The following is a 57,671-nucleotide window of genomic DNA, read 5'->3' as shown; positions in this document are numbered from 1 at the left end:
GCCAGGCCTCGCGCTTCAAGAACCTGTCGGCCGACATCCGCAAGGCCGAGGCGACGCTTCTGCATCTGCGCTGGACGCTGGCCAAAACCCAGGAAGGCGAAGCGCGTTCGGCGCTTGCCGTTGCCACCACGCTGGTCGGTGACCGCGCCGCAGCCCAGATGGCCGCTGCGAGGGAGCAGGGCATCGCTGCCCACCGCCTGCCCGACCTGCGCGACGCGGAAGCGGCCGCGGCGGCGGCCTTTCAGCGCCTGTCGATCGCCAAGACGCAGATCGAAGAAGAGGCCGGTCGCATCCGCTCGCGCCAGGCGGAGCTGGAGCGGCGCCTGCAACAGCTCGATGCAGACATCGCCCGCGAGGAGCGGATGGTGCGCGACAATGCGGACATTCTGGAGCGTCTCCGCGCCGAGGAAGCCGAGCTCAATTCGGACAATGCAGGTGCTGCCGAGCGCGAAGCCACCACCCGCGCCGCCTTCGAGCAGGCCGGCGCGACCCTCTCGCAGAGCGAAGCCAGGCTGGCCGCGCTGACTGCCGAACGCGCCGAGGCGGCCGCCTCGCGCCACCAGATCGAGCGCACTTTGCGTGAAACCGCCGAGCGCCGCGACCGCTTCGCACGCCAGCTTGCCGAGGTCGATCGCGAGCTGTCCGACATCGTCTCGCGCATTGCCGGCTTGCCGGATCCCGCCGAGAAGCGGCTGCTGGTCGAGGATGCGCTCGCCCGCCTGGAAGAGAGCGAGCTAGGCGCCATCGCCGCCGAGCAGGCGGTCGCCGAGGCGCGCGCCGCCGAAAGTGCTGCCCGTCCGCCTCTGCAGGATGCCAAGGCCGAATTGCAGCGCATCGAGACGGAAGCGCGCACGCTGGCCAAGATACTCAACGCCGCGAGCGGCGATCTCTTCCCCTCGGTGCTGGAGCAGATCAGCGTCGAGCGCGGCTACGAGACGGCACTTGGCGCCGCGCTCGGCGAGGACCTCGACGTGCCGCTCGACCGCACCGCCCCGGTGCATTGGGGCGAGAGCGCGGTTCAACCGGGTGACGCGGCGCTGCCCGAAGGCGTGAGGAGCCTGGCGAGTGTGGTCCGCGCGCCGGCACAGCTTGCCCGCCGCCTGGCGCAGATCGGCATCGTCGACGCCGCCGATGGCCGTCGCCTTCAAGCGCAGCTCGCGCCCGGCCAGCGGCTGGTCAGCCGCGACGGCGCGCTCTGGCGCTGGGACGGCTTGACGGCCAGCGCCGATGCGCCGACCGCTGCCGCGCAGCGGCTGGCGCAGAAGAACCGCCTGGCGGAGCTCGATGCCGAGGCCGTGCAGGCGACCCGCGTCGTGCGCGAGGCCGAGGAGGCGCTGACGCGCGCCGAGCAGGCCATGCGCCAGGCGAGCGAGGCCGAGCGCCACGCGCGTCAGGCCGGCCGCGATGCCCAGCACGCACTGGACGCCGCCCGTAACGCGCTGGCCGAGGCCGAGAAGGCCGGCGGCGAGCTGGCCAGCCGCCGTGCTGCCTTGGATGACGCCCGCGCGCGCATCGTCGACAGCCATGAAGAGACGCAAGCCGCTTTCCTCGAAGCCGAGGAGATGCTCAGGGACGCGCCCGATCTCGGCGACCTGCAGCTCCAGCTCGAGCAGGCCTCCGCCAGTGTAGCTCGCGACCGCGCCACGCTTGCCGATACGCGCGCCGTGCATGACGGCCTACGGCGCGAGGCCGAAGCGCGCATGCGCCGGCTCGACGCGATCGGCACCGAGCGCAAGAACTGGCTGGAGCGGGCCGAAAACGCCTCGACGCAGATCGCCGCGCTTGGCGAGCGCAAGGCTGAGGCCGAAGCTGAGCGCGAGCGGCTGGCCGACGCGCCCGACGAGATCGACGCCAAGCGCCGTGCGCTGTTGAGTCAGCTTTCCGAGGCCGAGGCGCTGCGCCAGGCCGCCGGCGATCGCCTGCAGGAAGCGGAGACCAAGCAAGCCGAGCTCGACAAGGCGGCGACCGCGGCGATCCAGTCGCTTGCCGAAGCGCGCGAGACCCGCGTCCGCGCCGAGGAGCGGCTGACCGCGGCCGACGAACGCCGCGCCGAGGTCGAGGCTCGCATCCAGGAAGCGTTGAACACGCCGCCGCATCTCGTCATCAAGCATACCGGGCTAGAGACCGACGACCCGATGCCGGACATGGCCGAGGTCGAGCGCCAGCTCGACCGGCTGAAGATCGAGCGCGAGCGGCTAGGGGCCGTCAATCTGCGCGCCGAGGAAGAACAGAGGGAGCTGTCGGACCGCCTGGAAATCATCGTGTCCGAGCGCGAGGACATCATAGAGGCGATCAGAAAACTGCGCCAAGCGATCCAGAGCCTCAACCGCGAGGGCCGTGAACGCCTGCTGTCGGCCTTTGAGGTGGTCAACGGCCATTTCCAGCGGCTGTTTGCACATCTCTTCGGTGGCGGCACGGCCGAATTGCAGCTGATCGAGTCCGAAGATCCGCTGGAAGCCGGCCTCGAAATCCTCGCCCGGCCGCCCGGCAAGAAGCCGCAGACCATGACGCTGCTCTCCGGCGGCGAGCAGGCGCTCACCGCCATGTCGCTGATCTTCGCCGTCTTCCTTACCAACCCGGCGCCGATCTGCGTCCTCGACGAGGTCGACGCCCCGCTCGACGACCACAATGTCGAGCGCTTCTGCAACCTGATGGACGAGATGTCGAAAACGACGGAAACCCGCTTCGTCATCATCACCCACAACCCGATCACCATGGCGCGCATGGACCGCCTGTTCGGCGTCACCATGGCCGAGCAGGGCGTCAGCCAGCTGGTCTCGGTCGACCTGCAGGCCGCTGAGGCGCTGCGCGAGGCGAGTTGAGGGCGGGCTTGGCGCCCGGAACCGACTGAGTTACGTCTCCGGTGCCGTGGCTGGCGCCGTGTAACGCCGGCGCACGGCCTCCAGCACGCGCTTGCGGCTCTCCTCGGGCGATAGGCTCTTGTCCTTCTCGGCCTCTGACGTCTCGCGGGCGAGTTCCTTGTCCCTGATCTGTTGGCGGAACCATTTGGAATAGTCGCCGGCGCGCAGGTGGTATTCCCAGGTCTTGTCGTCGATGCCTTCCGCCATTTGGGCGAAAATGATCAGATTGTGGGCTCTGAGGTTCATCGCCTTTTCCGGCCCCGTGAAATAGAAACTGCCGGCCTCGTCGAGCTCGCCTTCGGCATATTTGCGGCTGTGCCGCTTCAGCGATTGGTCGGGTTCGATCGCCTTGACCGTGAACGGCTTCTTGCCGTCTTGCGGCCGCCATAGCAGGACCCGGTCACCCTTCGGCGAAGGAATGCTCTTGGGCGCCTCCAGCCCGGCCTCCTTGCAGAAGGTCTTGATCACGCTCTTCGCCTTCGGACCGAGCGCGATGACCGCCGTCACCAGGCGCAGGACCCCGGTCGAAATCGCTTCCGGATGCACGGTGATCAGCACCGTGCCCGGCAGCTCGAGCGACAGCACCGCGCGCGTGTCCTCGCGGCGCCTGGGCAGAAGGTGATGCGCCTCGTCGATGATCAGCCAATGCGGCCTTGCCGTGCGGTAGCGGACGCTGCCGAGGCCTGGCAGCAATTCGGCAAAGAAGTCGGGCCGCTCGTCGACCTTCAGCGCCAGCCCGTTGACCACGATATTGGTGCCAGGCTTTTCGATCAGCTCCAGCAATTGCTCCTTGCTGGGTGTAGTCGAGCCATCACCTAGCGGAACGGCGCCCTCCAGTCCGTCATAGTCGCCCTCGGGATCGAAAATGCAGAACTGCAATCCCTGTTCGGCAAGCCGCTCGGTGAGCGCTGTGGCCAATGTCGACTTGCCGATACCGGAGCTTCCGGCGATCAGAACGGTCTCGACGGGCGACAGATAAACCTTCTTGCCGTTGGCAGTTCCCAGCAGGACGCCGCGCAAGCGCTTGCGAGCTATCAGATGATCCTGCTTTATCAGCTTGCCGATCAGTTCTTCGACACCCTTGCCGCGCGCCTCCCTGGTGACGAGGTCGGCGGTTTCCTTCACGGCGGGCAGTGCGTTGGCGACGGCGACGCTGCAACCCGAAGCCCTGAGGAAGGCGTGGTCGTTCTCGGCGTCGCCGATACCCACCACATTATGCGGCGACAATCTGAGGTCCTTGAGCGCAGCCGCCAGTCCGGTGGCCTTGTTGATGCCTGAGGGCAGGATCATCACCGCGCCCTTGTTGAAGATGATCTCCAGCTCAAGGCCGAGCTCCTTGATGACGTCGAGCACGGTGGCCTGGTGCGGCTCCCAGGTAGCAACGATCGAGCGGCCGACCGAGAGCGGCTTGACGTCGCGCTTCTTCAGTCTGTCGACGAAATCGGCGGAAGGCGAGGGCGAGATCGTTTGCTCTTCCTCGCTCGCCGGCGTGTAGATCAGCGCGCCGTTTTCGGCCACCACCTTGTCGAACAGCCCGACCTCCGGAAACACCTCCTTGAGATCGGGCAGTTCGCGGCCGGTGACCAGGATGAGCTTGCGGCCGGACTTCTTCAGCTTCTTCAGCGCCGACAGCGTGCTGGCGGTGACCAGTCCGTCATGCGCCAGCGTGCCGTCGTAGTCGGTGGCCAGTGCCATGAAATACATCGGGTGATCCTCTCCGCTGCCGGTCGCTCGGTCCGTCTGGAACAAACAACGTCTGTCGGCGGAAAAGGTTTAGGCCGGCGCTTTCGCCTCCCTGGCGCGAACCAGGCTTGGAGAAATGCAATTCATCGGAGAGAGAAGGTTGGCTGGGTTCTGGAAAGGCGGGGCGCTTCTGGTCTTTAGGTCCGTTTGGGGTCGGCGCGTTGCTCCTGTGCCCTCTTGCAGATCTCATCCAATTTTTTTCGGACCCGGTCGTTATCGAACAGCAGCTTGGCGCGTGAGAATCCTCTGCTACGAAGCTCCCATTCGATGGCAAGCCATCCTTCATAATCGCCAGATAACGCAAGTTTCCCGGCTTCGCGCCACATAAGCACGTCACGCTCTCGGGACACACCCTTTCTCCGTGCTTTTGCGCGAAGCATATAGGAGGTCGGGCCGATATTGTCGAGGGACCTGCCCCACCGCTCGCCGCGACCAGAGCACGGACTTCCACTTCATATTGAGACAGCGTGATGTCGAGCTGACGCAAATATCGGTCAGTTCATTGCCGGGCGCTCGACATCCCGGCGTGCGTTCTTGCCCCATAACTCACGGACGAATTTGATCGTCTCGCCAATCGTCCGGATTTCGATGATTTGCAACGATGGAACTCGTGCGCACAGTCTCCGCTCATGGACTGCTCCTGCGAGGCCGGTGGGTTTCGGAGGTGGCAAGGGGGCGAAAGCCGCGTTGAGACCACTGAAGAGAATCCGCGCTGAAATCGCCGCGCCACCCAATTCCCGCGAGAGATATATTGTTACATTTTGAGACACTTTTTTTAAATTTTGTGATTTGCTCCATACCGCTAACCTGGGCTCTTTTGGCCGCGAGCCATTCGGGCTTCAGGCATGTTGGGCAGAAAGGGTGGGGGTGTGAAAGGTCGCCAAGAATGGCCGATACGAATACCATTGTCTTGAGCGGTGACTACGGCTACCGCCAATATAAAGCATCCGGTCTCCCCGCCGACACCACTATCGATGCCAGCAAAGCCTCGTGGATTGTCGCCAATCAGGGAAGCTCCACCAACCTCTATCCCTTCGCGGTCGTCAACCCCGGCGACAACCTCGTGGCGTCGGGCGGCACGATCAACGGCACGGTCTCCCAAACCGGCGCCTGGGAGGACGTTTACGTCAACTCCGCCGCAGTCCGCGTGAATTCAGCCCACAGCTTTGTCATCGACGACTGGACGATCACCAAGCCCTGGGATGGCATCCGTGTCGGCGGCACTGGCACCTTCCTTATCGAGGATACCTATGTCGGCAACTCACGAGACGACGCGGTCGAGGACGACGACGTCATCGGCGGCACCATCCGGGATTCGCTGTTCGACCACGTGTTTTCCGGAGTGAGCCTTGGCGATGGTGACGTGGATGGGTCTGACAACTCGGTCACCATGGATGGCATGCTTCTAGGCATGGGAGAGTACCTTCGCAAAGGCGAGATGACCCACGGTTCGCCATTCAAACTCGACAAGGGCACAGGCGCTGCCGATATCGTGCCCAGCCTGCACTTTATCGACTGCGTGGTGGCGATCACCGACGTTAACCACAACGGCTTGGAACGGGTGCAGCGGGCTTGGGACAAGACGGTCGAGTCGCACGGCAATTACTATCTCAACCTCTCCGACACGCCGCTGCCGGCGGATTATCCAATGCCGCCCGCCGGCTGGACGGTCCTTCAGGGCCAGGCGGCCCGCGACTATTGGGCCCACGCCAAGGCAGCCTGGCACGCAGCCCATGACGGGACGGACCCGCTACCGTCATCTCCGACCGTGCCGACCGACCCGCTACCGTCATCTCCGACCCTGCCGACGGACCCGACCCACGGAACGACCGGGAACGATACATTTGTCGGCACTGCCGCGGCCGATACCTTTGATGGCCTGGCTGGCAACGACACATTGCGGGGCAAGGGTGGCAACGACGTGCTGACCGGTGGCGCGGGCCACGACACCTTTGTGTTTGACACCGCCTATGGCGCGGGCAATGTCGACACACTGACCGACTTCGACGCGGTAAACGACGCGCTCTATCTCGACAACGCCGTCTTCACCCAACTCGGCGCCGGTTCCTCGTCCAGCCCGACGCAGGTGAACTCGTCGTATTTCGAGTTGCGAGAACACGCCACCCATAGCAACGATCACCTGCTCTACAACCGGGCCACGGGCGTCTTGTCCTATGATCCCGACGGCTCGAAATCGGCCCCGCAGGTGGAAATCGCCCACCTGGAGCCCGGAGCGGCACTGACCTATCACGACGTATTCGTCGTTTGATCGTTCATGCGATCGGACCATGGCATGGCGAGGGGCGGGCGCGCCCCCCGCCGTGCCTGGTTCCGACGGTCACCGATCAGAAAGGCGGCGGACGCCGATCAAGTTGCCATAAACGTCGGCCGCATTGATCGCCGCGGATGCGCATGCGCCGGCCTTTGCAGTCGGCGCTGCCATCACCATCCAAACCGATCGGGCCGATGGCGGCGACACCATTATCGGCGGCCAGCTTACTGCGGCGGCGACGCTATTATTGGAAACATTTAGCAACTTGAGTTTCACGCCGCCTCGTTCGCAGACGTCATTTTCACTGCCAGCAAGCGATTAGCTGACTAAGGCAGTTTTGAGGTTTGGACGCTTCAATTCTCTGAGTGAGAATCAGACGCTTAGCGCCATCCTGGATTGGTGGTTCCTGGCGTCCCAGCCGAACTGGATGACCGGTGGATAACTTCCGATGAACGTAAGGCTAGGCTGTCAAAAGGTCGCAACCGATAGCGCGGCTGCTTGGCATGATATATAAACATTGTCTAAAATGATCCCTTAACCAAAAGAGACGATTTCGGGGATGCCCAGTTACACGAATAGAAGGGTGCTGTCGAAGAGCGTGGTCGAAATGGGCCTGTTCTCCGCGGTGATGAACACCCTGGTGCTAGTTCTGCCTCTCTACATGCTGCAGGTCTATGATCGGGTTTTGCCCGCCGCCAATTTGGACACGCTCACCTACCTAACATTGCTTGCGCTTTCGACGCTCTTGCTCTTCGGCGTGCTCGAAGTCGTGCGGGGTGTATACGCAAGCCGGCTCGCGGCGCGACTGGATGTCTCTTTGGGCACATCGTCTTTTCTCGCTGCAATGAGTGGCCCCCGCGCTGGCCTCGGCGATGTTCAAGCCTTGCGCGACTTGGCCACCCTGCGAGGCTTCATCGCTTCGAGGACCATTTTCTTTCTCTTCGACCTTCCTTTCGGGCCGATCTTCGTGGGCCTGCTCTATTTCATCCATCCGCTGCTCTTCCTTGTGACGATCGTCGGAGCGGTTCTCATGGTCGCCATCGCCATTCTGAACCAGGTCGCGAGCTCGCGACCTGGCAAGGAGGCGGCGGAGAGTCTCAACGCCTCGATGAATTCGGCGCAGGCTTTCGCCCGAAACTTCGAAACCGTTCGCGCACTTGGCATGGTGTCCAACGCGATAGAATTCTGGGGCACCCGTTTTTCCGGCTCTCTACACGCCTCGGATGGGCTCGCTCGCATCAATTCGTTTTATGGCGGTGTATCGCGCACCACTCGTTCGACACTGCAGATCGCGATATTGGGGGCCGGCGCTTATCTGGTTCTCCACAACGAGATGACCGCCGGTATGATATTTGCGTCCTCGATGATTTCGGCGCGCGCTCTGCAACCTCTTGATCAGATCATTGGGAGTTGGCGGCAGATCATCGACGCCAATCTTGCCTGGAAGAGGCTTTCAGCTCTCCGGTCCGGGCTCGACAACCAGGAAAACGTAGCATTGCCGGCTCCTGAAGGAGCGCTAAGCGTGGAGCAAATAGTCTATCATCTTCCGGGCGCGGCCGACGGCTCGCTGCCGCTGATCAAGCGCTTGACCTTTGAGGTCGCCGCCGGCGAGACAGTCGCGATTGTAGGGCCGAGCCAGGCTGGAAAATCGACTCTGGCGCGCCTCATCGTCGGTGCGATCGCGCCCCGCTCGGGGGCGATCCGGATCGACGGCGGCGATATTCGGAACTGGGACCCGGAACAACTCGGCCGCCATATTGGTTACCTGCCGCAAGATGTGGAACTCTTCCCGGGAACCATCGCGCAAAATATCGCGCGGTTCGAACCGAATGCGCCCAGCGAGAAGTTGGTTCAAGCAGCCCAGCGGGCCCAAGTGCATGAGCTCATCCTGGGTCAGAGGGATGGCTACTCGACGCTGATCGGCCCGACCGGCGTTCGCCTTTCGGGTGGCGAGCGTCAACGCATCGGGCTTGCTCGGGCCTTCTACGGCGATCCCAAGGTGCTGGTTCTCGACGAGCCCAATGCAAATCTCGATTCCAACGGCGAAGCCGCGCTCGAGCGCGCGATCAGCGGGGCGCGTTCACGAAAAACGACCGTGCTTGTCATAACCCATCGGCCCTCTCTCGCTTCCAAATGCGATCGCGTATTGATGCTACGCAATGGCCAGGTCGAGATCTACGGTTTGACCAAGGGCGTGCTCGATAGACTTGTCGAGCGACGGGCCCAGGCGGGGTGGCCTGCAGCCTCTCAGTCGCGCGAAGGAGTGGTGCCTTTCCCCTCATCTGCTCGAGGCGAGATAAAGGTCGCTAATGACTAGCCAAGCCATCGGCGCCAGGACGTATAGCTGGCAGCGCAACGTCGATACGCGCACAGATCGCATCACGCTGGCGGGGTATGCAAGCGTGTCCGTTTTCTTGCTTGGCTTCGTATTCTGGGGCGCAATGGCGCCGATTGCCGGAGCAACGATCGCGCCAGGAGTGATTGCAGCAGCTGGACAGAATGTCATGATCCAGCATCTCGAAGGTGGCGTGGTCAGCAGCGTCAAAGCTCGAGAGGGTGACAGAGTCTTACGAGGGCAGGCGCTGATCGTGCTCGATCCAACGGTGGCGCAGTCGCAGCTCAACCGAGTCCTCAAACAGTGGGTCGCACAAAAGGCCGAGATCGCGCGGCTCGAGGCAGAACGGGACGGCTTGGAGAAAATCGTCCTGCCCCGCGATTTAGGCGCCTACTCAGACGCGTCCGAATTCAGTGACGTCTTTGCAGAGCAAACCAAGGAGTTCCGGGCTCGGCTAGCGCGCTATGGCGCAGATCAGGAGATCCTTAGGGAACGGGTGGCAGCCCTTCGGGAAGCTGTTGCCGGCTTGAAGGCGCAAAAGGATGCTGCGGCAAACCAGCTCGCGATCGTCAATGCCGAGACGGAACGCAAAAAGCACTTGCTCGACAAGGGACTGACAAATCGTTCTGAATACACCGATCTTCTGCGTAGCACCGCCGAGTTGGTAGGTCAGGAGGGATCGCTGGAGGCGCAAATCGCCAGCGCGGCCACCCAGATCGTGGAAGCGCGCCAGCAGATTGAAAGACTAACAACCACCCGGGTCGAGGATGCCGTCACGGAATTGAACAAGGCCCGGGTAGAGGTGGCCGACCTTGAGGAACAAATCAACGCCGCTCGATCGGTCCTGGTGCGAACGACCATTCGTGCCCCGGCGGACGGCATCATCGTCCGCTCTCTCTACAATTCCGAAGGCAGCGTCATTCGTGCTGGCGAGCCTGCGATGGAGCTCCTGCCGACGAAGGAACTTATCGTCGAGGCAAAGATCAAGCCTGAAGACATCGATTCTATCCGAGTCGGCCAACGCGCGAACATGATGTTCACAGCCCTGAACGCGCGGACCACACCAAAAGTGCCGGGAAAGGTGTTCTACATTTCGGCGGACCGGCTGACCACTCCCAGCACTGGACAGCCCTATTACACCGTGCGGCTTAAGATGGCCGACAAGCTGCCACCGCAGGTCAAGCCCGAGCAGATCTACCCAGGCATGCCGGTCGAAACCTTCATTTCAACCGGCGAGCGAACCTTTCTGAGCTATCTGACCAAGCCACTAGTGGACTCGTTCCAGCGCGCGTTTCGGGAAAGATAGGCCCGATCCTGCCTCCTGCGGCCTTCAACATTACCCGAAGTGGAACTCTTCCGCCGGATTATGCGCAACCGTGGTTCGGCCAGTCACGGTCCTCGGTTTTCACGGCCAAAACGTCGCACGCTCGTAGCGCTCGAGGCGACGGGCTTTGTAGTGGCTGTCTCGCCACGTGATCGAAGGCAAGGACCATCACCTATTGGGCTGCGGTCGCCTTCCTCCTTCCTTGCCATGGTGAGCTGGTCTCGAAAGGATAAGCGGGATGATCCCGTCCATCGCCAGAGTCTCGATCTCGAAGTCAGTTTCAACAGCCGCGGTCCCTTGCACCCGGACGGCATCGAGATGCATCTCGATGACAGCATCTATCCCGGCGACAAGTGGGAGTACCGTCTGCGCCGTGGCGACTTCGTCGCCAAAGCGCACGGCGCGCGGCAACTTGCCTCGCGCAATGTATGGGCGCGGATCCCTGCCGAGAGCGTATGGGTCTTCGCGGCGGCAGCCGCGAAATATTCATTGGTACCAACGCCGCTTGCTCTCGGGGCGGCCTCGTTTAACATTCGGTCTCGCACAATGACGTCACAGCCTCGCATTGCCCTGATCCATGCCACGCCCATCTCGATGGAGTCGATCAGATCGGCGTTCGAAACGCGATGGCCTGGCGTCGAAACCGTCAATATCCTCGAGGACAGCCTGGCAGTGGACCGCGCCAAAACCGCTGACCTGACGAGCGACATGATCCGGCGCATCGAGGCCTTGGCCAGCTATGCCCGTTCGATTGGAACCGATGCCGTGCTGTTCACCTGCTCGGCGTTCGGGCAAGCGATCGAACAGGCCGCGGCGAAGCTGGACGTTCCGGTCCTGAAACCGAACGAGGCCATGTTTGAGATGGCGATCCGCCGTGGCGGCCGCACCGCAATGCTCTACACTTTCCCGCCGTCGAGGGAAGGAATGGAGCAGGAGTTCCGGGACGAAGCCGCCCGTATGGGCCAAGCTGCCACCATCACGAGCTATTTCGTGCCGGGCGCGATCGAGGCGGTGCGTGCAGGAGACGTGGAAACCCACAACCGGCTGATCGCGGCTGAAGCCGCCAAGCTGAAGGATTTCGATGCGATCGTCTTGGCACAGTTCTCCATGGCGCGCGCGCGGGATGCGGTCAAAGCGGCGACGAACATCCCCGTATCGACCAGTCCGGATGCGGCCGTCGCGAAGCTGCGCGTCCTTCTTGGCGCGGACCAACCCGCCTGACCAAAAGAAGGTCCCACGGAGCGCTCAACAGCTGCTCCGGTGGCTATTTCCAGATTTCCCGGGCAAGGCGCATGAAGTTGCCGCCTATGACGTCGCGGACCGCTCCTTCCGGCTGACCGCGACGAAGCAGAACCTCGGTCAGCTCTTTCATTTGGGCTGGTGCCGAATAGGTCGTTTCTCCCGCATATTCGCTCTTCGGCCAGAAATGCGGATTGCTGGCGATGATGTCGTCGATGCCTTCGATCTCGACCGGGAAAGCATGGTCGAGGCCGATGCCAACATGGCGTGGGCCAGCGAGATCGATCAGATATTCGACATGGTCGGCCAGCCGTTCGGAATCGGTGCGCGCCTCGCCAAGGAAACGGCTGAGCCCGACGACGCCGACGATGCCGCCGGTGCGGGCGCAGGCCTTGATCTGCTCGTCCGTGATGTTGCGACCGTGGGCGCAGAGCGCTTTCGGATTGGAGTGCGAGAAGATGACTGGCCGGTCCGTGTACTCCATCACGTCCATGGTGGTGCGGTAGCCGGTGTGGCTCACATCCACGAACATGCCGAGGCGGTTCATCTCGTCGATCACCTGCCGACCGAACGCGGTCAGACCCGGGTCTTCGTCATGGCATCCGCCGCCGGCAAGGTTGTTGCGGTTATAGGCGAAAAGCATCTGGCGCACGCCAAGGCCTTGATAGAACTCGACCATCTCAATCCGGCCGTCCAGGGCATTCATGCCTTCGATGTCAAAGGTGACCGCCAGCTTGCCTTGCGCCTTAGCAGCGAGGATTTCGTCGGCCGACGAGACGAGCACGTAGTCGGCGGGACGCGCCAGGATCCAGTGGCGGAAGCAGCTGAGATTGGTTACCGTCATTTCCCAGGACAGCAGATCGAACCCGACATCGATGGACAGATAGTCGACACCGGCGTCTCGCCAGATCCGCAGGTTGTTCAAGTCCGCGGCAGGATCCGGCATGAAGCCGGAATGGGCGTCCCAGACGACTTCGCTATCGAGAATGGACCGGGCTCTGGTTTGAAGGTTCATTGCCGTTCGTACCGGAATTTGCACCAGCCCCAATCTCTACCATACTGGCTAGAATGGGGAAGTTGCGTCCGGTACGCAGAGCATTTGCAAACTGCCCGAAGCTGGATCTGCCGTCACGCGCAACGGAATCCGGATTCGCCTTCGCCAGCATCTTCTGCCGAATGACTTCCGGCAAAAACGGATCGCAGATAGGACTGCCGACGATATTGTCGGCTCACGAATCGCTCAAACAAATCGAACTTCGCTCTGGCGAGAAAGGCGCCCGCAAAACGCGGACGCTCGCAGCCGGCAGCAACCTGTGTCGATCGTCCGTTACTCTTCCGTCTTGCCCTCGAAATCCAGAAGCTTGCCAACAGGCACGTACTTCTGCCCGTCGAACTGATAGAGCTGCAGTGCCTCAATCGGGAAAATATCGGAGCCGGCTTTGGTGTTCAGCTTAATCCCGTCCAGCAATAGTGGATCGTCCCACTTCTGCATGTTGAAGACGGTGTCGAGGAGCTCAGCCCGGGTCGGCTTCTTCATGTGCTCGAGCGCCTTCACAAGAGTATCGCCGGTCGCGTAGCCGACCTGTCCGATCGTGTTGGCGAAGACGAAGTTGACCTTGGCCGCGGCGATATCGTCCAGATACTGGTCGATGCCCGCATCACCGGTTTTTTCCGGGCTAACGATCGGTTTCAGGAAATTCGAGGTGATGATGCCCTTGGCGTTCTCTAGCCCCACCGCCTGCAGGATCGGGTAGGCCGAGGAAAGGTTAGTGACGAGCGTCAGCGGCTTCCAGCCGCTCTCGGCCTGGAAACGGATTGCTTCGCCGCCTTGTTGCGGCGCGGCGATGATCACCAGCGTATCGGCGCCGGAAGCCTTGAGCGCTGTCAGTTGCGTTTCGACGGTCGGATCCTGCGAAGTCACCGGTTGCCGATCGACGACCTTGACGCCTGAGCCGTCGATGGCCTTGTCGAAGGCCTTCATGAAGGTTTCGCCGGTCTCGGTGTTGAGATAGAGGAGCGCTACCTTTGCCTCGGGCTTGTTGTCCTTCAGATAAGTGGCGAACGACGCCGCCTCGGTCGAGAAGGCCGGGACGAACCCTATTTCCTCGTGCGGCGCGTTCAGCTTGTGGACGCCTGAATACATGAAGACATTGGGGACTTTGCGTTGCTCGATATAGCGTCCGATGGCCACATTGTTCGGCGTGGCAGCCGTGCCGACGAGAGCGAAAACTTTGTCCTGCTCCACCATCTCGCGCACATTCGCAAGCGTTCGCTGCGGATCGAGCATGTCGTCCTTGATCACGAGCTCGATCTTGCGGGTCTTGCCGTCGGACATCTTGACGCCGCCGTGGGAATTGGCGGCCTCGACCCGGGCGCGGATGCCTTCTGCGACCGCGCCGACGACGGCGACGGGACCGGTGAGCGGACCGGTGATGCCGATCTTCACGGTGCTGTCGGTGATGCCCGGTGTCTCGTCAGCTTTCGCCGGAGCGACACCGACGGCCAGCGCAAGTATTGCTGCCGTCGCAAGCATTCTTGGCATACATGGTCTCATAACTTCCTCCCTGATTGGCTCATTGATCCGGCTTTGCCGTTGGCGTTCGACCGCGCCTTCAAGGCAGCGGCGAGTCTCTCCAGCAGACCGGCAACCCCTCCGCGCGCCAGAAGCATGATGCCGATCAGTGCCAGCGCGTAGATGACGTTGCCGAGTGCGAGATTGATGTTGGACGTCCATGTCGGGACGAAGGTGATGAACAGCCCGCCGATGAAGGCGCCGACAATGCTTGTCGAGCCGCCGACGATGCTCCCGATCACGATGGTGATGGAAAGTGGGGCGAGAAAGGACTGCGGGCTGATGAAGCCGTTGAGGATCGCGAAGACGCCGCCGCCAAGGCCAGCGAGCGCAGAGCTGATGGCGAACGCCCACAGCTTGGTCTTGGTCAGGTTGACGCCGAGAGCCTCCGCGATCTGCGGACTGTCCCGTTGCGCCTGGAGCGCGCGGCCGACGTCGCCGAGGAGAACGAGATAGACGATGAATGCCGCGACGCAGGCGCACCCCAGCGACACCAGATAGAGCCAGAGCTCCGGGTAATCGGCCAGGAACGCAGGCGGCTCCAGGGAATCGATCGGCAAGCCGGAGACTCCGCCCGTCCAACTGCCGAGCTTCAACAGAAGCTGCGGAAAGGCCGCCGCGACACCAAACGTGATGATCGCAAGTTGCAGCCCCTGCAGACGCAGGGCCGGCAGGCCGACGACGAGACCGGCCAGCGCGGTAAAAACAGCTGCCGCAGGCAGGGTCGCCAACGGGTGGACGCCGTAGGTCGCGTTCAAGATGGCGGTGACGTAGGCGCCGATGCCGAACAGCGTCCCCTGGGCGAGGCAGATCTGCCCGGCAAACCCCATAAGCAGGTTGAGGCCAAGAATGGCGACCGCATAGGAGATGGCGATGCTCACCTGCTGCAACTGGAAGCCTGACAAAGTGGCCGGCAGCAATGTGGCGACCAGCACAAACCCAACGCTTGCCGCGACCGTGCGCCGAATATCGTTGCTCATAGCTTGGTGACCTTCTGTGAGCCGAACAGACCGACCGGCTTGACCAGCAGGACGAAAAGGGTGAGCCCGATCGGGACCGCGATGCGCATGTCCGCGCCGAGAAAGCCGAGGTAGTTGGCGCCAAGGCTCTCGCTGACGCCCACCAGAAGGCCTCCGGCTATGGCGCCGAGCGGACTGTCCCAGCCGCCAACTGTTGCCGCGGCAAGACCGTAGAATAGGATCGGGGTCATCATGGTCGGGCTTAAAAACAGCCGTGGCGCGACCAGCACCGCCGCGATCATTCCGATCGCCGCGGCGAAGCCCCAGCCGAGCATCAGCATGCGCTCGACGTTGATGCCCACCAGAACGCTGCGAACGCGGTCGAAGGCCGCGGCACGCATGGAGAGCCCAAGCCTTGTGAAGGCGAAGAGGGAGGCGATGGCCGCGGCCAGGACAATGAGGATCAGCAAGGTACCGGCCGACGAACCCAGCACCCGTACCTCACCGAGGCTGAAGCTGCCTTCGGGAAACAGGCTGGGGAACGGCTTCTGCTCGGCGCCCCAGAGCCACGTCACCATCGCCTGGAAGAGCACAAACATGCCGAGCGTGACGACCACTGTCGCCTCGACCGGAGCTGCCAGGAGCGGGCGGACGAAGACCCGAAACGCCAAGATACCCAGCACAAAAGAACCGGTCAGGCCGATTGCAATGGAAAGCCATAATGGCAGGCCCCACAGGCATAGCTGCCAGGTGCAGTATGCCGAGAAAGTCGCCATTTCGCCTTGACCGAAATTGACGACATTGGTGGCGCGAAAGATCAACACCAGCGCAAGGGCAAGAGCCGCATAGATCGCGCCGGTGGCAAGACCGCTGAGGACGATTTGCACGAAAAGGGTCAAGCCCAGCCTCCCAACTGCAACGCCGAGGCCGTCGACCTGCGCGCCTTCGGTCCGAGAGCCTTGGCCGAGGGAACCCCGGCGTTTGATGACGGGAAAATGGCGGTTACCACGATCAGGAATGGCAGTCCGGCGGTATCGTGAATGTCGATGAAGGAGGCCGCATCGAGGCGGTCGGCCGACGCCCGCCTTGTAAGACGCGAGACCAGCACGAGGGCAATCACCAGCACGGCGTAGACAGCGCCTGGGGCAATGCCGCAAACAATGATCTGGTGAAACGTCGCCACGTTAGTCCCCAAGGTAAGATTTCTGGATATGCTCATCTGCAAGTATCGCGCCGGCTGAGCCGCCGGCCACGATATGCCCGGCCTCGATGACATAGGCGCGGTCGGCGAACTTGAGCGACAGGTCCGCGTTCTGCTCCACGACCAAGAGCGTCAACCCATCGATGTCGCGGAGTTCCTTGAAGATCGCGAATATTTCGCGCGTGATGACGGGCGCGAGACCCAATGACGGCTCATCGCATAGCAGCAGTTTTGGCCGCGACATGAGCGCTCGCGCAACCGCGAGCATCTGCTGCTCGCCTCCGCTCAGATTGCCGGCCAGTTGGGAGCGTCGTTCGCGCAATCGCGGAAAGCGATCGTACCACCGCTCCTTGTCCTGTCGGACCTGGCGGGCATCGGAGACGATTGTGGCGCCCAGCGTCAAATTCTCGTCGACCGTGAATTCCGTGAAAGTGCCTCTGCCCTGGGGAATCTGCGCTAAGCCGCGTTGCAGACGCCGTTCCGGCGCCATCTTTTGCAAGTCGCTTCCCATATAGGCGATTTCGCCGGCCGAGCGGATTGTGCCCGAAAGCGCGCGCAGCAAAGTGGTTTTTCCCGCGCCATTGGCGCCGAGCAGGACAACGAATTCGTTCTGCGCGATTGCGAGCGAGCAGTCAAAAAGCGCCCGTACCTTGCCGTAGGAGGCCGAGAGATTGCGGACGTCAAGCAGTCTCACGTGCTCCTCCCGAGGTAGGCGCCGATGACGGCTTCATTGGTCCTTATTTCTTCGGGGCGTCCTGACGCCAGATTTCGACCGAGGTGGAACACATGGATCCGGTCGCACAGGCTCATCACCAGACCCATGTGATGCTCGATCAGGAGGATCGAGAGCCTGCGGCTATGCCGGATCGTATTGACGAGGGTGCCGAATTCGGTGACCTCGCCATGGGTCAGTCCGCCGGCCGGCTCATCCAGCAACAGGAGCTTGGGCTCGGCCGCCAGGGCGCGTGCGATCTCCATCCGCTTTTGCAAGGGATAGGGCAGGGAGTCGGCGCGCACGCTCGATAATGCGGCCATTCCCAATTCATCCAGAATTGATTCAGCCTTGCGGCGGACCGTCTTCTCCTCGGCCCACGCACCGAAGGGATTGAGAAGGGCACGCGCGACTTTTCCACCCATCTTGTGGTGTGCGCCGAGCATGACGTTCTCCAGGACGCTCAGCGAGCCGTATACGCCGACGTTTTGGAATGTCCGAGCGATCCCTAGACCGATGATGTCGCGCACCGCCGAATTGGAGATTATCCGACCCGACAGCTCTACGGTGCCGCGTTGAAGGCGTGCAAGGCAGGTGATGGCATTCAGGAAGGTGGTCTTGCCCGCGCCATTCGGGCCGATCAAGCCGCAAATCTCGCCATCGCCGACGTCGAGCGAGACATTGTCGAGCGCCTGCACGCCTCCGAAGCTGACCGATACGCCATCCGCCGCGAGCACAGGCAAATAGGCGCTGATATGTTCCTGCACAGCCACGCACTCCTCCCAGGCGTGTCAGCGGAACCGGCGCTTCCGCGTCTGTCCCACTTTAGATACCATATAGTATTTGAAGTCTGAGTCGTATGTCAACCGACTTCGCCGGTGCACCTGCACTAAGGCGAGGCGGGTTCCGGCCAGCTGTCCAGTTGGATTGACAAGGTTGGTGAGATACGCTTTGGTATTTGAAATCTGACCGGTATCCGGAAGGGCCGGTCATGGAGAACTCAGACCGGGGAGGACGGTGTGACTTCATCCTGCCGCAAGGTGCCGCGAGCGTGTGCCCGCTATCCTGTAGCCAACAACGGTAATGCGACGTGATTGGCGTTGCCCGATCGCCGCAGGAGGCCGTTATGCTGGCGGTCGCCATTTGCGGCCTTTTGTCGTTCGCCTTGAGCGGCCTGATGCGATGGGGGCGCGTCGATCGCCGTTGGTACGATCTCTTGATCCCGCTCGGCTTCTTCCTGTCCTACTGGTTGACCTACAATCGCCTTCCCTCCTTCCCTCCGGTCGGCGCCGTCAACAAGGTGTTCTACCTGGCGGCGGTTGGATCGATCCTGGGCGTGGCGACGGAATGGACAGGCAGCCGCAGGCTCGGACAGTTGCTGTTGGCGGCAATGCCGGTCGCCTCAGCAGCTTACATCGGCGATACGATTGCCCTGGCGCAGCCTCTCGACCTGGTTGTCGCCGCTCTGGCCGGAGCGGCAGCGCTATATGCGCTTCATCGGGAAGCTGACTATCCCGATGAGGGATCGGATCTGCGCCCTGCGATCATGCTCGCGGTTGCCAGCGCAGGCTTTGCTCCCATTGCCTTCATGGGGGCTTCATCATCCAGCCTGCAACTGTCTCTTGGCGTCGCCTTTGGCATCGCCGGCATCGTGGTTGGGCACCTGTCCCGGCCGAATTACCGCTTCGGATTGGCATCCTTGCTCGGCGGAGCGGCGGGCATGATGGCTGTGGCGCAGACCGTCGCGCTGATCACTCGTAAGATCGACCTTCTCGCCCTTGCGGTGCTCCTGCTGCTTTTCCTGGTCCCTTCGGCCTGCCGCGTGATCCTCGATCGTCTCGATCAGAAAACCCCTGCACTCGCCACGTTCGTCTTCGCAGGGTTTTGCCTGGTGCCGGCCGTCGCGGCAGTCGCAGTGATGCTGGCACGGAAGGGGTTCAGCCTTCCGCTGTGAATTCGCTTTTCGTGCATCAACAAAGGAGGATGGAATGAACTACAGACTGAAACTAGCTTTGCTAGCTGCACTCGCAACGGCGCCAATCGGGCCGGCAACCGCACAGCCGATCACGTTCGACATCGATCCGGTTCATTCCGGCATCGTATTCTTCATCAATCATCTCGGCTTCTCCAACGTCATCGGCGTCGCAAAAGAGTTCTCCGGGGAATTCACCTTCGACAAGGACGCGCCTGAGGCCAGCAAGCTGCAGGCCAAGGTCAAGGTGTCCAGCATCTCCACCAACAATGCCCAGCGCGACAGCGACATCCAGGGCGCCGACTGGTTCAATGCCACCGAGTTTCCGGACATCACCTTCGTCGGCACCAAATTCACCAAGTCGAGCGACAAGCAGGGCACCATCACGGGCGATCTCACCATCGCCGGTGTGACCAAGCCGGTGACGCTCGACGTGACCTTCAACGGCCAAGGCAAGAACCCGTGGGACGGCAGTCTTGAGGCCGGCTTCAGCGCGACTGCCAAGTTGAAGCGCAGCGACTTCGGCATGACGGCCAATCTTCCCCTGATCGGGGACGAGGTCACGCTGCGCATTGAAACGGAGGGGCGCGGCCGCAGCTGACGGCGGCTTCGCGTTGTCCTGGGCGCGCCGGACGTCCTCGCGGATGTCCGGCGGTGCTGACTGATAGGCTGCGCGTAGCAATCGTGCCGCAACATTCGCCCATGTCGCGGCAACGAGAGACCATGGCGCGCCGACGATCGGCGCGCCATGGTCTGGCTCGGCTCTCCGGAGGCAACTACGCGCTTAAGCGATCGACGAGCGATCGTCGGCTTCGAGGCCTTGCCACGAGCCACGCTCGTAGAGCCACCTGGCCGTATTCTTGATGCCGCCAAACGGAAAGACATGCAGCTGCGCGATTGCCGACTCCGGCTTTGCCCGCACATGGTGCTCGATCGGGCCGACGAAGCTCTCCGGCGAGTGACTGGTGGCAAGGGCGGCAAGCGAGGCGCTGCGCTTTTTCAAGAAATTCAGCGAATTGCCGACGCCGCACAAGGCGGCGTATTTTAGCAAGGTCGTGATCTTGGCGGGACCGGCCACGCCAAGATGGATCGGCAGGTCCACCCCGGAAACCGCCAGGCCGTCCGCCCAGGCGATGAACTTGTCCGCGTCGAAGCCAAATTGGGTGACTACACGCATCTTTGCCCCGGTGCGCTCGGCCCAGGCGCTCTTCATCCGGAGCGCTGCAATCGCCGCCTCGTCGCCAAAGTCGCGACTGCCTTCCGGATGGCCGGCTACACCGACCTCGGTGATGCCGTACTTGTCGACGAAACCAGTCTCGAGCACCTCGAAAGAGGAGGAAAATGAACCGGCTGGGGTAGCCACGTCGCCGCCGATGATGAGCAAGTCGCGGACACCCGCTTCCTCAGCCAAAGCCTTCACCCGCGTTTCCAGCGCTTGGCGCGTGGTCAGTCGGCGAGCGGCCATATGGGGAACCGCGGTGTAGCCAAGGTCCGCGACGCGCCGCGCTGCCTTGACCAGGGTCGGCGTGTCCGCCAGGCCGATATCGGTGATGTAGACCCGGACCCCCGACGGGAAAAGGCCCGGCAAGTCAGGGGAGTCGATCACCTGGCTTGGCGCCATCTCGATCGAGGCGTCGATAGCGGAGGGGCGGATAGCAGCTTTTTCCATGCGCGTGGCTCCGTTGTTAGCCGAAGACGACGGTCTTGCGTCCATTGAGCAAGACCCGATCCTGAAGGTGGAAGGCGACCGCGCGGGCCAGCACGCGGCGTTCGATGTCCCGACCCTTGCGAACGAGGTCCTCGGGCGTGTCGGCATGGGTCACATGTTCGACGTCCTGGGCGATGATCGGACCCTCGTCCAAGTCTTCGGTGACGTAGTGCGCCGTTGCTCCGATCATCTTCACGCCGCGCTCATGCGCCTGGTGATAGGGCTTGGCGCCCTTGAACCCCGGCAGGAAAGAATGGTGGATGTTGATGCAGCGGCCGGAGAGATAGGCTGAGAAGTCGTCGGATAGGATCTGCATATAGCGGGCCAGCACGATAAGCTCGGCGCCGCTATCTTCGATCACGCGCTTGATCTTCGCCTCCTGGGCGGCCTTGGTCTCATGGCTGATCGGGAAGTGGTGAAAGGGAATGGCGTCGTCGGAGGCGAGGTTGAGACCTTCTCGCGGATGGTTGGAGACGATGGCGACAACCTGCATTGGCAACTCGCCCAGCCGTTGGCGGTAAAGCAGGTCTACCAGGCAGTGGTCGAATTTCGAGACAAGCAGCAGAACCTTGCGGGGCAGGTTCTGGGGCCGCAATGTCCATTGCAGGCCGAAGCGGTTGACCTCCTCGGAAAAACGCCCGGCGAGATCATCGAGGGGCGAAGGCAAATCGAACGCTACCCTCATGAAGAACCGATCCGTCTCGGGGTCGTCGAATTGCTGGGCCGCGGTGATGTTGGCGCCATGTGCGGCCAAACGGCTCGCCACGCCGGCGACGATGCCCGGCCGGTTCTTGCATTGGAGCGTAAGCAGATAGGACTTTTCCATACCCGGTCTCCGGGTTGACGGCCGAGCTGAAGGGCAAGGCGGTTTCTCGCGTCGCAAGGCGACACCGGCAGGAGGTCCCGCCAGTCTGTTGTCGTCGGGTGCGGTTGCCGTGAGGGGAGGGCGGCCGGCAGGCCGCCCTCTGTTCAGGCGTGCGGCTTAGGCGTTCTTGCGATAGCTGGTGCGCGCGTGCGCGTCGATCGGCGCCGGGTGGACGGTGGCGTGGATCTTGAACTGCACGTGGTCTTCAACCTGCACCTTGGAGGATGGCTTGGGCTCGCCCCAGACCACCACCAGTTCGGTGCCAGGCTCTGCCACTGCCGCATCCACGACCGCGATCGACATCATCGAACGGTAGTTGGCCGAGTATCCGGTATGAAGCGAACGCCCGGCCAAGCTTCCGTTTGGCGCCTCGACCCGGTCGTAGTGATAGGTCGCGTAGTGGGCGATCGGAAGGTTGATGAACTTCGCTCCGACACCTGGCTGGTACATCGAGGCCCACGCCTTGGCGACGTCGTCGCCGTTCCACTGCAGCGTCACCTTGCGGTTGGCCGTGGTCTGGCCGTCGGCGACCTGGGCCTCGAGGGCCTTGCGGCCGATGAAGTCGTGGTCGAATTTGACGATCTTTCCGTAGCCCACGTCGTAGGGCGAGAAGTAATAGTCCTCGATGTTTTCGGAAAAGAAGCTTCCGCCTAGAGACACATTGGCATCGATCTCGTCCGCGGCAAGCCACTTGCGGAAGCCCGCCGTGCTCTTGCCCGAGTAGAACGCCGGCAACGGGCGCGGAAGCCATCCGGACTCGAGCGAGTTGGTCAGGTACGCCCGGCCGCCGACCTGAATCATGTTGTGCTTTTTGCCCGCCTCGAGCAGAGCGGCCCGAACGACCTCATGATCGGCCCAGGGCCCGACGAACTCGAAGCCTGGTTCGCCCGCCATGCCGTGGCGAAGCGCGCGGACCATCTTGCCGGCGATCGTGAAGCGGGTGCCGTGGAAGAACTTCACATCCGGCGGCTCGCCGCCGATGAGTTCCCGGATCACGTTGAACGCGCCAGGTCCCTGGATCTCGTAGCGGTAGCACAGCGGATTTCCCTTGCGGGCATAGGACGGATTGTCCCGCACAAGCTCGACGTCGTAACCGCCGGTCTCGGCATGATACTGAAGCCAGTTAATCGTCGGCGGAATGCCCACCGCTTGGAATTCGTCTTCCTCATAGCGGAACAGGATGTTGTCGCCGATGAGCTGGCCCTCGTCGTTGACCGCTACATACTGCTTCGCGGCGTTGACGGGAAAGTATTCAACGCTGTTGATCGCCGTGTCGCGGATGAGCTTCAGCGCATCCTTGCCGCGGATGTTCAGGTCGGCGAGATGGTGCGACTGGTCATAGAGCACGGCGTTGCTGCGCCAAGCGAGCTGTTCGTCGCGCCAGTTGGTGAATTCCGGCGTCACCGGCGTGCTGACGATCGGCGGGCTCTGCGATTCCCAGAGCATGGTTTGGGCGCTTCCAGCGTCAGCGATCTTCTGTTCGAGATTAGCAGCCATTTTCACTCCTCCTGTGCAGCTCCTTTCCGGCTAAGCCCTTGCAGGACATCTAACAACCCAATAGGTTCGATACATGTGATCGAAATTTTGCATAGAGAGTAGGCGTCATGCTGTCGGAGGAGCTTGCCCAGATCGACCTGAATGCCTTGCAGGCATTGGTCATGGTCAACGACTGCCGGTCCTTTTCAGAGGCGTCGGAGCGCCTCGGCGTCAATCAGTCGACGATCAGCTATTCGATCAAGCGGCTTCGAAAGGCCTTCAACGACCCGATGTTCGTTCGGCAGGGCAACTCGATCCTGTCGACCGACAAATGCCGTCAACTCGCCCAGGAAGCGCGCGATGTCCTCGAGCGCATGCAGGCGTTGTCCTCTCTGCAAGGTTTTGATCCCGCTACGTCCAAGGGCAGCGTGACGATCTCCTGTAACCATCACGAGCGTATGTTCCTGATGCCGGCCTTCGTGCGCCAGGTCCAGCAGCAGGCGCCCCAGATCGCGGTCAACATTTTTGAATCCGCCGTGCACGGCAAGCAGCAGCTCAAGGAAAACATTTGCGATATCGTGCTCGGCCCGGTGGCGATTTTCGGCGATATCTACTACCGGCGTAAACTCTTCACCGACCGCTACGCTTGCATCATGGATTCCAGCCATCCGCTTGCGGCCGGCGAACTGACGATGGATCGCTACCGGCAGACGCGGCATATCGCCGTGACCCACAATGGCCAGTGGGAGGCGTTGTACTTCGCGGCGCTTCGGGCAATCGACGTCAGGATTACGCCGAGCGTGATCGTGCCGAGCCACGACAATCTTGAAGCATTGATCCGGGGCACGGAGCTGGTCGCGACCATTCCCTATCGCCTGGCCCGCCGGCTTTCGGACAAGTTGACGTTGAAGCCATTTCCTCTCGAGGTGCTGATCCAGATCGACATGTATTGGACCGAGCGTTCTCACTATTCGGGCCTGCATGCGTGGACGCGCCAGATCCTCGCCGACGTGGCGGCAACGATCTGAGCGGTCCGAAGCCCAAGCCCAGGCTGGTGTGGTCTCTCTGGGATCGTAACCGCCGCGTCAGACAGTGGCGCCGAGCATGATCACGGAGATCGTCGCCGGCTGGTCGCCTGGATTGCGCCATGCGTGACGAGTGCCCTGCTGGACCACGGTGTCGCCGGCATTCAGCTCGACAGTCTTGCCGTCATCGAGTTCCAGGATCAGTCTGCCCTTGACCACCGTCACGTAGTCGACGGTCGGGGTCTGGTGCATGCCAGGGCTGTCCGGCTCCATCCGCTCGGCAATGCCAGGTGATGCCTCGATGAGTTCGGGACCGGCTACCGCGGGGTTCCATTCCGATGACATGTAGACGCTGTCCGGAGGGAAAGTAATGATCCAGAACGATGATCCGCCTGCCGGCATGACCATGGTGCCGGTTGTCTCCATGGGGTCCTTGTTGTTGATGGTCCCCAGCTCTGGCGCCCCCTCGATTTTCCATTGGGGCGACGATACGCAACCTGGCGTGTGGCGCAGGACCATTTCCCCAGGGGAGGGGCCGTCGCTGACGACCACTGACTTGCCGGCAGTGTCCCTGCCAGTGACGACGCGCCGAACCTGCATATGAAACCTCCCAGGTAGATGTTCAAAGTCACAGTGCCGAGATGAGGCAAGCGAGCGCCCAAAAAAGCGGGAACTCCGGTCCCATCTGCTGCCAGCGCCATTTGGCGCCGTTGATCTTCACCACTGCGTAGGCTGCTCCGAGCAGCACGACGATCGCGCAACCGGTTGCTGCTTTCGAATAGACGTTGAAAACCATGCCGAGCGCGGCAAGCACCTCGAGGACGATTGTCAAGACAAGGAATGCCTTGCCAGGTTTCAGACCGGCCTTCTCAAACGTCACCGGCGCCTTATCGAAGTTCCTGACCTTCCCGATCAGATGCGGCAGGAACCAGACTCCACATAGGATCCTCAGGCAGTCCTGAGGCTGCAACTCGAACGGCATTGTACGTCTCCTCCCCAGCAGCGTGACGGCTGCAGTCGTTGTGAGCGGGCCCCGTTTTGGCCGCCAGCCACCCTGCGAAATCGAGCGTAGGCCCGAGGGCAGCAGCGATGGTTGGTACCGGCACCGCAAATCGGGTCTTGCGTCACCCAATCCAGATACTATACGGTATCCACAGTCCAATCGGAATGTCAACTCGATCCGGTTGGCGGTATTTGAGGAGGAACATCGTGACAGTGATGATGCGCGCCGCACGGTTGCATGCGGTAAACGAACCAATGCGGATCGAGGAGATCGCCAAGCCTCGAGCGTCCGGAACGGATGTCGTGGTCGAGGTCAAAGCCTGCGGTATGGTCCCGAACCTCGCCAACGTGCTGAACAACTGGGAGAACTGGTATCCTCACCAGCCGCTGCCTCCCAAGCCCGCGACGTTTGGCCTTGACCCCGCCGGCATCGTGCACGAAGTGGGCGAGCAGGTCGTTGCCTTGAAGCCCGGAGACCGTGTCTACGTCAATCCGTTGCGTTCGTGCGGTGCCTGCCACGCCTGCGCCAGCGGCAACCAGATGAAGTGCGACTACTTCACCTTCGCCGGATATTTCGGGTTCAATCGCAACAGCCTGGAAATCTACAAGCGCTATCCCGGCGGCGGCTTCGCTCAATTCATGCGCGCGCCCCAGAGCGCCATCGTCAAGATACCCGACAATATGACGTTTCCGCAGGCTGCCCGCATGGGCTATCTCGGTACGTCCTATTCGGCGCTCAGAAAGCTGGGCAACCTTGCGGGCAAGTCGCTGATCATCAACGGCGCGACCGGAACGCTGGGTGTCGGCGCCACCATGTTCGCGCTCGCCATGGGGATTTCCACCATCTATGCGGTCGCGCGCGGCAAGCCATTGCTGGAAAAGCTGAAGCGCCTCGCACCGAACCGGATCGAGATTTTTTCCAGCCTGGACGGCAAGGTCGCGGACTGGGTGCGCTCCAAGCACCACTCCGGCGCGGATTTCATGCTCGACAGCCTTGGCGCGGTGGCCGACGTCAACGCCATGAGGGACGCGATGATGGGCGTCAAACGTGGCGGCACCATCGTGAACATCGGCGGTACGGGCGCCGACATGCTGTTCAACACCAAATGGTGGATGGACAATTCGATGGTGCTCACCGGTTCGGCCTGGCTCAGCACCGCGGAGGGTATCGAGATAGCCGAGCTGGTCCGGTCCGGGGCGGTCGACCTGTCCGTGCTGGAAGCCCGCACCTATCCGCTGGACCAGATCAATGAGGCGATCAACGGCGTAGCCTCGGGCGACGGTGGCTTCACCAACTACGTGCTGGAGCCCTGAGCTGCGGTTGGAGAATGCCATGATAATCGACTGCCACGGTCACTACACCACCGAGCCCCCGGCGCATCATGCCTATCGCACGGCCCAGGTGGCGTTTGCCGAGGGCCAGCGCGACGCAGGTCCGGTCTATCCCGGCATAAGCGACGAGACGCTTCGCGCGACCGTCGAAGACAACCAGCTTCGTCTTCAGCGGGAGCGCGGCTCGGACCTGACAATTTTGTCGCCCCGGGCCTCGGGCATGGGCCATCATGTCGGCAGCGCTGCGCTGAATGCCGAATGGTCCCGTGTCTCCAATGATCTCATTGCGCGCATCGTGGACCTGTTCCCGCTGAACTTTGCCGGTGTCTGCCAGCTGCCGCAGTCGATGAGCGGTGACCTCGCTCCTGTGCTGGCTGAACTCGAGCGCTGTGTGGACGAGCTCGGCTTCGTCGGCTGCAATCTCAACCCCGATCCGTCCGGCGGCTTGTGGTCCGCGCCGCCAATCTATGACCGCTACTGGTATCCGCTCTTCGAGAAGATGGTCGAGCTCCAGGTGCCGGCCATGATCCATGTCTCGGGCGCGTGCTCGGCCTGCCTGCACACCACCGGAGCGCACTACATCAATGCCGACACTACCGTGTTCATGCAGCTGATCCAGGGCGACCTGTTTCGCGATTTCCCAGACCTCAAGATAATCATTCCCCACGGCGGCGGCGCCGCTCCCTATCACTGGGGCCGATATCGCGGGCTGGCAATCATGATGGAAAAGCCGGATCTCGCCACGCACCTGATGCGCAACGTCTATTTCGACACCTGCGTCTACCACCAGGCGGGGATCGACACGCTGTTTCGCGTGATCGGTCCGGACAACATCCTCTTCGGCTCGGAACTGCTGGGCGCGGTCAAGGCGGTTGACCCGCTGACCGGCTTCAACTTCGACGACACGCGCCGTTACATCGATGCTTTGGGCCTCGACGAAGCCGACCGCGCGGCGGTGTTCGAGGGCAATGCGCGCAAAGTCTACCCGCGGCTGGACGAGAGGCTCAAGCGACAGGGTCGCTAGCGAGGTCCGGTCAGCACGAATCTCTAGAGATATCAATGGCAAAAGTCGTGACACACACCGAACGTACGCCGATCGAAGTGTGCGACGCACTGGGCGCGATGGGGGTGGCAACCGTTCACGAGGCCCAGGGACGCAAGGGGCTGCTGGCCTCGCGGCTGCGTCCCATCTATGACGGCGCCAGGATCGGCGGCAATGCGCTTACCTGCGAGGTGACGCCGGGCGACAACTGGACCATTCATGTTGCATTGGAGCAGGCGCGGCCGGGCGATGTGCTCGTCGTGACTCCGATCTCTCCATGCGAAGACGGATTTTTCGGCGACCTTCTGGCTGAATCGGCGGTGGCGCTCGGCATCCGAGGCCTCGTGATCGATGCCGGCGTGCGCGATGTGGCTGCTTTGCGAGCGATGAAGTTCCCGGTCTGGTCGAAGGCGATCTTCGCTCAGGGAACGGTAAAGGAGACGCTGTGCGATTGCCAGGTTCCGATCATCTGCGCCGGTGCCCGCATCTGCCCTGGCGACGTGATCGTCGCCGATGATGATGGCGTCTGCGTGGTGCCCCGTGCCAATGCCGAGTTGGTTGCGAGAAGGGCACGAGAGCGGGAGGCGGCCGAGGAAGACAAACGTCGCCTCTACGCTGCAGGCAAGCTCAGCCTGGACGTCAACTCAATGCGCGAACGGCTGCGCTTGAAGGGACTTGTCTACGAATAGGCACCCGACGTCCACGAAGGAGAATCGGTCGGCCTTCCAACGTGGCGTGGCATGGTTCGCGTCAGGACGCTGCAGTCCGCTTGCGCACGGCCTTTCCGTTCTTATGCCTAAAAAGATGAGCCTCGTGCATCGACGTCAGCGCGACCCGCACCATTTCGCCGGGCGCCCTGTCGTCCATAAAACTCGACATGCCGCCATAGACGAGTTCGAGGACGATACCGCCGACATAGAGTGGCCGGGGTTCCGCATCCCCATACGGAAACAGCTTCTCCGACAACAGCCTGCCCAGCCCTTCCCACTGGTCCCTGAACAGGCGCAGGTGCCGATCCTCCAGCGTGTTGTCGCGGCGCGCGATGCGCAGCAGGTCGATGGCCAGCGTTCCCCAGCGCTTGTCCTTGGCGCGTTGGTTGGCCCATTCGCAAATGGATTCGATGACATCCTTCGGCTCGTCAACGCTGCGAAGCCTTTCGGTCAGTTCGACCACATCTCCGCCGGCGTTGCGCTCCAGCAGTTGCAGGAAAATGTCTTCCTTGTTCGTGAAGTTGGAGTAGAAGGCCCCCTTCGAGAAGCCGGCCTCCTCTGCGATCCGCTCGATCGATGCGCCGGAATAGCCGTCTCGGGCCACCATCTCGCTAGCCGAAGCCAAAAGCTTTTCGCGCGTCAAGGCTTGGCTTTGTTCACGGGTCAGTCGCGCCATCTTTGATCATCCAATGAACGTATCGGGATACCTAGCGTATCTGAGCAAGCAACTTAGGGTCGTCGACCTCCAAGGGCAAGCGAAGGTGAGGGGTCAGCTGCGAGATTGCTTTGGTGCACGGCAGATGGGTTCAGCCGACAGTGACGCAGGCGGCGTCGAGATAAGAAGCATCGAAGGCGTGCAGCGCTTGGCTCCGAAGGGCCTCATCGAGCAAATGCGCGCGGATCATCAGGTCGATGGTCGTGCGCAACGCGTTTGCCGGCACGGCCAGCTTGTCCGGCCACATGCCCATGTCACGCATGTATTCTAGACCACGATTGGCCAGGGTGGAGCTTTCCGGCGTGGTGATGCGTTGGAAGATCGGCAATGTTATGTCCTGCCGTGCCGGTTCATTGGTGATCGCATGGGCCTCAATCAGGGCGTTGATGAAGTGTATGACCACATCTCGATTGGCTTGCAGCCACGATGATCGGCCGATGACCGCGGTGAAGAGGATCTCGGGTATGAATTCATTGACCTCGCCGATCAGATTGTAGCCTTGGTCCTCGGCTAGGAAGTTCCACGGCGCGGGCTGGGGAGCACAGTCGACTTGCCCGGCCTGCAGCGCCTCCCACCGTTTGGTATGAATACCCGCAAGCACGAATTCGTAGTCGGCGGGGTAGTGCAGTCCTTGGGAAGCCAGCACAATCTGCGTGTAAATCGCAGTACCCTCGGTGAGCGAGGACGTGCCGATCCTCTTTCCTCGAAGGTCCGCCAGACTGGCGATTTCTGGCCGCGCCACGAGAGACATCGGCAGCCGCACTGCATTGGCCGCAACAATGCGCAGTTCTCCACCGTTCACGAAGTCCGCGACTGCTCCTTCTGGCGGCGTAATCGCAAGGTCGGCCTCACCCTCAAGGACAGCTCCTGTTGCCTTGTCGACGCTGCCGAAGCGCTTGTATTCGATGGCAATGCCGTGCTTGCCGAATAATCCCAACTCGTCTGCAAGGAAGACCGGAAGCCAATTGAACCCCTGCGCTCCGCCCGCGAGGCGAAGCTGGGCAGGCGTGGAAGGATCAGCTGTCGTGTTTTCGGCCATTGGCTCCTCCCGCCGGTATTCAGCACTGGGCGTTTAAATACTATAGGTATTGGAATTCCAATCGGTATGTCAATCGGCCACGCTTTTTTCCTCGCAGCCCGGCTGACTGAGCTACCGTGAACAATTGCTCCGCGTGCTCTCGATCGCGAAAAGCGGCCAACAGGGGCTACGGCCCTTGGCACCATACCGCACCTGCTATCGTGAATTCGAAGCGGTCCTAAACGGCGCCGCTTCTCTTAAGTCCAGTTCCGGACGCCAGATTCTTGCTGCCGGTCCACGCATCCAAGGCCCTAGCCGAGTGCCCTAGACGAAGACCTGATCGATTTAGCTAAATCATTGAATAAAAGAAAAAAATGGTTGGCTGGGGCGCCAGGATTCGAACCTGGGAATGTCGGTACCAAAAACCGATGCCTTACCACTTGGCGACGCCCCAGCAGCCGGGCGGTGCCCGCTGCGCGCGGCCTTATAGGACGAGCCGGTCGAAAGCTCAATGCTTGGACCGCTGACATCCAAAGTAATCTTGCCGCATGTCTGCGCCGGCGGATTGCCGCCGCGTTCGGGCGTAATCTGGAGGGGAGATCGATCCGGCGACCGGAATTGCGGGCTATTCGCCCCACACGGCCAACTCGTTGCCGGCCGGGTCGGTGAAGTGGAACCGCCTGCCGCCTGGGAAGGAAAAGATCGGCTTGATGATGCCGCCTCCGGCATTCTCAACGGCCTCCAGCGTCTCCTCCAGGTTTTCGGAATAGAGCACGGGCAGCGGTCTGGCGGGCGCTTCGCCCGCATCGGCCTGGAAGCCGCCGTCGAGCCCCTCGGCAAAAGCGGAGTAAGTTGGCCCGTAATCGGTGAAAGACCAGGAAAACGCCGCGCTGTAGAAGGATTTGACGCTGTCCAGCGTGCCGCCGGTGGCCGGAAGTTCCAGATAGTCGAGTTTTCCCTCGAGTTTCATCGCGCTACTCCACTTTGTTCTTGTTGTGTTCTATCTCGCGTAACTCACACCGGCAAGTCTTTTTGACGCAGCTTTTGCTTAATCGATTGTAGTCGCGGCGCTTGCTTTGCCGGCGCTTGCCTTTCGCAATGCAGCATCTTATCGCTCGGATCGGAAGGGCGGGGACCGGGGCCTTGGCCCGGTGTTGTCTATCTTCCAAGGGACGTGGAGGGCATGCATGACCAAGTGGGTTTACACCTTCGGCGACGGTGCCGCTGAAGGCCGAGCCGGTGATCGCAACCTGCTCGGCGGCAAGGGCGCCAACCTTGCCGAGATGTGCAGCCTCGGCCTGCCGGTGCCGCCGGGCTTCACCATCACCACTGAAGTCTGCAATGCCTATTACGCCAACGGCCGCACCTATCCGACATCGCTTGAAGCGGATGTCCTGGCGGCGCTCAACCATATCGGCAGGCTCACCGGCCGCAATTTCGGCGATCCGTCGAAGCTGCTTCTGGTCTCGGTGCGCTCCGGCGCCCGCGCTTCGATGCCAGGCATGATGGATACCGTGCTCAATCTCGGCCTCAACGACGAGACGGTCGAGGCGCTTGCCGCCGATTCCGGCGATGCCCGCTTTGCCTATGACAGTTACCGCCGCTTCATCCAGATGTATTCCGACGTCGTCATGGGCCTCGATCACGAGGTTTTCGAGGAAATTCTCGAGGACCAGAAGGCGAGCCTCGGCCATGAGCTCGACACCGAACTGACGGCCATCGAATGGCAGGGTGTGATCGCGCTCTACAAGGCCAAGGTCGAGGAGGAGCTCGGCAAGCCGTTCCCGCAGGACCCGCGCGAGCAGCTCTGGGGCGCCATCGGCGCCGTGTTTTCGAGCTGGATGAACAACCGCGCCATCACCTACCGTCGCCTGCACGACATCCCGGAAAGCTGGGGCACGGCGGTCAACGTCCAGGCCATGGTGTTCGGCAATATGGGCGACACCTCCGCCACCGGCGTTGCCTTCACCCGCAATCCCTCGACCGGCGAAAAGCAGCTCTATGGCGAATTCCTGGTCAATGCGCAGGGCGAGGACGTGGTGGCCGGCATCCGCACGCCGCAGAACATAACCGAGGCCGCGCGCATCGCTGCGGGCTCTGACAAGCCCTCGCTGCAGAAACTGATGCCGGAAGCTTTCCAGTCCTTCGTCGATATTTCCGACCGGCTGGAGAAGCATTACCGCGACATGCAAGACCTCGAATTCACCATCGAGCGCGGCAAATTGTGGATGCTGCAGACCCGCTCCGGCAAGCGTACCGCCAAGGCGGCGCTCAGGATTGCCGTCGAGATGGCGAAAGACGGGCTGATCACGAAAGAGGAGGCGGTTGCCCGCATCGATCCGGCCTCGCTCGACCAGCTCCTGCATCCGACCATCGATCCCAAGGCGGCGCGCGACGTCATCGGCGTCGGCCTGCCGGCCTCGCCGGGTGCTGCCACCGGCGAGATCGTCTTCTCCTCCGGTGAGGCCGAGGATGCCAAGGCGCAAGGCCGCAAGGTCATTCTCGTGCGCGTCGAGACCAGCCCGGAGGACATCCACGGCATGCATGCCGCCGAAGGCATCCTCACCACGCGCGGCGGCATGACCAGTCATGCCGCCGTGGTGGCGCGCGGCATGGGCAAGCCCTGCGTCTCGGGCGCCGGCTCGCTGCGAGTCGACTACAAGGCCGGCACGCTGATCTCGATGGGCCAGACCTTCCGCAAGGGTGACATCATCACCATCGACGGCGGCAACGGCCAGGTGCTGAAGGGCGCCGTCGCCATGCTGCAGCCGGAGCTGTCCGGTGACTTCGCCGCCATCATGGAATGGGCCGATGCCGCGCGCCGCATGAAGGTGCGCACCAATGCCGAGACGCCGCTCGACGCGCGCATGGCGCGCTCCTTCGGCGCCGAAGGCATTGGCCTTTGCCGCACCGAGCACATGTTCTTCGAAGGTGACCGCATTATCGCCATGCGCGAGATGATCCTGGCCGACACCGAGAAGGACAGGCGCTCGGCGCTCGACAAGCTTCTGCCGATGCAGCGTTCGGATTTCCTCGAGCTGTTCGAGATCATGGCGGGCTTGCCGGTGACGATCCGGCTGCTTGACCCGCCGTTGCACGAATTCCTGCCCAAGACCGACGCCGAGCTCGCCGAGGTCGCGACCGCCATGAATGTGCCGGCGGACAAGCTTAGGCAGCGTACCGAGGCGCTGCATGAGTTCAATCCGATGCTCGGGCATCGCGGCTGCCGTCTGGCGGTCTCCTATCCCGAGATCGCCGAGACGCAGGCGCGCGCCATTTTCGAGGCGGCGGTCGAGGCCGGCCACAAGGCCGGCGCGCTGGTGGTGCCCGAAATCATGGTGCCGCTGGTCGGCCTCGTGAAGGAGCTGCAATACGTCAAGGCGCGCATCGATGCCGTCGCGCAAAGCGTCATGCAGGAGACCGGCACCAAGATCGACTATCTTACCGGCACCATGATCGAGCTGCCGCGCGCAGCCATCCGCGCCCATGTCATTGCCGAAGCGGCCGAGTTCTTCTCCTTCGGCACCAACGATCTGACCCAGACGACTTTCGGCATCTCGCGCGACGATGCGGCCTCCTTCCTTGAAACCTACCGGCAGAAAGGTATCATCGAACAGGATCCGTTCGTTTCGCTGGACATCGACGGTGTCGGCGAACTGGTGCGGATTGCGGCGGAAAAGGGCAAGGGAACACGACCCGACATCAAGCTCGGCATTTGCGGCGAGCATGGCGGCGACCCGGCCTCGATCCGCTTCTGCGAAGAGGTCGGCCTCGACTATGTGTCATGCTCGCCTTACCGTGTACCGATTGCCCGGCTGGCTGCGGCCCAGGCGGCCGTGGAGGCCGCGAAGGGAAGAGCAAAGCGCGCCTGAACGGCGCGCTCCATCTTACGATTTCGTATGGAAACTCACGCGAACGTGCGCGCGCTGGTTCTCAATCTCGACATCGTTCCTGGGCAGTTTCTGGTTCCGAATTACTCGGGGCGTGAAACAGATGTTGCAGATTTCCCCCACCTCTTTCCGATCGATCCTGATCATGCAGACCAAGTTCATAGGCGACATCGTGCTTGCCTCTGCCTTGGCGAAGAACCTTCAGCTCGAATATCCAGGTGTGAAGGTCGTGTTCCTGTGCGATGCCAGGTTTGCTGGATTTCTAACAGCGCATGGGATCGCAGCGGAGGTCGTTTCGTTTAGCCGTGCCGGCATGCGCGGCACGCCGCTCCAGCGCGGGCGCGAGCTTGTCCGGGTTGTGCGAACTTTGCGGCGGCACCGCTTCGACATGGTCATCGACATCACCGATTCCAAGACTTCGCGGCTGGTGTCCGGATTGGTCCGTGCCCCGATTCGTGTCGGCCACTATCCGACGGAGCGACCTCTGCGCTGGCTTGAGCGCCAGCCTGCCAATGTCAGGATGAAGCCGTACGGATTCGGCGAAAAGCATTATCTCTTCCGCTATTTGTCGCCGCTCGAGGTGCTCGGCGTCGACCTGCGCGTCAGGGCACCGGCCATCCGCCCGCTGCCCTTCGAAACGACGCAAGCGCTCGCCTTGCTGAGCAAGCATCATTTGCGGCCAAATGCCTTCGTGGCGGTGCATGCGGGGGCGAGCTTTATCGGGCGTCGCTGGCAGCCGGAGCGCTTTGCGGCCGCGATCGAACGGATATCGTCCGAAACTGGCCTGGACGCTGTGCTGATCGGCGGCCCTGATGAGCACGAGGCGGCGGACAAGATCATGGCGGCAGCGAAAACGCCGGTCGTCAATCTGGTCGGCACGCTCTCGCTCGAAACGTTGCTGGCGCTGCTCAAGGAGGCCAGGTTATTCCTCGGCAATGAGAGCGGCCCGATGCATATGGCGGCCGCAGCCGGCACTCCGGTCGTCGGTCTGTTCGGCCGGACCAATCCGGTTCGATGGGGCCCGGTCGGCGTCCCCAGCATCTCGTTGCGCCCCTCCATGCCCTGCGATTGCGTCGGCGGCGACCTGTGCCGTCGGACCGATTCGAGCAAGGCATGCTGTGTCTGGCGCCTTGAAGTGGATTCCGTGGTCGAGGCGGTGCGCGAACTTTTGGCGCGTACCGACGTGGCGCTTGAGCAGGCGGTCTAGCTCAAGTCTGCTAAAGGCGTGTTGAGCTTTTGCAGCTACTCTCCATGCAAATTGTCGCGCGGTGGCTTTTCGGATGCGAACCGTTCCGATTTTCGCCTAGATGCGCGTCTTGTTGACGCCATCTTGCGGTTGAGCGGCTTGACGGGCCGGGCATGGGAATGACGGGTTTGCTTCAAAAATCTCTTTGCGCGATCGCGCTATCGCTTGTCGTGGTCTCGGCTGGCAATGCCGGGACGCTGGTCGAACCGACGTTGCATCTGACGCCGCAAGGCGGCGGTGGCCGTGTCGCGCTCACGCTGGACGCCTGCGGCGGGAAGACCGATACGCGCATTCTTTCGGCCCTGGTAGAAAACAAAATTCCCGCGACTATCTTCGTCACCGGCATCTGGCTGAAGCGCAACGCCGCCGCTGTCGGGATCATGCGCGCGCATCCTGATCTGTTCGAACTGGAAAACCACGGTGGCCGCCACATTCCGGCGGTCGACACGCCCCGCAAGATCTACGGCATCAGCAGTGCCGGCAGTCCAGATGCCGTTCAGGCCGAGGTCGAGTCGGGTGCCGCGGCGCTTGCGAGCGCCGGCGGCCCGCCGCCGAAATGGTTTCGCGGCGCCACCGCCGAATACAGCCCGTCGGCGATCGCCATGATCCGCAAGCTGGGCTTCAAGGTCGCGGGCTTTTCCGTCAATGGCGACGGCGGCTCACTGCTCGGCGCCAAGGAAACCGCCCGGCGCATCGCCGCAGCCAAGGATGGCGACGTCATCATCGCTCACATCAACCAGCCGACCCATGCCGCGGGCGAGGGTGTCGTCCAGGGCCTGCTCGCCCTGAAGCAGAAGGGCCTGACCTTCGTTCGGCTGGACGATGCCGACGACGTCGGCAACGACGGCACCACGGATTGATCCGCGGGGGGTTGATGACGACGGTTGGGAGGCTCAGCGACCTCGGAGATCCGCGATGCTTTCCGCCGCAGTCTATCACTCCGGCTTAGTCTCGACCGTCACCTTGCTCGTATAGAACGCGCCGTGATCGCGGATGTCGACCATTTCGTCGAAAGGTTGCTCATAGGCCCACATCGCGTCCCTGCCGCTGTCGCCGGCCGGCAGCACGCTCCAATAGCTCGCGTCGCCCTTGTAGGGACAATGCGTCGAATGCTCGGTCCTGGCGAGCTTGCTGAAGTCGATATCGTCGAACGGGATGTAAAAAACCGCTGGGTAGGGCGGTTCCGACAAGAGCCTGGCCCGGGTAGACCGGGCGATGACGACGTCGCCGGCGCTGACCGTGACGGTGCCGCGATAAGGCTCGATCGTTATCACCTTGTCGGGATTGGGCTGAAAGCCGGGGGCGGGGTTGGCACGCTTGTCCAAGACGGGTCTCATCGGCAGTTTGAGGAAGGTGCGTGGCGGTTTTTCCGTTCGGAACCGCTCTCGTCCGTCAAAGGTGGATCGGCCCGACGCCTCGCGCAAGGCGGCGCGATGACGCGTCGCGTGCAGCGAAATAATGTTCTAACCGCCGACAGTCAGGCGGCGGCCTTGAATGCGTCCATGAGGCCGGCATAGGCGGCAGCGATGCCGGCGACCGGATTGCTGCTTCTCGCCGCTGTCTCGACCTTCAGCGCGCCGCCGGCGGTCGGCAGCGTGAGCAGCAGGAACTGGCGGTTGCCGCCGTCGCCGACGCTTGCGGCAGCGACATGCTGGCCTTCGCCGTCATTCTCGACGCACATCTTGAACAGCAGCGTTCCGCCGACGGCCTCCAGCGCGCCGCCGACGACTTCGGCAAATTCATCGTCGGAAACGGTTTTGGAGTCCGGCGTCAGATCGTCCAGACTTTCGGCAAGCGTGCTTTCGAGGGCTTTTTCATCGAGCTGCACGTCCATGCGAATCTCTCCATTCGCCAATCTCACCCAGCCCATTAATGAATCTTAACGGCGACGATGGCCGGATTATGGCGGGTTTCACGGGTCATCCGCCCATCCGACCGCCTTGGACTTATGGTGGCTGGACAATCCGCCGGATCATTCCACAATGCGTGAAACAATGACGCGAAAGCGCGAAAAAGGGGAGGAGCCGAGATGCTCGGACTGATGCAGGAATGGCCGCTGCTCTGCCATAAGCTGATCGATCACTCCGAACGCCAGCACGGCGGGCGCGAGGTCGTGTCGCGCTCGATCGAAGGCCCGATCGTGCGCACCACCTTTGCCGACATCCGTCATCGGGCGCTCAAAGTAGCGCAGCGGCTGGAGCGTGACAGCTTCGGGCTCGGCGACCGCATCGCAACGCTTGCCTGGAACACCGCCCGCCACATCGAGGCCTGGTACGGCATCATGGGGATCGGCGCGATCTACCACACGCTCAATCCGCGCCTGTTTCCCGAACAGATCGCCTGGATCATGAACGACGCTGAGGACAAGGCGATCTTCGTCGACCTGACCTTCGTGCCGCTGCTGGAAAAGATCGCCGGCCAGGTCAGGTCGCTCAGGCAGGTGATCGTGCTGACCGACCAGGCGCATATGCCGCAAACCTCGTTGCCGAACGCTGTCGCCTATGAGGAATGGCTTGCCGAGGCGGACGGCGCCTTCGCCTGGAAGACATTCGACGAGAACACGGCTGCCGGCATGTGCTACACGTCGGGCACGACCGGCGATCCGAAGGGCGTCGTCTACAGCCATCGCTCGAACGTGCTGCACGCCATGATGGCCGCCATGCCCGATGCCATGGGCGTTTCGACGCGCGACGTCGTCCTGCCCGTGGTGCCGATGTTCCATGCCAATGCCTGGGGACTCGGTCAGGCCGCGCCGATGATCGGGGCCAAGCTGGTGATGCCAGGCTGCAAGATGGATGGCGCCTCGATCTACGAATTGCTCGACACCGAAAAGGTAACTTTCAGCGCCGCTGTGCCGACGGTATGGATGATGCTGCTGCAATATCTCGAGGAGACCGGCAAAAAGCTGCCTTATCTCAACAAGGTCGTCATCGGCGGTTCCTCCTGCCCGCGCGCCATCACCGCCAAGTTCCAGGACAAATACGAGGTTCAGGTGGTGCATGCCTGGGGCATGACCGAAATGTCGCCGCTCGGCACGTTGTGCACCATGAAGCCGGAATATGAAGGGCTGACCGGCGATTCCAGGCTCGATATCCAGGGCAAGCAGGGCCACCCGCCCTTCGGCGTTGAAATGAAGGTGACAGACGACGAGAACAACGCGCTGCCCTGGGACGGCAAGACCTTCGGGCGTCTGAAAGTTCGCGGCCCTGCGGTCGCGCGCGCCTATTACGGCGGCGTCGGCGCCGAGCAGTTCGACGCCGAGGGCTGGTTCGACACCGGCGACGTCGCCCATATCGACGCCAGCGGCTATATGCAGATCACCGACCGCGCCAAGGATGTCATCAAATCGGGCGGCGAGTGGATCTCCACCATCGATCTGGAGAACCTGGCCGTCGGCCATCCCGATGTGGCGGAGGCGGCGGCCATCGGCGTGCCGCACTCCAAATGGGGCGAGCGCCCCCTGCTGGTGGTCGTGCGCAAGCCGGGCAAGGAGCCGAGCAAGAGCGATATCCTGACCTTCATGAGCGGCAAGGTGGCCAAGTGGTGGATGCCCGACGACGTCGCCTTCGTCGGCGAGATTCCCCACACGGCGACGGGCAAGATCCAGAAGACCACCTTGCGCCAGCAATTCAAGGAGTATCGGCTGCCGACGGATTGAGGATTGTTAAATCTTTCGGCTTCAAGGCCGGCGCAAAAAGCTCTAAGTCTCGATGCGGACTGGGGTAATGCGGCAGACGATGGCTACAATTCCTGAACGGCAGACGTCGAGGGCGGCCGGCTGGTCGCGGCGGATCGGGGCATTCTCGCTCGTCCTTTTGCTGACCGTCGTTGCCGGCTACCGGCTCGACCTTGTCGACACCCCGCCTTTCCTGTGGGTGCTGGCGCTCGTTGCGCTGCTTGCGGCGCTCGCGCTGCTGCTCGCCGGGCTTGCACTGTCGAGGCTGTGGAATTTCGGCGACCGCGGCGGCCGCGATCTCAGCGTCGGCGCCCTGCTGGCAGTGCTGGTGCTTGCGCCTTTCGGCATCGCCGCCTACTGGGCGACCGTCTATCCGCCGCTGCGCGACATTTCGACCGACGTCGACGACCCGCCGGCGCTCGACACCAGCGACCGGACAAGCGACATGAACGCGCTGTCGCCGCCGACGCCCGGCGAGCAGAGCCTGCAGGCGGAAGCATATCCGCTGGTTAGCGGGCGCAGCTACAACCTGCCCTTCGAAACCGTGGTCGATGCTGTCGAGACCGTGCTCGACCGGCGGGACTGGCAGCTGACCGCGCCCTATCCCGACATCAACAGCCAGAGCGAGGCGACGATCACCGCGGTCGCGAGAGGCTTCGTGCTCGGTCTGCCGGCAGATGTGGCCATCCGCGTCGCCGACGACGGCGATTCGGTCGTCGTCGACATGCGTTCGGCCTCGCGCTACGGGCGTCATGACTTGGGCGACAATGCCGCCCGTATCACCGATTTCCTCGCCGAGCTCGATCAGGAGGTCGCCGGCCAGGTCGGCGCGGCGCCGGCCGAGTGAGTCAACCGGCAGGCCTGAAAATGCCGTCGATCGCCGGGTCGCCTTCGCTGGCGACGAGACCGCGGGCCACCAGGTCCTCGAGATGCGCGAGAACCGAAAGGCCGGCTGCGCCGTGCAGCCGCTGGTCGGTGCCGCGATAGATCGCGGCGACCATCTCCTTGATGGTTCGGTCGCCGCTCAGGATGCGTTCCAGGATCGCCTGCTCGCGCATCTTGCGATGCATCTTCAGCCCGCGCATGAAGCTGCGCGGCGCGGTCACCGGCCCGCCATGGCCGGGCAACAGCAGGCGGTCGTCGCGCTCGATCAGCCGGTCGAGCGATTTCATATAGTCGGCCATCGCCCCGTCGGGCGGCGCCACGATGGATGTGGCCCAGGCCATGACATGGTCGGCCGAAAACAGGATGCCTGTGCCCTCCAGCGCAAAGGCCGCGTGGTTGGCGGTATGTCCTGGCGTGAGCACGGTGCGGATCGCCCAGCCGTCGCCATGGGTAAGGCTGCCGTCAGCCAGCGCAATGTCGGGCACGAAGCCCAAATCGGCGCTGGCATCCAGCGGATTGATCTCGCCGATGCGCAGCCGCCGCGCCGGCCGATGCGGGCCCTCGGCGAGCACGGGAGCGCCCGTGCGTTCTTTCAGCCGCGCCGCGAGCGGCGAATGATCGCGGTGGGTATGACTGACGAAGATATGGCAGACCGGCCTGCCGTCGATCGCCGTGAGCAGTGTTTCGAGGTGCACATCGTCGTCCGGCCCTGGATCGATCACTGCCAGCGTGTCGCGGCCGACGAGGTAGCTGTTGGTGCCGTGGAAGGTGAACGGGCTCGCGTTCCGGGCTGTGACGCGCTGGACGTCCGCAGCGACCGTGACCGCCTGGCCATAGGCAGGATCGAAGCGTGTGTCGAATTCAAGCGTCATGCCGGGTCCTGCTGCTCGCGGCAAAATGATTGCCGCATCTTGCGGAAGCCAATATAGGAAAATCAATGCACGTCGCCCAAAACTGCGCAGCAGTCTTGGGAGAACGACACGCATCAGGACGAAATCTCAAAGCGCGCCGCCTGAACTCGTTTCTCCGCGACGCGCCTCAAACACAGCAAATCAGCCACGATGGGGAAGACCATGGCAACTGCAACCACGATGCGCCCGCTCGTTTCTCTCGCTCTGCCCGACCAGGGCGCGGCCCGGCTTGCCAGCCAGCTCTTTCTGGCGCTTGCAGGAACCCTCCTGCTCACCCTGTCGGCGAAGACGAAAGTGGTGTTGGGCCCGGTCGACATCTCGCTGCAGACGCTTGCGGTGCTGCTGATCGCCTCGGCCTTCGGCATGCGTCTTGCCGTCGCGACGCTCCTTCTCTACCTCGCCGAGGGCGCTTTTGGTTTGCCGGTGTTCCAGGGCACGCCGGAAAAGGGCCTCGGCATCGCTTATATGCTGGGCTCCACCGGCGGCTACCTCGCCGGCTTCGTGGTGATGGCGGCGATCGCCGGCTGGGCCGCCGACCGCGGCTGGGACCGCCACCCCTTCAAGCTGTTCGGCGCCATGCTTGCCGCCGAGATCGTCATGATGGCGATGGGCTTTGCCTGGCTGGCGGCGCTCATCGGACCGGAAAAGTCCTGGCAGTTCGGCGTCGCGCCGTTCATCGCCGGCGACCTGATCAAGGTGGCGCTGGCCGCGAGCCTCGTGCCGGCGGTCTGGGCGCTGCTCAAGCGCTCCTGATCGCGACCAAATGACAAGGGCCGGTGGGCGCTTGGCGCCGGCCGGCCCCTTTTGCGCCGGATTCGCTCGCAATCGCCGCATGCCGGATGCAAGAAAGCAGTGAAATAGCGTCGGGGAAGAAATCAAGCCGACAATTGACAAGCCAGTGCCCGAAACATAAGCACGGGCAACTTGGCGTCGAGGCGGGGGCCGCGGTAGTTCAAGGAGAGCTTGTTGAAAGGAATTATCCTTGCCGGCGGCAGCGGAACACGCCTCTATCCCCTAACATTAGCGGTTTCTAAGCAAATACTGCCGATCTACGACAAGCCCATGATCTACTACCCGCTGAGCGTGCTGATGCTTGCGGGAATCCGCCAGATTCTGGTCATATCAACTCCGCGTGACTTGCCGGTGTTTCAGGCTTTGCTGGGCGACGGTTCGGAATTCGGTGTGGAGCTTTCCTATGCCGAGCAGCCTCAGCCGAATGGTCTTGCCGAGGCTTTCATCATCGGCCGCGACTTCATCGGCAGGGACAGTGTGTCGATGATCCTCGGCGACAACATCTATTTTGGCGGCGGCCTGTCGCAACTCTGCCGCGAGGCGGCGACGCGTGATGGCGGCGCCTCGGTCTTCGCCTACTATGTCGACGATCCGGAGCGTTATGGCGTGGTCTCCTTCGACAAGGTCACTGGCAAGGCTTTGACGATCGAGGAGAAGCCGCAAAAGCCGAAGTCCAACTGGGCCGTGACCGGTCTCTATTTCTACGACAATGATGTCGTCGACATTGCTTCCACGATCCGCCCTTCGGCGCGCGGCGAGCTCGAGATCACGGCGATCAACAATGTCTATCTCGAGCGTGGTGAGTTGCATGTCCGCCGCCTCGGAAGGGGTTACGCCTGGCTGGACACGGGCACGCATGACAGCCTGCTCGAAGCATCGTCTTTCGTGCGCACGATCGAGCATCGCCAAGGCATCAAGGTCGCGTGCCCGGAGGAGATAGCGCTGGAGCAGGGTTGGCTCGACGCTGAAAAGGTTCTGGAGCGCGCGGCGCGGCTGGGCAAGAATGAATACGCTGCCTATCTGCGCAAGCGGGCCGCCGACCTGACGGAGGAACGGTTTGCTTGAGGTCAGGCCGCTCGGCCTCGACGGCGTGCTGGAGATCGTGCCCAAGCGGCACGGCGACGCGCGCGGTTTTTTCAGCGAGACCTGGAATGCCGGGCGTTTCGCCGAGGCCGGCATCGATCTCGCCTTCGTGCAGGACAACCACTCCTATTCCGCGGCCGCCGGCGTGCTGCGCGGGCTGCACTATCAGTTGCGGCCGCGCGCCCAGGATAAGCTGCTGCGCGTGATAAGCGGCAGCGTCTTCGATGTCGCGGTCGACATCCGCCGTTCCTCGGCGACGTTCGGCAAGTGGGTGGCGCTGGAAATATCGGCTGAGAAGGGCAACCAGATCCTGGTGCCGAAAGGGTTTGCGCACGGCTTCGTCACGCTCGTGCCGCACACGGAGGTGCTGTACAAGGTGACCGACACCTATTCGCCCGGGCACGACAGGTCGATCCGCTTCGACGATCCCGAAATCGGCATCGAATGGCCGGCGATCCCTGGCGGATTCCAGCTTTCGGACAAGGACCGCAAGGCGCCTCTGCTCGCCACGGCGGAGGTATTTGCGTGAGAGAGGGCGGCATGAATTTCCTGGTCACCGGTGGCGCCGGCTTCATCGGCTCTGCCGTCTGCCGGCATCTGTGCGCCAACCCGGCCCACCGCGTCACCAATCTCGACAAACTGACCTATGCCGGCAACCTCGCTTCGCTTAGGCCGATCGAGAATGCGCATAATTACCGTTTCGAGCAGGCCGATATCTGCGACGAGCGAGCGGTGCTTGAGATTTTGCGCCGCGACGACATCGACATCGTCATGAACCTCGCCGCCGAGAGCCATGTCGACCGCTCGATCGACGGCCCCGGCGCCTTCATCGAGACCAACATCGTTGGCACCTACCGCATCCTGAACGCCGCGCTCGACTACTGGCGCGGGCTGTCGGGGGAGCGTAAGGCCGGCTTCCGCTTCCATCATGTCTCGACCGACGAGGTGTTCGGCGACCTGCCCTTCGACGGCGGCATGTTCGTCGAGGAGACGCCCTATGCGCCGTCCTCGCCCTATTCGGCGTCCAAAGCCGCTTCCGACCATCTGGTGCGCGCCTGGCATGAGACCTACGGCCTGCCGGTGGTGCTCTCCAACTGCTCGAACAATTACGGCCCTTACCATTTCCCCGAAAAGCTCATCCCGCTTGTCATCCTCAACGCGCTCGACGAGAAGCCGCTGCCGGTTTACGGCGCCGGCGCCAATGTGCGCGACTGGCTGTTCGTCGAGGACCACGCCCGCGCGCTGGAACTGGTGGCGACGAAAGGGCGGCCGGGCGAGAGCTACAATGTCGGCGGCAATTCCGAGCGCACCAATCTCGGCGTCGTCGAGACGATCTGCGATCTTCTCGACCTGAGGCGCCCGCGCGCCGCCGGCAAGAGCTACCGCGACCTGATCACCTTCGTCACCGACCGCCCCGGTCATGACCGCCGCTACGCGATCGACGCCTCCAAGATCGCGCGCGATCTCGGCTGGGCGCCGCGGGAGAATTTCGACAGCGGCCTGGCGAGGACGGTCGATTGGTATCTCGACAACAAATGGTGGTGGGCCCCGATCCGCGAGCAGCGCTACAATGGCGAGCGGCTGGGCCAGGGTCCAATGGAAAACGGCCCGATCGAGAACGGCCCGATGGAAGACGCGGCGATCGAAAACAGCCCGGTCAGGAAGGGCGGAAACGGGAAGGCCGAGAGCAGGGAGGGCGCCGCGTGAGGCTTGCCGTCACCGGACGCGAGGGCCAAGTTGCCGCCAGCCTGATAGAGCGGGGCAGCAAGGATGTCGAGGTCGTTGCCGTCGGCCGGCCGGTGCTCGATCTGGCGCGCCCCGAGACGGTGTTTGCGGCGCTGGCAGCGGCAAGGCCCGACATCGTGGTTTCGGCCGCGGCCTATACGAATGTCGACCAGGCCGAGGACGAGAAGGAATTGGCCTTCGCGGTCAACGCCACCGGCGCCGGCAAGGTGGCCGAGGCGGCAGCAGAGCTCGGCGTTCCCGTCATCCATTTGTCGACCGACTATGTCTTCGACGGCGCCAAGGACAGCGCCTATGTCGAGACCGACGCGACCGCCCCGCTCGGCGTCTACGGCGCCTCCAAGCTCGCCGGCGAAAAGGCCGTGGCGGCGGCCAACCCACGCCACCTCATCCTGCGCACCGCCTGGGTCTACAGCCCGTTCGGCAGGAACTTCGTCAAGACGATGCTGAGGCTGGCTAGCGACCGCGACGAGATTTCGGTCGTCGCCGATCAATGGGGCAATCCGACCTCGGCGCTCGACATCGCCGACGCCGTCCTGCATGCGGCCGTGAGGCTGCGACACGACAAGAATTTCGCCGCCTTTGGTATCTACCATCTGGCAGGCAGCGGCGAGACCAACTGGAGCACCTTTGCCCGTCATATCCTGGACACAAGCTTGGCGTTTGGTGGCCCGCACGCGAAAGTGCGCGACATTGCGACGAGCGACTATCCGACCAAGGCCAGGCGCCCGCAAAATTCGCGGCTGTCGAGTGTGAAGTTTGCGGGCGTGTTCGGGTGGCAGGCGTCGCATTGGAAATGCTCTGTAGAGGCGATAATCGCCCGGCTTGTCGGCTAATGCAACAGTTTCACGCTTATCCCCTGGAAATGATTCGCAGCTTTTGGCGCAATCGTTCCCTAATTGGAGCTTCGATCAAACGCGAAATCTTCGGGCGCTATCGCGGATCGTTTCTAGGAATACTCTGGTCTTTTTTCAATCCGTTGTTGATGTTGGCGATATATACATTTGTGTTTGGTACGGTACTTAAAGCACGCTGGGGAGTTGAGGGCGGATCCAGTGTAGAGTTTGCTCTCGTCCTTTTTGCAGGTCTTATGGTCTTCAACCTGTTCGCGGAGTCCATAAACCGAGCTCCAAACTTGATTGTTTCCAATCCGAACTACGTCAAAAAGATCGTATTTCCGCTAGAGATATTGCCATACGCAATAATTGGATCATCGGTATTTCATTTTTTTATAAGTCTTGGAGTTTGGTTTCTGGCTTATATCACGCTTTATGGTGTGCCTCCGGCGACAGCGGCCTATCTCCCGCTGGTGTTGCTGCCATTTTTGATCTTCATACTTGGGTTGAGTTGGATGCTTGCGTCGCTAGGCGTTTTCCTCCGTGATGTCTCACAGTTTATCGGCATCGTCACGACTGCGATGATGTTCCTATCACCCGTATTCTACCCTGCTAGCGCGCTGCCGGAAGGTTTTCGCCCTTTGCTCTACCTCAACCCGCTGACGCCCGCGATAGAGTATGCGCGCGACGTGCTCTACTGGGGCAAAGGGCCAGATTTCGTGCTGCTTGCCATCGATCTCTTGGCAGCTGCCCTGTTCGCATGGCTCGGCTTTGTCTGGTTTCAGAAGACTCGCAAAGGATTTGCCGATGTCCTCTGAGATATCCATCAAGGTAGAGGATCTGAGCAAGTGCTATCAGATTTACGACCGCCCTCGTGACCGGCTTAAGCAATTTGTAATGCCGCGCCTTCGCCGGTACGGCGGAATGAAACCGCGCCAATACTTTCGCGAGTTTTGGGCGCTTAAGGATGTCTCGTTAGAGGTCAAGAAGGGCGAAACGGTTGGTATAATCGGTCGCAACGGCAGCGGAAAGTCGACGCTGCTGCAGATGATTTGTGGGACGCTCAATCCGACCAGTGGCCAGGTCCAAACCACCGGTAGGGTCGCGGCACTCTTGGAACTTGGTTCTGGTTTCAATCCCGAGTTCACGGGCCGCGAGAATATACATCTGAACGCCGCAATACTGGGTCTTAGCTCGAATGAGATTGAGGCACGATTCGATGATATTGCCGCTTTTGCGGACATTGGTGATTTTCTTGAACAGCCGGTGAAAAGCTATTCCAGCGGGATGGTAGTGCGATTGGCGTTCGCCGTTCAGGCTATGATCAATCCGGACATTCTAGTGGTGGACGAGGCCCTGGCTGTCGGCGACGAGAAGTTCCAGCGGAAATGTTTCGCGAGGCTGGAGGAGTTGAAGGCCAGAGGAACATCGATCCTGTTCGTTTCACATTCGGCGCCCAGTATCATCGAATTGTGCGATCGAGCGTTGCTTCTTGATCACGGTATTCGCGTCATGTACGCAGCGCCAGAGCATGCTGTTCGCGCCTATCAGAAGATAATTTACGCGCCCCAAGAAGACTATCGACGTCTAGTCGAAGACTACGCAATAGCGGATCGCGTGGACGGAACGCGCGAGAGTCCTGCCGCAGCTAGTTCGCGCTTGGAGCCGGCGAAGTTGGATTTGGCTACTTTTGACCCCGGACTAGTGCCAGAGACGACGACCTCCTATCCCAGCCGAGGCGCTGAAATTGACTCTATTTCCATCCTGGATCGAGCCGGCCAGGTCGTAAACATCCTGCTGCCCGACAACATTTACAGGTTCCAGGTGACGGGTCGGTTCCGGCAAGATTTCTCGGATGTCTATTTTGGAACTCATATACGAAGCGTGTCCGGAGTAGAAATTAGCGGGCAGCGACATCCTGCAGATGGGCAATACATCGAGAGTGTTCCGGCGGGGAGCGCATTCAAGATTGTCTATTCATTTCGAATGAGCTTGCTACCTGGGGTATATTTTGTGGGCGGTGGCATTTGGTCTGCCAATGAACCAAATTGTGCGCATCGTATTATCGATGCAATGATGTTTCGTGTCGCGGCAAATGGGAAGCAAAGCTCGTTTGGCTACGTTAGCCTAGCTATTCAACCGCCCCAACTTGAGATGCTGTGACGGATAATGACTATTCTATCTTCCATCGCCGAGAATGTCACGCTACGGCAGCATCTTCAATGGAACAGCTATGTTTCCAAGAAGTACAAGGTATTATTCGTCAGCACGCCAAAAGTCGCGTGCACATCTCTCAAGTGGTGGTTCGCATCTTTGGAGGGATATGCCCAGGCACTGTACGGTATTGCGGATAGCGACGAGAGCGACCCTGACCTCGTTGTTCACGAATCTCATAAGGTAGCGCCGCATGTCACCGGTCTGAAACTGGAAGAATTGTCAGAGGCGCTGTCCTCAGATTCCTATTTTCGGTTCGCCGTTGTCCGAAATCCTTACGAGCGGCTATTTTCGGCCTGGCAGTCGAAGATTTTAGTTCGGGAGCCGCAGCAGGCTCGACTCTACCCCAATAGTGAGTTCTTCCACTATCCGGTGAATGATGAACGCGATATTGCTGAGGCATTCGAGGAGTTTGTCGAGCATCTGGCCGCCAACGAAGCTCCATCTTACTGGGATCACCATTGGACGCCCCAGGCAGATTTGCTTCGTCCCGACCTTGTTAGTTATTCGCGGATTGCGAAGATTGAGCAGACGCCGGAACTAAGCAAAGCGCTGATCGATTGGATTGGTCAAAACGCTACGGAACCATTTGGCGTTCGACGAGCTAACGAGAGCCTTATCCCGTATGGTCCAGCATTCCTGACCAAACGGAGTGCGGAACTGATCGCCAGCCTATATAAGTCCGATTTCGACATCTTCGGGTATGAACGAACGCCACCCTCTCGACGGAAGGCGTTTTCCTCCGAGCAGCTGGACGTCGCGCTTAAAGCCATCGGGCTCATTCGTGGGCGTCATAAGCAATTGGAGCTGCGGGCCGCCAGAATAGTTACGCTCGGCTCGCTGCTTTCGGCACGTGAGGGAGAGAATGCCGGCCTCGACCAGACGGTAAGTGAGCTTGCGACCCAAGTTGCGGACCTTAAGCTTACTCTTGACGAACGCGTGACAGAAGTCTCTGGACTCTATGAGACCGTTGCTGATCGTAGCCGGCAAATCACCGACCTAACCAAAATGGCACGCGAGAAGGATGACGTGATCGCCGGTCTCGACGACGTAATTAATAGGCGCGACCGTAAGATTGCGAGCTTGCACGACGCCATTGGCGAGCGTGACGAGCAGATCGCTCGCCTGACCAGTGAGGCCACAAAGCGCGTTAGCGAGAAAAATGACCAATTTCGTGCGCGCTCTAACCAGGCGAACGGCTCTTGGAAACGCTTGCTTTCTTTGGCACGAGGACGAACCTCCAAGTCGTCGATTCGCGTAATTCGCACCAGCACTCTGTTTGACGCCGACTACTATAGGGCCGTTAACCCGGATCTGCAGATTGCTGGTCTGGACCTAGCAACTCACTATTTCGTCCATGGCTGGCGAGAACTCCGGAATCCGTCCCCGCTATTCAACACAGCGCAATATCTATCCGATAATCCGGACGTGGCTAGGGCAGGCGTCAACCCGCTTATTCACTATCTCAAGCACGGTAAGCGGGAAGGTCGGGCAATTTCGCCTGCGCCGATCATAGCGGCCGATGCTGCTCCCGACATTGCGCCGAAGGCAGTGGGCCGCGGCTTCCCGCAACCGGTGTATCGAATGTTGTCGAATGAACAACTCGACGCTGAGGTCGAAGCCATCCGTGCGTCAGGATTGTTTGACGAGCATTTTTATGTGTCCATGTATGCCGAACTCGAACTCTCCCCAGACGTGGCAATTAGACACTATTGCGAACGTGGCTGGCAGGAGGGACGAAACCCCTCCGACGAATTCGATACCGAATTCTATCTCGCCACCTATCCCGATATCCGTAACGCGGGTCTAAATCCCTTCTGGCATTACGTGACAGCCGGATGGACCGAGCACAGGCATGCGTTGCCTGATCTGGGAATACGCCATGAAAATGACATCTGGTTTGGCGCGATCAACAGCGATATCAAGCCACTGGCCTTCTATTCGTCGCCCGATTGGAACGGCTTGCGGGGCGTCCGACCGGCTTTCAAGGGACATGCCTATCCTCCACAGCCCGGCGCCGATCTTGGCTATTACGTTCCCGCTGACTGGCACGTGCTAAAACGTCATGCCCAGATGGCTGCGCGCCACGGGGTTGCGAGCTTCGTTTTTGACCTAGATCTTACGAATCGCGGAAAGCGGTCCTCGCCGATTGACCACTTCCTAACTCATGCCGACATCGAAATCGGGTTCTGCGTACAGGTGCAGCTTTCGCCGGACGTTACGGCAGTACAACTTGTTGAGGCTCTCAGGCCGGCTCTCGCTGATCGTCGACAATTCCATGTCGGAAAGCGCCCTGTGCTCGTGGTCCGGGCTGCAGACGCCGGTTCTGCCGAGTACCTGGCTGAACTACGAGGACTCCTTGTTGATGCAGGTATCCCGAACCCATTCATGATTGGCCGGTCCGATAGTTTTGGCGATGAGGGGACGTTGGCCGGTCTCTTCGACGCTATGCTCAGTCTGCCAAGAGTGGAAAAGAGCGGCGCATTCTCGCCTGTAGACAAGAATGGAACCGATACAGTTCCTTACGGTGTAGCGGCATCTTACGGTGTCGCACGGGCCGAAAAAGCCCGGGATGCCGCCTATCCGCTTTATCATGGGATAACCGTGGGATACGACGACACCCCTCAGAGATCACAGCGCCCATTGGTGTACACGCGGTTTGCTATGGGCGATTATCGTCGATGGCTCGATGCCGTCATCGACATGACTAGAACTCTGCACGCGGCCGACCGGCGCCTGCTGTTCTTGAACGCCTGGAACAATTGGGGCACAGGTTGCGTCCTTGAACCTGATAAAGTGGGAGGCTTTGCCCGTCTCAATGAAACCACGCGCGCGCTCGTCAAACTGGAGTCCGGCCGGCGCATGCCCAAAGTAACCGTCATTGTACCAAACTACAATCATGAGCGATTTCTGCGTCGCCGTCTCAGCAGCATTTATCACCAGACTTATAGGAACATCGAGGTCATCTTGATGGATGACTGTTCTTCCGACCAGAGTAAGTCTATCCTGAATGAATATGCTACCGCGTACCCGGAAATAACGCGCACGATCTTCAACGATGAGAATTCCGGGGGGCCTTTCCGTCAATGGGCTACGGGCCTCAAACATGCCGTCGGCGATTTGGTCTGGATCGCCGAAAGTGACGACTTCTGCGACGAGCGTTTCCTCGAAGTTCTGGTGCGCTGCTTTGATGATGAAGCAGTGATGTTGGCATACGGAAACTCTGTCTTCGTTGACGCGCATGAGGTTCCAATTCAGAACGGATTCCTTAACTATCTCAGCGATTTGGACTGCGCCGCGAAGTGGAATGGCCCTTATGTGGAAACGGCCCACAACGAGGTCAGGCAGGCATTGGGGATCAAGAATACAATCCCAAACGCCAGCGGGACTATCTTCAGGCGGCCGATCGACATGCCTCTCCTGGAAGACGACTCTTGGAAGTCAATGCGCGTCGCAGGAGACTGGGTATTCTATCTGCATGTACTCCGTGGTGGAAAAATCGCCTTCACACCGCAAGCCATCAACTTTTTCCGTCGCTATCAAGGAAGCACTGCAGAGCTCACCTATCGGAAAGAAAGCTTCTATCGCGAGGTTGGCCTTGCGAGCCGCGCGGTCGCGGCGTTGTATGACGTACCGTGGAGTGTCCTGGAGCGCTGCCGCAACGGATACGAAACAGTTTATCGGGAAATGATTGAGGGAGATGTCGAACAGTTTGAACGCTGGTATAACTACAGTGCAGTAATCCACGCTCGCGATAAGCGTCTACCAAATATCATGGTCTCCACTATGGGATTCTATCCGGGTGGTGCCGAGATATTGCCAATCCGGATGGCAAATGAATTCAAGCGCCAGGGGCATTCTGTCCTTCTCCTTAGCGCCAACTTGAACCCGCGCGAGGACGGCGTTCGTCGAATGTTGCGAAACGATGTGCCGCTCGTGGAAACTTCTGAAGCTGAAGATGTCAGATTGATCATCGACGAATTCGGTATTGAAGCGCTCAATTCCCACCAATGGCATATGCAGAAGTATCCCATACGTGTTCCCGACGTGTTTGACAGATTGCGTACGCATGTCGCGTCACTCCATGGCATGATCGAACATGGAGAAGCATTTGAAGCCACTCATGAGCAGCTCAGTAGTGCAGACAAGAAGGTCACTACCTGGGTCTATACCGCCGACAAAAATCTTGGGCCTTTTTCTAAACTTGGGCTATATGAGAACAATTCACCTAGGTTCGTAAAGATACCCAACGGTATGGAGCCGCCGGCCATATCGCCTATTGACCGTAAACAACTCAACATCCCGGAAGAAGCATTCTTGCTCTGCTGCGTCAGCCGCGCGATTCCTGACAAGGGTTGGGCTGAAACGATCGCTGCGGTGGAAAAGGCGCGCGGAATTTCGGGACGGGATATTCGGCTTGTCCTCGTCGGCAATGGTCGCGTCTATGACGAATATTGCCGGAGTGGCGTGCCTGATTTCGTGTACTTGGCCGGATTCAGCGAGAATTCCGTTGGGTATTATGCTGCCTCGGACATTGGCATCATGTTGTCCAAGTTCAAATCTGAGAGCTTCCCTCTGACCATTGTAGACTGTCTATTTGCGGGCAAGCCTTACATCGCCACTGATGTCGGCGACATCAGAAACATGCTGTCGACCGAGCACTCGATCGCTGGGTCCATTATCGAACTCGATAACTGGCAGATTCCTGTTGAGAAAGCAGCGGCGGAGATCGCCAGACTGGCCTCGGATCGTGAGGCATACCGATCTGCCATGGCGTGCGTGAAGACGCTTGCCGATCGCTATCGGATAGACGTTGTCGCATCTCAGTACGTTCGGCTTTTCGAAGCCGGCCGCCACAATGGCAGGCTAGGTGACAGAACCATCGGCCAATAGATTATTTCGCGTATTGGAAAGGCTGGTCAACATACGAGGATTAGTGTGGGGCGTATCATTGAATGGCTGAAGGCCCCAAGTCGAGCCTTGTTGCTTATAGGACCCTTGCTTGTCGCTGTCAGGCCCGCTGTGGATTTTTACCAAGGTTCATGGCGCCTTGCCGTGCGTCGCGTCACGGGTGTCTTCATGCGCGAGGGTTTCGGAGGAGTTGTTCGGCGAGCGTACATCCTGCTTGGCAGGCCTACAGGCGATAAGCAGTTTTCGAGCGGCCTCGTCTATGGGCAGTCGCCTCCCCTTGCGCCGGATTTCCGCCCCCGTGTGTCAATCATCGTACCCAATTACAATCATGCTCCCTATTTGCGAGAGCGGTTGGACACGATCTATCGGCAGACCTACCAGAACTTCGAAGTGATTTTGCTGGATGACTGCTCGGATGATTCGAGCCTCCTAATTCTGCAAGAGTTTGCAGCCCGCTATCCTGAAAAGACCCGCTGCGAGTTCAACGCCGTAAACTCAGGCGGTGTGTTCAACCAATGGAAAAAAGGCCTCGAACTGGCGGCAGGGGACTTGGTGTGGATAGCCGAAAGCGACGACTACTGTTCCGAAAATTTTCTGGAGGAGCTTGTCCGCAGTTTTCAGAACCCAGGTGTAATGTTGGCGTTCGCACGCAGTGAATTCGTCAAAGGTGTGCCCGCCAAGACGGTCTGGACCATATCGGAATATCTGCGCGACCTTGGTCCCGACATTTGGGGGCAACCCTTTGTCCGATCGGCCCATGCCATGGTCCTGGGCGGTTGGGCGATCAAGAACATAATCCCCAATGTCAGCTCCGCCTTGTTTCGACATCCCGGCCAACTGGCACTCTTCCACGACGCGAATTGGCGAAGTTTGCGCTTATGCGGTGACTGGATCTTCTACCTTTCGATCATCCGCGGCGGATTGGTGGCTTATAGCCCCCACGCTACCAACTATTATCGGCAGCACCCGAAGAACACCTCGGTGGAGGCTCAGAAAGATGACAAATACTACTCGGAGCATGAGATCGTCGCAGGATACATTGCGACTAACTACCGCGTGGGACGCGACGTTTTTGACAGGCAAGAGCAGCATCTTTACCGCCATTGGTGCAGCTGGCGTGGAGCACATCGGCTAGACGAATTTCAGCAGCTCTATAGCTTGGATCGCGTCGGGCGCCTGAGAGCTGAAAGGCTCCCCAACCTTGTCATGGCAGTCTATGCCCTCACGGCAGGCGGCGGAGAAACCTTCCCGATCATGTTGGCCAATCTACTTAAGCAAAAGGGCTATCCGGTAACCCTTTTCAATTGCCGGGAGCAGCCGACAGAGCCTGGTATTCGTGACATGCTGTCGCCAACTATCCCGGTGCTCGAGGTGAGCCGGTTGGAACAGGCTGCAGCAGCCTTTACCGATATGGACATCGAACTGGTGCACTCTCATCATGCCTGGGTGGATGTCTCCTTGGCCACTTTGCTGCTTGGCCATCCCGGCATCCGGCAGGTCGTCACCACGCATGGCATGTACGAGATGATGACGTCTGAACAACTGGAGGCCCTGATGCCCGTGCTGCAGCGCATCGATCGTGTCGTCTATACCGCAGAAAAGAACTTAAAACCCTTTCCGTCTAAGTTTCGCCGAGACAAGAGCTTCCGCCGAATAGACAATGCGCTCCCGCCAAAGCGGATTTCTCCGATATCGCGAGACGAGCTAGGCCTGTCGCCGGACGATTTCGTGTTGTGCTGTGTCGCGCGGGCGATCCCAGACAAAGGGTGGGACGAAGCAATTCAAGCAGTAGTTTGGGCTAATGCCCATTCAGCGCGCCGAATCCAGCTCCTACTAATCGGGGAGGGGCCGGAAGCTGATCGGTTACGTCTGCAACACAGTAACGAGTTTGTACAATTTCTTGGGTTCCGCTCCAATATCAGAGATTATTTCGCCATGGCTGACGTCGGCCTGCTGCCGTCGCGCTTCAAGGGCGAAAGCGCTCCACTGGTGTTGATCGATTGCTTGTTGTCAGGAAAGCCGGTACTCGCCAGCGACGTGGGCGAAATTCGGTCCATGCTCGATTCTCCCGAGGGGCTTGCCGGCGACCTGTTCGAACTTAATAATTGGCAAGTTCACATTCCAACCCTTGGTGAAATAATATGCCGACTTGCCAATGAAAACGACGCCTTTAGGGAAATTTTGGACCGGGTTCCGAGTGCTGCTGCCAAATTCGAGATATCTGGAATGGTATCCAAATACGAAGAGACCTATCGCAACGTTTTGCGGATTTCTGGCGAGAGCGGTTTTCACAATGAACTTGGCAATTGATGGAGCAGCTTTGTGAGTGACGAAGGGCGCATCGAAGGAGGTATGTCCAAACGATGCCTGGTGCTGGGCGGACGTGGATTCATCGGCTCTCATTTAGTTGATGCTCTTCTCACTCGCGGATACGCCGTGCGTTGCCTGTATCGTCCTCATGGGGTCGCCCTACGTGAGAGGCGATTGGCCCACCCCAATCTTGAAATTTTGGAAGGAGACTTCAGTAATAGTGCCGACGTTGCTCGCGCATTGCAAGATTGCGACCTGTGCTTCCATTTGATTTCCACGACTTTGCCAAAATCGTCAAACTCCGACCCTATGTTCGACATCGAAAGCAATGTTGTTGGCACTGTACGGCTTCTGACCCAAGCAGTTCAGTGTGGGCTCAAGAAAATCATCTTTGTCTCGTCGGGCGGCACAGTGTATGGCGTACCGCAGCAAATCCCTATATTAGAAACGCACCCGACAGACCCCATAGTTCCGTACGGTATTACGAAACTCACAATAGAGAAGTACCTGCACCTGTTCCATGTCCTCCACGGCTTGGATTACACAGTTCTACGCTTGGCCAATCCTTACGGGGACGGGCAGCGTCTTAATGCTAGTCAAGGCGCCATCGCAGTGTTTCTCCGAAAGGTTTTGCGAGGAGAGGTTGTTGAGATTTGGGGTGACGGCTCAGTTGTCCGCGACTACATTTATATAGACGACGTAGTAAGCGCACTCCTGGCTGCGATTGGTGATACTGGCGGAGAGCGAGTTTTTAATATCGGCTCCGGCCAAGGGCACAGCTTAAACGAAGTGCTTGATGCAATAGAGGCGGCAACTGGTCAGTCCGCAAGACGAATCTACATGCCGGGCCGAGCCTTTGACGTGGCCGTTAGCGTGTTGAGCATAGCAAAAGCAAGCCAAGTTCTAAATTGGAGACCAAAAGTAAGCTTCGACAAGGGCTTACAGAGATTCGCGATTTGGGTGTCGGAACAGAATGATTAGAGCAGGTTCATCTGGCGCGATCGGCGTGCGGTGGTCGCAAACGGCGATCTGCCGGGCGCATTACTGCGCTTCACCTTTATTACCTGGCGTGAAATCTCGATGCTCTCAATCCCGTCCGAATTAACCATGTCCTCCATGAGGTCAATCGCGAGATTTGCCAATGAATTTTGATTGAACCAACCGTTGGAAGGGGCTTGAAAATCTGGTTGGAAGCTCCAAGACCAATCCTCAATGAAATAGTAACCGCCAGGCTTAACTCTAGGAAATACGGTATGAAAAGTGGACTTTGAATACTCGTACCAATGTGAAGCATCATCCACCACGAAATCTACCTCCCCACCGAAATCGCTCTCTATAATTTTATTGATCTTAAGTGATTCATCTTGAGAGGTGCCGTAGTATATATTCACGCGGCCGCCTGAGTTCTGAACATACGTATCGAGTGCAGGGACTGCCTCTTGTGACAGTTCGATCGCGGATAGCTTTTTCGGTCGCAATAGCCTATCCAAAAAGACAACAGATCCGCCTTGATACACTCCAACTTCAAGCACCTTCTCAATGCCGGTATTTTCGAGAGCAGTGTAGTGATCGATAAAATCGCGGCCTTTCATCATCGTAAAGTTGCGTTCCGAGGATGCACGCTTGCTCCCACCGGCAGCCCAATCGAGAGTGATCCGATAGCCGTCAATTTCAAAAGACGATTTGTTGATCCAATTAATCACGGGCTCTCCCTGGTGGTCACTGTGAGACGGAACGGGATCTGAATGCGTCTTTGCACTCTGCCGCGCAAGGTGGAACGCCGTAAAGCCCCTAACTAAACTAGAGGGGAAAAAAACCCCTAGCTCTCCCCCCAACTCCGCGCTAATGCCATAACCGGTGACGGGGTTGGGGATTTGCAATCTGGAGTGGCGAGGGACGGTGTTCTGTCCCGCGCCGCTCTGATAGTATTCCCGCGCCTGGAGTTCAGTACTACCCAATGACCGCCTATGTAGAAGCCGTATCGGGCCTCCGACCGAAGATGCGGCGCGCCATCATCATGGTCCAGGACCTCGTCATGGTCCTGATCGCGGTGGCGCTCAGCCTCACGCTCTCGCAGTCGCGGCTTTCCTTCGATGCGTTCTCCTCCGGCGGGCTGGCTTGCTGGGCGCTGATCGTGCTCCTCGCCCATCTCCTGTTTCGCACCTGCGGCCTCTACAGCACCGTCTGGCGCTTTGCCTCAACGCCCGACTTCTTCAACATCCTGAAGGGCTGCGGCAGCCTGACGGTGGTTCTCTATCTGGCCTCGATTGCCTACCGCTCCTTTTTCCAGCCGGTCGCCGGTCTCAACGAGCGCCAGTTCATCGTCTTCTTCCTGGTCTCCTTCACCATCATTTCGGCACCCAGGCTCTACTATCGTTTCCTGCGCGACGGTGCGTCCTGGCGCATCCTGCGCCGCGCCGCCGGCGATGCGTCGATCAAGCAGGCGCTGTTCATCGGCCGGCTGAGCGAGGCCGACGTGATCGTCCGCTTCACCCGCACGGCGGTGCCGGCCGAATATGCCATTGCCGGCATCATGGCCACGGAAGGCGACGCGCCGCTCGGCACGCAGATCCAGGGCGTTCCGGTCGTGGCGCTGCGGCCGCGTCTGGTCGAGGTGCTGGAAGAGTATGTCAAGGGCACGGAAAACCTCGACCTCCTGATCTTCGGCAAGGGGGTCGAGCGCGAGATCGAGGACTATGCCGAGCTGGTGCGCGTCGCCCGCCACAGCGGCATCGCCGTCGTCCAGTTCTCCGGTCTTTCGGAACTGGGGCAGGGCGGCAAGCTGGTTCTCGATGCCGTCGAGATGGAAACCATCATGCGCCGTTCGGCGGTCGCCACCGACATCGCGCGCATCGGCGCCTTCGTCGGCGGCAAGCGCGTGCTGGTCACCGGCGGGGCCGGCTCCATCGGCCGTGTGCTGGTCAAGCGCGCGCTGGAGCTCGGCGCCGAGGCGGTGCTGGTGGCCGACAATTCCGAGTTCGGCATCTTCCAGCTCGATCAGATCATCGACGAGAAAGACCGCGACAGGCTGGCCAGCCGCATCGTCGATGTCACCGACCGGCCGCACATGATGCGCCTTGTCAGCGACTTC

The 57,671-nt window shown here is 60.8% G+C and carries 48 protein-coding genes and 1 tRNA gene (2 of these 49 only partly in view); 28 read left to right on the top strand and 21 right to left on the bottom strand.

Features of this window, described 5'->3' with window-relative positions; all coding sequences use genetic code 11:
• Positions 1 to 2,822 carry the 3' portion of a chromosome segregation protein SMC gene (gene smc, locus CK224_RS10345; protein ID WP_095781694.1) on the top strand. It extends 637 nt beyond the left edge of the window, so only the last 2,822 of its 3,459 coding nucleotides appear in the window; the start codon falls outside the window, past its left edge; its stop codon occupies positions 2,820 to 2,822.
• A gap of 30 nt (positions 2,823 to 2,852) precedes the next feature.
• Here smc and CK224_RS10340 read toward each other — a convergent pair whose 3' ends face one another.
• Positions 2,853 to 4,565: an HAD family hydrolase gene (locus CK224_RS10340; protein ID WP_066997949.1), complete on the bottom strand. Its 1,713-nt coding sequence runs from the start codon at positions 4,563 to 4,565 to the stop codon at positions 2,853 to 2,855.
• 925 nt (positions 4,566 to 5,490) lie between these two features.
• Between CK224_RS10340 and CK224_RS10330 the strand changes: the two genes are divergently transcribed.
• The 5 genes from CK224_RS10330 to CK224_RS10315 all read left to right on the top strand — a co-directional run bounded on the left by CK224_RS10330 (position 5,491) and on the right by CK224_RS10315 (position 11,756).
• Positions 5,491 to 6,873: a calcium-binding protein gene (locus CK224_RS10330; protein WP_095777969.1), complete on the top strand. Its 1,383-nt coding sequence runs from the start codon at positions 5,491 to 5,493 to the stop codon at positions 6,871 to 6,873.
• A 124-nt stretch (positions 6,874 to 6,997) separates the two neighbouring features.
• Positions 6,998 to 7,198: a hypothetical protein gene (locus CK224_RS30730; protein WP_128373525.1), complete on the top strand. Its 201-nt coding sequence runs from the start codon at positions 6,998 to 7,000 to the stop codon at positions 7,196 to 7,198.
• Positions 7,199 to 7,459: 261 nt separating this feature from the next.
• The gene (locus tag CK224_RS10325) at positions 7,460 to 9,193 is read left to right on the top strand and encodes a type I secretion system permease/ATPase (RefSeq protein ID WP_170950237.1); all 1,734 of its coding nucleotides are present in this window, start codon (positions 7,460 to 7,462) and stop codon (positions 9,191 to 9,193) included.
• On the top strand, positions 9,186 to 10,517 hold the full coding sequence (locus CK224_RS10320; RefSeq protein ID WP_095781691.1) for an HlyD family type I secretion periplasmic adaptor subunit: 1,332 nt from the start codon (positions 9,186 to 9,188) through the stop codon (positions 10,515 to 10,517). The genes CK224_RS10325 and CK224_RS10320 overlap by 8 nt, the downstream gene beginning before the upstream one ends.
• 336 nt (positions 10,518 to 10,853) lie before the next feature.
• On the top strand, positions 10,854 to 11,756 hold the full coding sequence (locus CK224_RS10315) for an aspartate/glutamate racemase family protein (protein ID WP_245425877.1): 903 nt from the start codon (positions 10,854 to 10,856) through the stop codon (positions 11,754 to 11,756).
• A 43-nt stretch (positions 11,757 to 11,799) separates the two neighbouring features.
• Here the strand turns inward: CK224_RS10315 and CK224_RS10310 are convergent, their stop codons facing one another.
• The 7 genes from CK224_RS10310 to CK224_RS10280 form a co-directional block, all read right to left on the bottom strand.
• Positions 11,800 to 12,789 carry a membrane dipeptidase gene (locus CK224_RS10310; protein WP_066997935.1) on the bottom strand — a complete coding sequence of 330 codons (990 nt, stop codon included), beginning with the start codon at positions 12,787 to 12,789 and terminating at the stop codon, positions 11,800 to 11,802.
• Positions 12,790 to 13,101: 312 nt separating this feature from the next.
• Positions 13,102 to 14,316, bottom strand: a complete 1,215-nt coding sequence (locus CK224_RS10305; protein ID WP_245425875.1) for an ABC transporter substrate-binding protein — start codon at positions 14,314 to 14,316, stop codon at positions 13,102 to 13,104.
• A gap of 8 nt (positions 14,317 to 14,324) precedes the next feature.
• Positions 14,325 to 15,326, bottom strand: a complete 1,002-nt coding sequence (locus tag CK224_RS10300) for a branched-chain amino acid ABC transporter permease (RefSeq protein WP_095781689.1) — start codon at positions 15,324 to 15,326, stop codon at positions 14,325 to 14,327.
• Positions 15,323 to 16,204, bottom strand: a complete 882-nt coding sequence (locus CK224_RS10295) for a branched-chain amino acid ABC transporter permease (RefSeq protein WP_066997925.1) — start codon at positions 16,202 to 16,204, stop codon at positions 15,323 to 15,325. Before CK224_RS10295 ends, CK224_RS10300 begins: the two co-directional genes overlap by 4 nt.
• Entirely contained in the window at positions 16,201 to 16,488 is a 288-nt protein-coding gene (locus CK224_RS10290; RefSeq protein ID WP_066997922.1) for a hypothetical protein, read from the bottom strand. Before CK224_RS10290 ends, CK224_RS10295 begins: the two co-directional genes overlap by 4 nt.
• A gap of 1 nt (position 16,489) precedes the next feature.
• Positions 16,490 to 17,200, bottom strand: coding sequence for an ABC transporter ATP-binding protein (locus CK224_RS10285; protein WP_066997920.1), 711 nt, complete (start codon positions 17,198 to 17,200; stop codon positions 16,490 to 16,492).
• Positions 17,197 to 17,991, bottom strand: a complete 795-nt coding sequence (locus CK224_RS10280; RefSeq protein WP_066997917.1) for an ABC transporter ATP-binding protein — start codon at positions 17,989 to 17,991, stop codon at positions 17,197 to 17,199. Before CK224_RS10280 ends, CK224_RS10285 begins: the two co-directional genes overlap by 4 nt.
• Before the next feature lie 353 nt (positions 17,992 to 18,344).
• Between CK224_RS10280 and CK224_RS10275 the strand changes: the two genes are divergently transcribed.
• Together CK224_RS10275 and CK224_RS10270 are read left to right on the top strand one after the other, a co-directional pair.
• Positions 18,345 to 19,172, top strand: coding sequence for a hypothetical protein (locus CK224_RS10275; RefSeq protein WP_095781688.1), 828 nt, complete (start codon positions 18,345 to 18,347; stop codon positions 19,170 to 19,172).
• A gap of 34 nt (positions 19,173 to 19,206) precedes the next feature.
• Positions 19,207 to 19,791 (top strand): YceI family protein, encoded by a 585-nt coding sequence (locus tag CK224_RS10270; RefSeq protein ID WP_095781687.1) that lies wholly within the window; start codon positions 19,207 to 19,209, stop codon positions 19,789 to 19,791.
• Between the two features lie 183 nt (positions 19,792 to 19,974).
• Here CK224_RS10270 and CK224_RS10265 read toward each other — a convergent pair whose 3' ends face one another.
• From CK224_RS10265 to CK224_RS10255, 3 genes are all read right to left on the bottom strand, one after another.
• Entirely contained in the window at positions 19,975 to 20,859 is an 885-nt protein-coding gene (locus CK224_RS10265) for a methylenetetrahydrofolate reductase (RefSeq protein ID WP_095781686.1), read from the bottom strand.
• A 16-nt stretch (positions 20,860 to 20,875) separates the two neighbouring features.
• The gene (purU, locus tag CK224_RS10260; protein WP_095781685.1) at positions 20,876 to 21,724 is read right to left on the bottom strand and encodes a formyltetrahydrofolate deformylase; all 849 of its coding nucleotides are present in this window, start codon (positions 21,722 to 21,724) and stop codon (positions 20,876 to 20,878) included.
• 156 nt (positions 21,725 to 21,880) lie between these two features.
• Positions 21,881 to 23,260 carry an aminomethyltransferase family protein gene (locus CK224_RS10255; RefSeq protein ID WP_095781684.1) on the bottom strand — a complete coding sequence of 460 codons (1,380 nt, stop codon included), beginning with the start codon at positions 23,258 to 23,260 and terminating at the stop codon, positions 21,881 to 21,883.
• 107 nt (positions 23,261 to 23,367) lie between these two features.
• Between CK224_RS10255 and CK224_RS10250 the strand changes: the two genes are divergently transcribed.
• Positions 23,368 to 24,267 (top strand): LysR family transcriptional regulator, encoded by a 900-nt coding sequence (locus CK224_RS10250; RefSeq protein ID WP_066997894.1) that lies wholly within the window; start codon positions 23,368 to 23,370, stop codon positions 24,265 to 24,267.
• Between the two features lie 57 nt (positions 24,268 to 24,324).
• Here CK224_RS10250 and CK224_RS10245 read toward each other — a convergent pair whose 3' ends face one another.
• Together CK224_RS10245 and CK224_RS10240 are read right to left on the bottom strand one after the other, a co-directional pair.
• Positions 24,325 to 24,690 carry a cupin domain-containing protein gene (locus tag CK224_RS10245; protein WP_245425873.1) on the bottom strand — a complete coding sequence of 122 codons (366 nt, stop codon included), beginning with the start codon at positions 24,688 to 24,690 and terminating at the stop codon, positions 24,325 to 24,327.
• A 202-nt stretch (positions 24,691 to 24,892) separates the two neighbouring features.
• Positions 24,893 to 25,246 (bottom strand): DoxX family membrane protein, encoded by a 354-nt coding sequence (locus CK224_RS10240; RefSeq protein WP_095781682.1) that lies wholly within the window; start codon positions 25,244 to 25,246, stop codon positions 24,893 to 24,895.
• A gap of 239 nt (positions 25,247 to 25,485) precedes the next feature.
• Here CK224_RS10240 and CK224_RS10235 point away from each other — a divergent pair, with 239 nt between their 5' ends.
• The 3 genes from CK224_RS10235 to CK224_RS10225 are packed head-to-tail and all read left to right on the top strand — an operon-like array spanning position 25,486 to position 28,329.
• Positions 25,486 to 26,580 (top strand): alcohol dehydrogenase catalytic domain-containing protein, encoded by a 1,095-nt coding sequence (locus tag CK224_RS10235; protein WP_210199655.1) that lies wholly within the window; start codon positions 25,486 to 25,488, stop codon positions 26,578 to 26,580.
• 19 nt (positions 26,581 to 26,599) lie between these two features.
• On the top strand, positions 26,600 to 27,622 hold the full coding sequence (locus tag CK224_RS10230) for an amidohydrolase family protein (protein ID WP_095781681.1): 1,023 nt from the start codon (positions 26,600 to 26,602) through the stop codon (positions 27,620 to 27,622).
• A 35-nt stretch (positions 27,623 to 27,657) separates the two neighbouring features.
• Complete coding sequence (locus CK224_RS10225; protein WP_095781680.1) at positions 27,658 to 28,329, top strand: 4-carboxy-4-hydroxy-2-oxoadipate aldolase/oxaloacetate decarboxylase; 672 nt, start codon at positions 27,658 to 27,660, stop codon at positions 28,327 to 28,329.
• Between the two features lie 61 nt (positions 28,330 to 28,390).
• Here the strand turns inward: CK224_RS10225 and CK224_RS10220 are convergent, their stop codons facing one another.
• The 4 genes from CK224_RS10220 to CK224_RS10205 form a co-directional block, all read right to left on the bottom strand.
• Positions 28,391 to 29,026 (bottom strand): TetR/AcrR family transcriptional regulator, encoded by a 636-nt coding sequence (locus CK224_RS10220; protein WP_066997878.1) that lies wholly within the window; start codon positions 29,024 to 29,026, stop codon positions 28,391 to 28,393.
• Between the two features lie 130 nt (positions 29,027 to 29,156).
• On the bottom strand, positions 29,157 to 30,104 hold the full coding sequence (locus CK224_RS10215) for an ABC transporter substrate-binding protein (protein ID WP_095781679.1): 948 nt from the start codon (positions 30,102 to 30,104) through the stop codon (positions 29,157 to 29,159).
• A gap of 358 nt (positions 30,105 to 30,462) precedes the next feature.
• Positions 30,463 to 30,537 (bottom strand) — tRNA-Gln (locus CK224_RS10210).
• Positions 30,538 to 30,708: 171 nt separating this feature from the next.
• Entirely contained in the window at positions 30,709 to 31,053 is a 345-nt protein-coding gene (locus CK224_RS10205) for a VOC family protein (RefSeq protein ID WP_095781678.1), read from the bottom strand.
• A gap of 217 nt (positions 31,054 to 31,270) precedes the next feature.
• Here CK224_RS10205 and ppdK point away from each other — a divergent pair, with 217 nt between their 5' ends.
• The 3 genes from ppdK to CK224_RS10190 all read left to right on the top strand — a co-directional run bounded on the left by ppdK (position 31,271) and on the right by CK224_RS10190 (position 36,079).
• Complete coding sequence (gene ppdK, locus CK224_RS10200; protein WP_095781677.1) at positions 31,271 to 33,955, top strand: pyruvate, phosphate dikinase; 2,685 nt, start codon at positions 31,271 to 31,273, stop codon at positions 33,953 to 33,955.
• Positions 33,861 to 35,180: a glycosyltransferase family 9 protein gene (locus tag CK224_RS10195; RefSeq protein WP_245425915.1), complete on the top strand. Its 1,320-nt coding sequence runs from the start codon at positions 33,861 to 33,863 to the stop codon at positions 35,178 to 35,180. Before ppdK ends, CK224_RS10195 begins: the two co-directional genes overlap by 95 nt.
• Positions 35,181 to 35,332: 152 nt before the next feature.
• Positions 35,333 to 36,079, top strand: coding sequence for a polysaccharide deacetylase family protein (locus CK224_RS10190; protein ID WP_170950236.1), 747 nt, complete (start codon positions 35,333 to 35,335; stop codon positions 36,077 to 36,079).
• A 75-nt stretch (positions 36,080 to 36,154) separates the two neighbouring features.
• Here the strand turns inward: CK224_RS10190 and CK224_RS10185 are convergent, their stop codons facing one another.
• Positions 36,155 to 36,544 carry a DUF427 domain-containing protein gene (locus CK224_RS10185; RefSeq protein ID WP_095781962.1) on the bottom strand — a complete coding sequence of 130 codons (390 nt, stop codon included), beginning with the start codon at positions 36,542 to 36,544 and terminating at the stop codon, positions 36,155 to 36,157.
• A gap of 152 nt (positions 36,545 to 36,696) precedes the next feature.
• On the bottom strand, positions 36,697 to 37,053 hold the full coding sequence (locus tag CK224_RS10180) for a hypothetical protein (RefSeq protein WP_095777947.1): 357 nt from the start codon (positions 37,051 to 37,053) through the stop codon (positions 36,697 to 36,699).
• Between the two features lie 195 nt (positions 37,054 to 37,248).
• Between CK224_RS10180 and CK224_RS10175 the strand changes: the two genes are divergently transcribed.
• Entirely contained in the window at positions 37,249 to 38,877 is a 1,629-nt protein-coding gene (locus CK224_RS10175; protein WP_095781675.1) for a fatty-acid--CoA ligase, read from the top strand.
• Between the two features lie 79 nt (positions 38,878 to 38,956).
• Positions 38,957 to 39,742, top strand: a complete 786-nt coding sequence (locus CK224_RS10170; RefSeq protein ID WP_095781961.1) for a DUF1499 domain-containing protein — start codon at positions 38,957 to 38,959, stop codon at positions 39,740 to 39,742.
• A gap of 1 nt (position 39,743) precedes the next feature.
• Here CK224_RS10170 and CK224_RS10165 read toward each other — a convergent pair whose 3' ends face one another.
• Positions 39,744 to 40,652: an MBL fold metallo-hydrolase gene (locus CK224_RS10165; RefSeq protein ID WP_095781674.1), complete on the bottom strand. Its 909-nt coding sequence runs from the start codon at positions 40,650 to 40,652 to the stop codon at positions 39,744 to 39,746.
• Between the two features lie 201 nt (positions 40,653 to 40,853).
• On the opposite strand from CK224_RS10165, the gene CK224_RS10160 reads away from it, so the two are divergent.
• From CK224_RS10160 to CK224_RS10115, 10 genes are all read left to right on the top strand, one after another.
• On the top strand, positions 40,854 to 41,444 hold the full coding sequence (locus CK224_RS10160) for a biotin transporter BioY (RefSeq protein ID WP_095778026.1): 591 nt from the start codon (positions 40,854 to 40,856) through the stop codon (positions 41,442 to 41,444).
• A gap of 213 nt (positions 41,445 to 41,657) precedes the next feature.
• Positions 41,658 to 42,548, top strand: a complete 891-nt coding sequence (gene rfbA, locus CK224_RS10155; protein ID WP_095778025.1) for a glucose-1-phosphate thymidylyltransferase RfbA — start codon at positions 41,658 to 41,660, stop codon at positions 42,546 to 42,548.
• The gene (rfbC, locus tag CK224_RS10150; protein WP_095777944.1) at positions 42,541 to 43,095 is read left to right on the top strand and encodes a dTDP-4-dehydrorhamnose 3,5-epimerase; all 555 of its coding nucleotides are present in this window, start codon (positions 42,541 to 42,543) and stop codon (positions 43,093 to 43,095) included. The genes rfbA and rfbC overlap by 8 nt, the downstream gene beginning before the upstream one ends.
• A gap of 11 nt (positions 43,096 to 43,106) precedes the next feature.
• On the top strand, positions 43,107 to 44,273 hold the full coding sequence (gene rfbB, locus CK224_RS10145) for a dTDP-glucose 4,6-dehydratase (protein WP_245425913.1): 1,167 nt from the start codon (positions 43,107 to 43,109) through the stop codon (positions 44,271 to 44,273).
• A complete protein-coding gene (gene rfbD, locus CK224_RS10140) occupies positions 44,270 to 45,145 on the top strand; it encodes a dTDP-4-dehydrorhamnose reductase (RefSeq protein ID WP_095781673.1) in 876 nt (291 codons plus the stop codon). The genes rfbB and rfbD overlap by 4 nt, the downstream gene beginning before the upstream one ends.
• The gene (locus tag CK224_RS10135) at positions 45,145 to 45,963 is read left to right on the top strand and encodes an ABC transporter permease (protein ID WP_095781672.1); all 819 of its coding nucleotides are present in this window, start codon (positions 45,145 to 45,147) and stop codon (positions 45,961 to 45,963) included. Before rfbD ends, CK224_RS10135 begins: the two co-directional genes overlap by 1 nt.
• The gene (locus CK224_RS10130; RefSeq protein WP_095781671.1) at positions 45,953 to 47,308 is read left to right on the top strand and encodes an ABC transporter ATP-binding protein; all 1,356 of its coding nucleotides are present in this window, start codon (positions 45,953 to 45,955) and stop codon (positions 47,306 to 47,308) included. Before CK224_RS10135 ends, CK224_RS10130 begins: the two co-directional genes overlap by 11 nt.
• Before the next feature lie 6 nt (positions 47,309 to 47,314).
• A complete protein-coding gene (locus CK224_RS10125) occupies positions 47,315 to 52,252 on the top strand; it encodes a glycoside hydrolase family 99-like domain-containing protein (protein WP_095781670.1) in 4,938 nt (1,645 codons plus the stop codon).
• A 186-nt stretch (positions 52,253 to 52,438) separates the two neighbouring features.
• On the top strand, positions 52,439 to 54,580 hold the full coding sequence (locus CK224_RS10120) for a glycosyltransferase (protein WP_280952262.1): 2,142 nt from the start codon (positions 52,439 to 52,441) through the stop codon (positions 54,578 to 54,580).
• 12 nt (positions 54,581 to 54,592) lie between these two features.
• Positions 54,593 to 55,561: an NAD-dependent epimerase/dehydratase family protein gene (locus CK224_RS10115; RefSeq protein WP_245425870.1), complete on the top strand. Its 969-nt coding sequence runs from the start codon at positions 54,593 to 54,595 to the stop codon at positions 55,559 to 55,561.
• Here CK224_RS10115 and CK224_RS10110 read toward each other — a convergent pair.
• Complete coding sequence (locus CK224_RS10110) at positions 55,558 to 56,283, bottom strand: class I SAM-dependent methyltransferase (RefSeq protein ID WP_141245807.1); 726 nt, start codon at positions 56,281 to 56,283, stop codon at positions 55,558 to 55,560. The genes CK224_RS10115 and CK224_RS10110 overlap by 4 nt on opposite strands.
• Before the next feature lie 254 nt (positions 56,284 to 56,537).
• On the opposite strand from CK224_RS10110, the gene CK224_RS10105 reads away from it, so the two are divergent.
• Positions 56,538 to 57,671: the 5' portion of a nucleoside-diphosphate sugar epimerase/dehydratase gene (locus tag CK224_RS10105; RefSeq protein WP_176477900.1), read on the top strand. The gene runs 903 nt beyond the window's last position; only the first 1,134 of its 2,037 coding nucleotides appear in the window; its start codon is at positions 56,538 to 56,540; its stop codon lies beyond the right edge, outside the window.

It is taken from the genome of Mesorhizobium sp. WSM3862 (assembly GCF_002294985.1).
Classification (GTDB): domain Bacteria; phylum Pseudomonadota; class Alphaproteobacteria; order Rhizobiales; family Rhizobiaceae; genus Mesorhizobium.
Note: the sequence above shows the minus strand (reverse complement) of the source record. Positions and strands in the feature narration are given on the sequence as shown.

Bases quoted from the DNA above. Each gene is read 5' to 3' on its own strand.
- CK224_RS10340 (WP_066997949.1), bottom strand. From the start codon at position 4,565: ATGTATTTCATGGCACTGGCCACCGACTACGACGGCACGCTGGCGCAT.
- CK224_RS10330 (WP_095777969.1), top strand. From the start codon at position 5,491: ATGGCCGATACGAATACCATTGTCTTGAGCGGTGACTACGGCTACCGC.
- CK224_RS10320 (WP_095781691.1), top strand. From the start codon at position 9,186: ATGACTAGCCAAGCCATCGGCGCCAGGACGTATAGCTGGCAGCGCAAC.
- CK224_RS10315 (WP_245425877.1), top strand. From the start codon at position 10,854: ATGCATCTCGATGACAGCATCTATCCCGGCGACAAGTGGGAGTACCGT.
- CK224_RS10310 (WP_066997935.1), bottom strand. From the start codon at position 12,789: ATGAACCTTCAAACCAGAGCCCGGTCCATTCTCGATAGCGAAGTCGTC.
- CK224_RS10305 (WP_245425875.1), bottom strand. From the start codon at position 14,316: ATGCCAAGAATGCTTGCGACGGCAGCAATACTTGCGCTGGCCGTCGGT.
- CK224_RS10300 (WP_095781689.1), bottom strand. From the start codon at position 15,326: ATGAGCAACGATATTCGGCGCACGGTCGCGGCAAGCGTTGGGTTTGTG.
- CK224_RS10275 (WP_095781688.1), top strand. From the start codon at position 18,345: ATGCTGGCGGTCGCCATTTGCGGCCTTTTGTCGTTCGCCTTGAGCGGC.
- CK224_RS10270 (WP_095781687.1), top strand. From the start codon at position 19,207: ATGAACTACAGACTGAAACTAGCTTTGCTAGCTGCACTCGCAACGGCG.
- CK224_RS10265 (WP_095781686.1), bottom strand. From the start codon at position 20,859: ATGGAAAAAGCTGCTATCCGCCCCTCCGCTATCGACGCCTCGATCGAG.
- purU (WP_095781685.1), bottom strand. From the start codon at position 21,724: ATGGAAAAGTCCTATCTGCTTACGCTCCAATGCAAGAACCGGCCGGGC.
- CK224_RS10255 (WP_095781684.1), bottom strand. From the start codon at position 23,260: ATGGCTGCTAATCTCGAACAGAAGATCGCTGACGCTGGAAGCGCCCAA.
- CK224_RS10250 (WP_066997894.1), top strand. From the start codon at position 23,368: ATGCTGTCGGAGGAGCTTGCCCAGATCGACCTGAATGCCTTGCAGGCA.
- CK224_RS10245 (WP_245425873.1), bottom strand. From the start codon at position 24,690: ATGGAGACAACCGGCACCATGGTCATGCCGGCAGGCGGATCATCGTTC.
- CK224_RS10240 (WP_095781682.1), bottom strand. From the start codon at position 25,246: ATGCCGTTCGAGTTGCAGCCTCAGGACTGCCTGAGGATCCTATGTGGA.
- CK224_RS10235 (WP_210199655.1), top strand. From the start codon at position 25,486: ATGCGCGCCGCACGGTTGCATGCGGTAAACGAACCAATGCGGATCGAG.
- CK224_RS10230 (WP_095781681.1), top strand. From the start codon at position 26,600: ATGATAATCGACTGCCACGGTCACTACACCACCGAGCCCCCGGCGCAT.
- CK224_RS10225 (WP_095781680.1), top strand. From the start codon at position 27,658: ATGGCAAAAGTCGTGACACACACCGAACGTACGCCGATCGAAGTGTGC.
- CK224_RS10220 (WP_066997878.1), bottom strand. From the start codon at position 29,026: ATGGCGCGACTGACCCGTGAACAAAGCCAAGCCTTGACGCGCGAAAAG.
- CK224_RS10215 (WP_095781679.1), bottom strand. From the start codon at position 30,104: ATGGCCGAAAACACGACAGCTGATCCTTCCACGCCTGCCCAGCTTCGC.
- CK224_RS10205 (WP_095781678.1), bottom strand. From the start codon at position 31,053: ATGAAACTCGAGGGAAAACTCGACTATCTGGAACTTCCGGCCACCGGC.
- ppdK (WP_095781677.1), top strand. From the start codon at position 31,271: ATGACCAAGTGGGTTTACACCTTCGGCGACGGTGCCGCTGAAGGCCGA.
- CK224_RS10195 (WP_245425915.1), top strand. From the start codon at position 33,861: ATGTGTCATGCTCGCCTTACCGTGTACCGATTGCCCGGCTGGCTGCGG.
- CK224_RS10190 (WP_170950236.1), top strand. From the start codon at position 35,333: ATGGGAATGACGGGTTTGCTTCAAAAATCTCTTTGCGCGATCGCGCTA.
- CK224_RS10180 (WP_095777947.1), bottom strand. From the start codon at position 37,053: ATGGACGTGCAGCTCGATGAAAAAGCCCTCGAAAGCACGCTTGCCGAA.
- CK224_RS10175 (WP_095781675.1), top strand. From the start codon at position 37,249: ATGCTCGGACTGATGCAGGAATGGCCGCTGCTCTGCCATAAGCTGATC.
- CK224_RS10170 (WP_095781961.1), top strand. From the start codon at position 38,957: ATGGCTACAATTCCTGAACGGCAGACGTCGAGGGCGGCCGGCTGGTCG.
- CK224_RS10165 (WP_095781674.1), bottom strand. From the start codon at position 40,652: ATGACGCTTGAATTCGACACACGCTTCGATCCTGCCTATGGCCAGGCG.
- CK224_RS10160 (WP_095778026.1), top strand. From the start codon at position 40,854: ATGGCAACTGCAACCACGATGCGCCCGCTCGTTTCTCTCGCTCTGCCC.
- rfbB (WP_245425913.1), top strand. From the start codon at position 43,107: ATGAATTTCCTGGTCACCGGTGGCGCCGGCTTCATCGGCTCTGCCGTC.
- CK224_RS10135 (WP_095781672.1), top strand. From the start codon at position 45,145: ATGCAACAGTTTCACGCTTATCCCCTGGAAATGATTCGCAGCTTTTGG.
- CK224_RS10130 (WP_095781671.1), top strand. From the start codon at position 45,953: ATGTCCTCTGAGATATCCATCAAGGTAGAGGATCTGAGCAAGTGCTAT.
- CK224_RS10125 (WP_095781670.1), top strand. From the start codon at position 47,315: ATGACTATTCTATCTTCCATCGCCGAGAATGTCACGCTACGGCAGCAT.
- CK224_RS10120 (WP_280952262.1), top strand. From the start codon at position 52,439: ATGCGCGAGGGTTTCGGAGGAGTTGTTCGGCGAGCGTACATCCTGCTT.